This is a genomic window from Paraburkholderia tropica, from assembly GCF_914484835.1.
Lineage (GTDB): Bacteria > Pseudomonadota > Gammaproteobacteria > Burkholderiales > Burkholderiaceae > Paraburkholderia > Paraburkholderia tropica_A.
This window is the reverse complement of the sequence record NZ_CAJZAR010000042.1, coordinates 1-57,671: the sequence shown is the minus strand read 5'-3', so window position 1 is coordinate 57,671 and position 57,671 is coordinate 1. Positions and strand designations below refer to the sequence as shown.

Here is a 57,671-nt window from a genome sequence, read left to right as displayed (position 1 = left end):
TCGGCGGATATCAGGCGATATCCGGCACGCGCCAGCACTGGCTGGCAATCTCAGGCTTTTCAGGTTTCTCAGGCGGCAGGAAACGCGATCTTGATGCGCAGACCGCCTTCGGGATGGTTCGACACTTCGCAGCGCCCGCCCTGATTGCGCACGAGGCGCGTCACGATGGCGAGCCCCAGTCCGCAATGGCCTTCGCCGCCGCGTGCTTCGTCCAGACGCACGAAGGGCTTGAGCGCCGCCGCCACACGCTCGGCAGGAATGCCGGGGCCGTGATCGCGCACTTCGATGATCCAGTTCGTGCCTTCGCGGCGCGTGCCGATTTCCACCGGCGGCTCACCGTGTTCGAGCGCGTTGTCGACGAGATTCGACACGAGCCGGTCGAGCAGCGTGCGCGGCATGCGGAAGCTCGAACCGGCGCGCAGATCGAGACGGAACAGCGTGTCTTCTTCTTCGGCCGTATCGGACGAAAACTGCTCGCGCAATAGCTCATCCACTTCCACTTCGGGACCGGATTCCGGCCGTTGCCGCGCGAATTCCAGAAACTGCTGCACGATGTCGTTGAGCGAATCGACTTCGCGCGTGAACTGTTCGCGCTCGCGCTCGGAACCCAGCATGCTCGCGCGCAGCTTCAGGCGCGTGAGCGGCGACTTCAGGTCGTGCGCCACGCCCGCGAGCATGATGGCCTGATCGTCGTCGGCTTCGTTGAGCTGCTTCATCATGCCGTTGAACGAGCCGATCAATTCGCGCAGTTCGCGCGGACCGAGTTCGTCGACGGGCGGCGGGCGATTGCCCGAGCCGAACGCGCGCGCGGTCTGCGCGACGATCGACAGCGGACGCTGCATCTGCCACACCGCGAGCAGCGCGAGCAGCAGCGAGACCGCGAGCATCGACGCGAATTGCGGCACCAGATTCGGCGGCGGCGGCAGGTCGATGGGCGCGACGATCCACGTGGGATGGCCGGGAAAGCGCACCCAGAGCGTCGCGCGATGGCGCGTGTCGGCGAGAATTTCGGTGCCTGCGGGCAGATCGCGCAGCAACTGGCGGCGCAGATCGGAAAGCGGCTCGCGCTTCGGCACTTCGAGCTTCACGTCGGCGGGCATGTTCCAGGTCGGCACGAGATGCACGCGCAGCGCGGGCGCGAGTTCGAGCTCGTTGGGCGCCGCCCCGGTGGTGGCGTGCAGCATCAGCAGCAGGCCGCGCTCGAAGCCCTCGACTTCATGGCGGCGCGGCTGCGGCGCGAACACGACGAACCAGCACGCCTGAATCGCGAACAGCACGAGCGCCGACATCAGCGCCATGCGCCCGAACAGCGTATTCAACGGATTGTTCATGCATTCAGGCGATCATGCGCCGGGTTCGGCATCCTGGGCGTCGTGGGCGCCCGGATCGGCGACTTCGCCTTCGCGCAGCGGCACGAACACATAGCCCTTGCCGCGTACCGTTTGCACGAAACGCGGTTGCGAGGGATCGTCTTCGATCACGCGGCGCAGGCGCCAGATCGGCACGTCGAGACTGCGCTCGTGGAATTCGAGGCCGTCGGCATGCAGCAGATCGTGAATGAGCACGCGCGAGAGCACGCGGTAGGGGTGTCGTGTGAAGACCTTCAACAAGGCGAATTCGCCGTCCCGCAACGCCACGCGCTCGCCGTCGCGCAGCAGCGTGCGCGTGGCGAAGTCGAGTTCGAAGGGGCCGAAACGGCAGCGTTCGCGCGCTTCCGGCGCACCGGCGGGCACCGCGCCGCGACGGCGCAGCACGGTCTGGATGCGCAGCAACAATTCCTGCGGATCGAACGGCTTGGCGACATAGTCGTCCGCGCCGAGCGTCAGGCCCGCGATGCGGTCGGCGACCGCGCCGCGCGCCGAAGCGAAGATCACGGGAATGTCGTCGCCTTTCGCGCGCAGGGCGGCGAGGGCGCGCAGGCCGTCGGTGCCGGGCATCATGACATCCAGCACGACGACAGCAGGCCGCTCGCGTTCGAGACGCTGACCGAGATGCGTGCCGTCGTGCAGGACCGAGGCCTCGAAGCCGTTGGCCCGCAGGAAGCGGGAGAGAAGATCGCGCACGACCGGATCGTCGTCGACGATGAGAACGTGTGGACTCATCGTGAAATTTTAATTCGTATCGACGGCTTACAGAATAGCGGCGTTCTTTCTATTTCTTACTCCGGCTTACTTGCGATTGGATTGCGACGGGGTCGCGAGGGGGATCGCGCCTGAATCACGCCTGAATCCCCAGATTGAATCGCGCGGCGGGTTTCGCCGCGCTGGCTTCGTGACGGTTGCGTCACTGCTGCATCACTGCTGCATCACCGCGGCGTGACTTACTTCGCGGCGAGCGAGCTTTCCTGCGCCGATGCCTGGGCGGCGTGCGTGGCGTCGGTCGCGGCGGCGTCCGCCGGCTTTTCTTCCGACGAATGCGCAGCGGCCGGCTTTGCAGCGGCGGGCGCGTCGAGCGAAGCGATGCCCGCGGCCTTCGCGAAGGCCGTGCCCGAACCTGCCATGCTGGCGGCCTTGGCCGACGTTTCCGCGGTGGCGGCCGGCTTGGCCGACTTGACCGGGGCGACTTCGTCAGCCGGGATAGCGTGCGTGTGCGAGTCGGCGAGATGCTTCTGGCGCGCGTCGGCAGCAACGCCGCTCGGCATTTTTTCCAGATGCAGCGAGGCGTCGGTGTGCGCGCCGGCGAGCTTCGCGCCCGTCTTCGCGGCGGGCTTCGAGCCGTCGGCCGTCGGTGCCGGCTTGTCGTTCTGGCCCTTCGGCGCAGCGTCGATGCCCTTCATTTCCAGCACGGCGTCCTGTGCGGACGGTGCCAGATGCTGATCGGCCACGCCGTCCTTCACGCGCTGCACGGTGGCCTGCTTGCCGTGTTGCAGATCGCCCTGGAGTTCGGCGATGCGGCGGTTATACCAGTCCGTCACGCAAGCCTTGTCCTTGCAGTTGTGCTGGCGCCATTGCCACTGGCTCACGCGGTCGGCTTCGAGCGCCGTCGAGTCGGGCGTCGCGTCGATTGCGCTGTGATAGAGCGCGGCGAGTTTGTCGTCGAGCGCGGACAGCGTCGGGTCGTTGCACACGAGGCGCTCGGACGCCGAGGCGTTGTGCGGGCAATGAAAACTCGCCGCCTGAGCGAACGGCGAACCGGCGAGCGACGCGAATAGCGCGAGCGCAGCGACGTTCAGGCCGCGGCGAAGGGAGTGAGCGCGACGGATTTTCTGTTCTCGATTCATGGCAGGCACGATGTTGTTTGAAATAGCGGGGGACGACGGGCGGCTAGTCCGGCGTCGCCACGGCGCCAGGCGCCGCGATGAGAACAATAGCTCAGCGCCTCTGACGCAAAGCGGCGCTCAACGGGTCGATTGCGTCCACCGCTTACGAAACATTTCATCCATTACGCGTGCGGTAAGCTGTGCGGCCGTTTTAACGGCCTCCGCGCGCTGCGCCTGCTTTCCGGTCCTTACCTGATGGGAGATTTGCGAAGAAGTGGAAAGCGCTTGCCAACAATGGCCGATGTCCAGCCCATCGTGTGGCGCGCTTTGCCGCGATGATGCATGACGAGCCCTGCCGCCCGCGTTACGTCGCGTCGCGCGCGCAGCCCATCGACGCGTCATGTCATCGTTCCCATGCCACACGAAATCCGCTCCAACGTCCGCCGCGCGGTCCGCCTGGCCGCCGCGCTCGGCGCTGCGCTCGCGCTCAATGGCTGCGCCTGGACGCTGATTACCGCCGCCGATGCGACCGGCTCCGTGATCCAGGCCGGTTATGCGGTGGCGTCGAATTACTCGTCGCCGAAGTTCGTGACCGGCCGTCCGGTGAATCTCGCCTCGATCTGCATCGAGAACAATCCGATGGTCACGTCCGCCGATTTCGTGCCGTCGCTGCAACTCGTGCTGTCGCAGCGCGGCGTGCGTTCGGATGTCTACAGTCCGGGCACCGAGCCGGTCACGTGCGAAGGGCGGCTGGTCTATAACGCGTCGATCGAGTTCGGCAAGCCGACCTTCAGCGACGACAGCCGCGCCTATCTGTCCACCATCAATCTGACGATCTTCATGCATAACCATATTGCGGTGACGGCGCGCTACGAAGTGCGCGGGCTCGGCACCGACCGCTATTCGAGCGCGGCCGTGAAGCTCAAGGGCCTGCTCGACGCGATGGTGGTGGATCAGACGCAACTGGGTTCGACGTTCGAGTCGGCTTCGCGCGGCTTCTAGTCTTTCACGCCGCATATTCAGGAAAGGAATGGAAAGGCGGCGGGCCTATGCCGGTCCGTTTGCGTCCCTTACGATTTGTGCATGGCAAATAATATCTTTCTCGTCGACGACGATCCCGTCGTACGCGACGTTACCGCCGAATATCTGCAAATGCGCGGCTTCACCGTGACGAAGCTGCCGTCCGCGCGCGCCTTGCAGCAGCAGTTGCGCACCGAACGGCCGCAGGTCGTGGTGCTCGACATCATGATGCCGGAGCTGGATGGCATCAGCGCCTTGCGCGCGCTGCGCGAAAGCGGCGACGATCTGCCCGTGATCCTGCTCACCGCGCGCAACGAGGTGATCGACCGCGTGCTCGGCCTCGAATTCGGCGCCGACGATTACGTGGGCAAGCCCTTCGATCCGGGCGAGCTGGCCGCGCGTATCCGCACGGTCATGCGCCGCCGCAGCGTGGCCAACTCGACGGGCGCGCCGGAAAGCCGCGCGTCGTTCCGCTTCGGCCCGTACGAACTCGATTTCCGCTCGCGCGAACTCTATCGCGACGAAGAACGCATTCCGCTGCGTTCGAGCGAATTCGCGTTCCTGAAGCTGTTCGTCAATCACGCGATGACGATTCTGTCGCGCGAGCGCATCATCGAAATCGTCTACGGCGAGGCGGGGCGTTATCGCAACCGCAGTCTCGACGTGGCGATCTGGCGCCTGCGCCGGCTGATCGAAACCGATCCGTCCGAGCCGCGTTATCTGCAAACGGTCTGGGGTCACGGCTATGTGTTCGTGCCGGATGGCGAGGTGGGTTTTGCGGAGCGTTACAGCGAATACGCGGGTGACATGCCCGACGCGGCCCAGGAAGAGTGAGCGTTCGATTCAGGCGGCGCCGTTCGGGCCGCCTGAAAGCTCGCGATGAAATGCAAACGGCGCGCCATCGAGGCGCGCCGTTTTTGCTTGCCGGGCCCGCATTTGCGGACCCGTCAAAGCGGCATCAGAACGTGAGCACGCTCAGGAACATGCGTTGCAGCCAGCCCACCGTGGTCGCGTCGTTGAGCATGCCGCGACCCACCTGCTCGATGCGCGCGTTGGCGATCTTGCTCGAATCCACGTAGTTGTCCGACTCCACGTCGTTCGGATTGACGATGCCCGAGAGACGCAGGCGCTGATGCTCGCCGCTCATCGCAATGATCTTCTCGCCCGACACCACGAGATTGCCCGTCGGCGTCTTGCTGATGACCGTGACGGCCAGCGTGCCCGACATGTCGCTCGACAGCGTGTGGCTGCCCGTGCCGTTGAACGTCGTCGACGCCGAACCGATGTTGAACAGATGCGCCAGACGCGCCGCCGCGCCCGTCGACTGATCGGCGGCGGTGGCGGTGATGGTGCTGTCGCGCTTGGCGGATGCGGCCGCGTTGTCGGCGCCGGTGTAAGTTTCGGAGAGGCGGATCGTCAGCACGTCGCCGATACGCTGCGCGCGCGGCGTTTCATACAGCGCGAGCGCGGTGCCTTGCTGATAGATCGAGCCGCTGGTGTTCACGTTCAGCGGCGGCTCCGCGAGCGGCGGCGTCATCGGCGTGTTGACGATCGAGTCGGGCGAGACGGCGCACCCCGAGAACGCAGCGAATGCCGTTGCGCACAGCAGCACACGCGGCAGCGCGAAAGAGCAGCGCGCGAAGTGCTTGCGGTAAGGTAAGGAGTGCGATTGATTGGAAAGCATAGGTAAGAAGCGCTCGCGTGAGGGAGTCGTCGGGTCAGGTCACGTGCTGGGGATCAGCCTTCGTCGAACTGGCTGATCTTGAGCGCGCGTTCGATGCCTTTCGCGCGCGGGCTGACGGGTTTAAGCAGGTAAGTAAGCGTGGCGTGGCCGCCGTTGGGCATCAGGCAGATCGTGATCGTGCTCGATGCGTTGTCCCATTCCAGCAGCGGCAGTTCCGGGTCGCCGCGCATATGCGGCGCGCCGTAACGCGCGGCCAGCAGATCGCGCAGATCGAAGGCGGTTGCGGCGTCCACGACGAACGACATTTCATAGAGACGTAGCGGGCCGCCCGCGCTGTCGTGCGCGAAACGCAGCACGTGTTCGCTGGCGGGCACGCCGTCCACGACGGCGTGGGAAGGCGTCCAGCCTTGCGGCGTGCGATGTGCCCAGCGGCACGCGATCGTCAGGCTCGCATAGCTCTTGAACGGCATGCCGATGTCGCCGCCGGCCACGTCGGTTTCGCAGACGAGCGCGCTTTCGTGCGGCGTCGCGCGCACCGTGTTCGCCTCGCGTAGATCAGTCAGCGTGATGCCGAGCGGAATGCCGCGAAACGAGAAGGGCGTGTCGTCTTGCGCGACGGCGCGGCTGCGCGCCGTCGCGACAACAGGCGTCGGGTGACGTTTCTTGACCGTGCTGCGTGGCGCCTGTGCGCTGGCCGTCTTTTGCGGCGCGGGCGCAGGCGCGGAGGCAGCGTGTGCTGCCACGGCGTTCGCCTGCACGACGGCAGGCGCGCTGGCAGGTGCGCTGACAGTTGCACTGGCAGATGCACCGGCCGATGCGCTGACCGCGGGCGTCGGGAGCGGCGTGATGCGCCCTTCGAAGCTCGTGTGCGCGCAAGCCGGAGCGGCCAGCGCGCCGGCAAGCGCCGCAGCGGCAGCGCAGGTCAGGAAAGCGGTCAATGACGCCCGTTTCATCGAGTGGCCTCGATCAGTCGATAGCCGCCGCGCACGCGTCGAACGGCACAGCAGCGGGATGGCCAACCACCGGCACGATCTTCACCGTCGCCGAGACGAGCCGGCAAGGTAATGCCGCCACCGCGCAACCTTCGAGCGGCAGGGTGAGGCTGGCGAGTGCAATCACCGCAGCGGCGCGCAGCCCATGCAATGCCACACGCGACAGATGATGTGCGCGCTTAGCCTTCAGCGGCGCCTCTTGCGACAGCGAATTCGTCATGCGGTGGTATTGATGTTGTGGCCGAGCGGACCGACCGGCGTGCCGGGATGCACGGTTTCCGGTTGGGCGGAATTGTTACCGGCGTAGCCTGCCGAGCCGGAGTTCTTGTTGCGGTTAGGGTCGAACGTCGTCAAGGGCGACGAGTGGCCGACGCTGCTGGAGCCGATAGGGCTGGTCATGATGGGCCTCCTGGGCGGATTGACACAAAAAGGAGGGGGCGCACGGAGAGGGGTGCGCGCCCCCGCGTTACGCCGATAGGGGAAGTAGTCGACGAGCGGCGATAGCATCTTCGCGTCTGAGTCTGTTGCGTGAAGCAAGAATCAACGGGGGCATTGGCTCATGCCTTACGAGTCCTTCCTGGCGTATACAAATGCGCAAGATGCGGAAGGAAAAATGCGTGCGCGCGCTGAAGTTGCGCGCAGGGAAATCAGCGAATGGAGGGGGGCCGGGACGCGCTGGCGCGGGCGGCAGATGGCTTGTGGGTTGGGCGTTGCGGCGGACGCAGGGCGAGGCAGAGGCGGGCCCGGCGAGTGCGGGTTCAGATCGCGTCGCGCCCATCATTTCGAAGGTAATTTGAAATGACTTCCGCCCGCTTCATCTTACCGGCGTGGAAGTTTTGAAATGCGAAGATCGGGGCGAAAAACGTCGCCGTCCACGATCAAAATGCGTCGCCCGCAGGGCGCGGGAAAGGAAGCGAAAGGAAAACGCTGGTATATTTCCCGTCCCATCGGCGCAACGCCGGAACCCCATTCCCGAGGCCCTGGAGATGACCCGTAAATTCATCCTCAAAGACGACAAGACCGATCACAACGGCGTCGTGATGGACGGTATCGAAGGATCGTCGTATCACGGCCGTCCGCTCGCCTATATCGGCGCGCCGGTGATGTGCCAGACCTGCTCGAAGCAGGGCGTGATCGTCTCCGATGGCGGGCCGCACACGATGACCGTGATGGGCAAGACGGTTGCGCTCGAAAACGACCTTTGCCAGTGCGAGTGCCAGCCGCAGCCGAAGCTCGTGGCGTCGATGGATACGGGCACGCTGGCGGGCAGCTAGGCGCGCTTGTTCACGCTTGAGCGCGCCCGGCGGCGTCAATCGTCGTCCGGCTCGGCCCGCACGTCGACGGCCACGTCGACGCGATGCGCGCCCCCGCCCAGAATGACCCCGCGCAGCAGCGATACGTCGCTGTAATCGCGCCCGACCGCGAGCGTCACGTGGCCCTGATCGGCGAGCACGTTGTTGGTCGGATCGAGATCGACCCAGCCCGCCTGCGGCACGTGCAGCGACACCCACGCGTGCGAGGCATCCGCGCCGATCATCGGCGTGACGCCCTCGGGCGGATCGTTGCGCAGATAGCCGCTCACATAGCGCGCCGCCAAACCGAGCGAGCGCAGCCCGCCGATCATCACCTGCGCGAAGTCCTGACACACGCCGTGGCGCAATTCGAAGGCGCGCGCGGCGGGCGTGTCGAAGGCCGTCGCCGCCGGGCGATAGGCGAAGTCGCGATGAATCCGCTGCATCAGGTCGATGGCCGCCGCGAGCACCGGCGCGCCCGGCGTGAAGCTTTCGAGCGCATACGCGCGCAACGCGGGCGACAGCGCGATATTCGGCGACGCGCAGCAAAACTCCGACTCCGCATGAAACTCACCGCCCGCCGTGTAGCGCAGCGCGCGCGCCACGTCTTCCCACGCGGGCGTGGCGTCGGCGTCGAGCGTTGCATAGCGCGGCGCGAGCAGCACGCTCGTTTCCATCGTCATCTGCAGATAGTCGTGCGGCGCATCGAACGAAAAATACAGCACGTCGTTGCCGAAGGCGTCGCGGCGGCTCGTTTGATACGAGGGCGCGGGCTCGATGCGCTCGCGGTGTTCGAGCACGCGCTGCCACGGCAGTTCGAGCGGGCGGATGGTCGCGAGATGCTGCGCCGTTTCGACCAGCGTCGAATAGCGGTAGGTCGTGCGATGCGTGACGGACAGACGCGTGCCGCTCATGACCACACCTGCGCGGCGAGCGGCATCGCGTGGCTGAACCAGCGCGCGCTGATTTCGTTCGAGGCGGCGGCCATGCGCGCGGCGAGCGCGTCGCACAGCGCGGTGAGCGCCGGATAGCGGCCGTCCTCGCCGGGGTCGCAGATCGCTTCGAGATCGGGTAGCGCGTCGACGGGCGCGAGCTGCGCGGCGAACGGTTCGCGGCGCGGGCCGCCCGCCGCCTGGGCGATTTCGTCGAGACGCGTGCGCAGCCGGTCGTACACGCCGTACAGGCCGCGCGGATTGGTCGGATCGGTGACGATCAGGTCGAGCAGCGCGGGCACTTCGAGCCGCCCCGGATAGAGTGTGCGATAGGTCAGCGTGCTGTCGAACAGTTGCAGCAGCACGTCGAAACCGGCGGGCGTGGCGAGCGTGCGTTCGTGCGCGGCGATGCGCAGCACGCCGGCCATCGCCGCCACGCGCTCGATATGGCGGCCCGCGAACAGCAGACGCCAGGCTTCGTCGCGCGTCATGCGGTCGCCCTGGCAGCCGCTGATCGCGCTCAACTGCGTGGCGAGCGCGTCGAGCGCGCGGATCAGCGCCATGCGGTCGTACGGCGTGGGCTGGCGGAATTCGAGCAGCACGCCCTGGCGCGCGGGCGCGGGGGCGAGCGAGAGCGCTTGCAGCGCGTCGCGGAAGTCGTTGCGCGCGGCGAGCACCGTGCGCCAGTGATCGCTCGACAGACGGCCGCGAATTTCGCCGCACGCGTAGGCCTGGCTCGCGAGCATCTGGCCGATGCTGGGCGCGCGCGCGCTTTCGTGCAGGTTGGCGACGAGTTCGCGCTCGAAGCTGTCGAGGCCGCGGCGAGGGGCGGTGACGGATTCTTCTGTGCTCGGTGCGTTCGATGTGGGCTTGGCGCTGGCCGTTGCGTTCGTGCCCGTCACGAGACCGCTCGCAGTAGCCAGTTCGGTGAACGTGCTGAACAATTCTTCGGCGTCGCTGCCTTCGAGCGAACCGAGAATCAGTCGGCACAGGCGCACGGCGTTTTCGGCGCGCTCGCCGTATCGGCCGGCCCAGAAGAGGTTTTCGGCGGCGCGGCTCGACACGCGGCGATGCTCGCGGCGCAGATCGGCGGGCTTCATCGGGCTCGGCAGCAGCGTGAACGCCGTGCCGGGCTGGCTCGACAGCACCCAGGTATCGACGCTGCTGCCGCCCACCTGCATCGATACGGATTCCTGATGTTCTGCCGCCAGGCGCGTGAAGCCGCCCGGCAGCACGCGCCAGCCGCATTCCTGATCGGCGATCGCGTAGACGCGCAGCACCGCGGGGCGCGCGCCGAGCATGGCTGCGTCGTGGGTGGCGTCGGCGGCGTGTTCGTAACGCGGCGTGTAGCTGTAGTGCAGCGGCTGCTGGACCGTGAAGGCGTCGGGCAGTTGCTCGATGCGCTCGCGCCAGTCGGCGAGCGTCTGCGGGCCGGCCGCGAGGCCGGGCGGCACGGCGCTGCGGGCGTCCTTGCCGTTCTTCGAGGCCGCGTGCGTGCCGCCAGGCCAGGTCGGCACCAGCAGCGCTTCGGGCAGTTGCGCGAGCGCGTCGCGCCGCGCGGCGTCCTCGCCGCACCACCAGGTCGGCACGCTGGGCAGCACGAGCGGCTCGTCGAGCAGCGCCTGCGCGATGCCGGGCATGAAGCCGTGCAGCGCGGGCGATTCCACGAAGCCCGCGCCCGGCACGTTCGAGACCATCACGTTGCCCGCGCGCATCACCTGGAGCAGTCCCGGCACGCCGATGGTCGAATCCGCGCGCAACTCGACGGGGTCGCAGAACGTGTCGTCGAGACGGCGCAGCACCGCGTGTACGCGCTCCAGCCCGCCGAGCGTCTTCAGATACAGCATGTCGTCGCGCACGGTGAGGTCCTTGCCCTCGACCAGCGTGAGGCCGAGATAGCGCGCCAGAAACACGTGCTCGAAATAGGTCTCGCTGAACGGCCCCGGCGTGAGCAGCACGATATGGGGCGAGCCGCCGCGCGCGCTGTGCTCGTCGGCGCGCATGATCGCGCGCGCCGAGTCCGCGAGCGTGGCGATCAGTTGCGAATACGAGGGCGCGAGACGGTGCACGCGCATCGCGCGAAACGGCTCGGCGAACAGGCTGGAAACGATCAGGCGGTTTTCGAGCAGATAGCCGAGCCCGGACGGCGCCTCGGTGCGATGCGAGACCACGGTCCACTGGCCGTCGGGCGCGCGCGCGAGGTCGAGCGCGACGATCTGCAGATACTGGCGTCCGGGCGGCGTGAAGCCCTTCACCGCGCGCAGATAGCCGGGATGGCCGAACACCAGCGCGCCCGGCAGCAGGCCGCGCGCGAGCAGCGTCTGCGGCCCGTAGATATCGGCGACGATCTCGTTGAGCAGCCGCGCGCGCTGCGCCACGCCGCGCTCGATCAGCGCCCATTCGTCTTCGTCGATCAGCAGCGGCAGCAGGTCGAGCGACCACGGACGCGGCCCGCCGCCATCGGCGTAGACGTTATAGGTGATGTCGTTCTCGCGCACCTGGCGCGCGACCGAGGCCGCCGCGCCGTCGAGCCCCGCCGCGCCCGCCTTGCCGAGCAGCGCGAAGAACTGGCGCCACGGTTCGCGCAGCGTGCCGTCGGGCGCGCGCAGCTCGTCCCAGTGGCCGTCGCGCACGGGCAGCGAGCGTAGCGGCGCGAGCGCGAGAGTCTCGTCGGCGGCGGAGTCGAACGGCAGGGTGGATTGAGTCGGCAAGATCGTCGCTTATACGCTGATGGCGGCGCGCCCCGGCAAGCGGGGCGCGTCTTCGGTTGGGGCTGGCTGACGTATTACGTCAACCGTGTTATCGGCAGAAATCAGCCGCGCCGCAGATCCAGCGTAAACGGAAACTCCAGGCTGCGCGCGGGCGGCGCGGCCTCGAACGGGCCGGGCGTGTGCCCGGTCGTGAAGAAGCGCGCGCGCCGCCGGCTTTCCGCCTCGTACGCGTTGACCGGAAACGTCTGATAATTGCGGCCGCCCGGATGCGCAACATGATACTGGCATCCGCCGATGGCGCGGCCGCTCCACGTATCGACGATATCGATCGTGAGCGGCGCATGCGCGCCGATGGTCGGATGCAGCGAGGACGCCTGGCGCCACGCGCGAAAGCGCACGCCCGCGACGCTTTCGCTGACGCGCCCGGTCGGTTGCAGCGGCAGCGCGTGGCCGTTCACGGTCACGAGATGGCGGCTTTCGTTCAGGCCCAGCACGCGCACTTCCAGCCGCTCCACCGACGAATCCACATAACGCACCGTGCCGCCTTGCGAGCCTTCCTCGCCCATCACGTGCCACGGTTCGAGCGCGTTGCGCAGCGTGAGGGCGATGCCGCTCGTCTGCAATTCGCCCACCAGCGGGAAGCGGAATTCGAAATGCGGCGCGAACCAGGCGGCGTCGAGCGCGAAATCCGCGTCGCGCAGCTCGGCCAGCACGTCGTCGAAATCCATCTGCACGAAGGTCGAGAGCATGAAGCGGTCGTGCAGCTCGGTGCCCCAGCGCGTGAGGCGCTGCGTGTACGGCGTGCGCCAGAAGCGCGCCACCAGCGCGCGCAGCAGCAGTTGCTGCGCGAGGCTCATGCGCGCGTGCGGCGGCATTTCGAAACCGCGCAGTTCCAGCAGACCGAGGCGGCCGGTCGGGCCGTCGGGCGAGTAGAGCTTGTCGATGCAGAACTCGGCGCGGTGCGTGTTGCCGGTCACGTCGATCAGGATGTTGCGCAGCGCGCGGTCGATCAGCCAGGGCGGAACCGGTGCGCCTTTGCCGTTCGCGCCGGCCTCGCCGAAGCCGCGCAGCAGATCGACCTGACGCTGGATCTCGGCGAAGGCGATTTCGAGTTCGTAGACCTGATCGTTGCGCGCCTCGTCGACGCGCGGCGCCTGGCTCGTCGGCCCGATGAACAGGCCCGAGAACAGATAAGACAGCGACGGATGGTTGTGCCAGTACGCGATCAGGCTCGCGAGCAGATCGGGGCGGCGCAGGAACGGGCTGTCGGCGGGCGTGGCGCCGCCGAGCACGAGGTGATTGCCGCCGCCGGTGCCGGTGTGGCGGCCGTCGAGCATGAACTTCTCGGTCGAGAGCGTGGTTTCGTGCGCGGCGCGGTAGAGGAATTCGGTGCGCTCGACCAGTTCGTCCCAGTTCGACGACGGGTGGATGTTCACCTCGATCACGCCGGGATCGGGCGTGACCTGGAGCATCTTGAGGCGCGCGTCGCGCGGCGGCGGATAGCCCTCGATGACGACGGGCAGCGCGAGCTCGCGCGCGGTGGCTTCGACGGCGGCGAGCAGATCGAGATAGTCGTCGAGTTCGGCGAGCGGCGGCATGAAGACGTGCAGCTGGCCTTGCCCGCTGCCGAACGCGTCGGCTTCGGCCTTCGGACCGGCGGCGCGCGCCGGGTCGCGCGCTTCGACGCACAGCGCGGTGCGGCGGATCCAGGCCGCCGATTCGCCGCGTTGCGGGTAGCGGTTGGCGATTTCGGCGCGGGCGGCGGCGCGTGCGCTTTCGCTTTCGCCTTCGCCATTGCCGGTACCTTCAACGCCTTCCGCGCCGAACCCGCCGCTTTCCTCGCCATAGGCCTGCGCGCCCAGCTCGAACCCTTCGCGATACTGCATGCGCAATTCGGCGGCGCTGCGCAGCGGCTCGGCGGTTGCGAACGGATCGTGCGCGTGCTGCCACGGATAATCGGCCGCCGCCACCCACGGCAGCGAGTCGAGCGGCAGGCGATAGCCCATCGGCGAATCGCCCGGCATCAGATACATGCGCTCGTCGCGGAAGAACCACGGCCCGCTGACCCAACGCGGCGGCTGAAGCGCGGGCAGCGAAGCACCCACGCGCTCGCGCACCAGCGGCAGCACGTAGCCGGTCACGGCATCGAGCCCCGCGTCGAACACGCGGCGCAGGCGCAGGCGTTCCAGCTCGTCGTCGAGGCGCGAATCGAACGGATCGACGTTCACGGGCAGGCGGCGTTCGCGCCACAGGTAATACCAGGTGTCCTCGTAACCGGGCTGCACGTATTTCGATTCGACGCCCAGCTTGCCCGCCAGATGCGCGATGAAGCGTTGCGCGTCGGCGGCCGTGTGATGCGTGGGCGTGCGCTCGTCGGCGAACAAGGACGGATCGTGCCAGCACGGCTCGCCGTCGGCGCGCCAGAACAGCGAGAGCGCCCAGCGCGGCAACTGCTCGCCCGGGTACCACTTGCCCTGGCCGATGTGCAGAAAGCCGCTCGCGCCGTACTGCGCGCGCAGCTTGTCCATCAGCGCGATGGCGTAGCGGCGCTTGGTCGGCCCGAGCGCGTCGGTGTTCCATTCCGGTGCATCGCGGTCGCGCTCGGCCACGAAGGTCGGCTCGCCGCCCATCGTCAGGCGCACGTCCTGGCTGGTCAGCGCGGCGTCCACCTGCGCGCCCATCGCCTGCATCTGCGCCCATTGCTCGTCTGTGTACGGCTTGGTGACGCGCGGCGTTTCGAGCACGCGCTCGATCGTCATCGAATGCTCGAATTCGACTTCGCAGTCGTCGAGCGCGCCCGAAATGGGCGCGGCGCTGCCCGGCTCCGGCGTGCAGGCGACCGGAATATGGCCTTCGCCCGCGAGCAGGCCCGAGGTCGGATCGAAGCCGATCCAGCCCGCGCCCGGCAGATAGACCTCGCACCACGCGTGCAGGTCGGTGAAGTCGTATTCGGCGCCCACGGGGCCGTCGATCGCCTTCACGTCGGGCTTTAGTTGCAGCAGATAACCGGACACGAAACGCGCCGCCAACCCCAGTTGGCGCAGCGTCTGCACCAGCAGCCAGCCGGTGTCGCGGCACGAACCCGAGCCTTTTTCTAGCGTTTCCTCGGGCGTCTGCACGCCCGGTTCCATGCGGATCAGATAGCCGATCTCGCTTTGCAGGCGCTGATTCAACCCGACCAGGAAATCGATGGTGCGGATCTCGGCGGCGGGCGAGCGGTCGATCGATTCGACGAAGGCGGCGAAGCGCGGCGTCGGCTCGCTGCATACCAGATAGGGCGCGAGTTCGGCGGCCAGTTCGGGCGTGTAGGCGAACGGGAAGTGCTCGGCGCCCGGTTCGAGGAAGAAGTCGAACGGGTTGTAGACCGCCATTTCCGCGACCAGATCGATGGTCACGCGGAACTCGCGCATCGGCTCGGGGAACGCCAGCCGCGCCTGGTAGTTGGAGAACGGGTCCTGCTGCCAGTTCACGAAGTGGTCGGCGGGCTCCACGCGCATCGAGTACGAGACGATGGGCGTGCGGCAGTGCGGCGCGGGCCGCAGCCGCACGATGTGGGGCGCGAGATGCACGAGCCGGTCATAGCGGTACTGCGTGACATGGTTTAACGCGACACGGATGGACACATCCGACTCCTCGATCGACGTGGACGATGAAATAGGGCGCGCGCGCGGCGCGTGGCTATGATGCCGGGGCAACGAGTGCGCGATGTGACAGCGGCGCGCGGCACGCCGCGTGCTTCGCGAGGCTGCGCGCGCGGCGCATTCACTCCTGGACAGCGGCGATGAAAACCTTTCACTGCGATCACTGCAACCAACTGGTGTTCTTCGAAAACGAGCGCTGCGAACGCTGCGACGCCCGGCTCGGCTACGTGCCGCAGAGCGGCGAGATGCATGCGTTCGAGGAAGCGGGCGACGGCTTGTGGCGCGTCCGGCGCACTGCCGGGAACCCGGCGAATGAAGCGAACGAAGCGAATGAAGCGAACGAAGCCGCGCTGTTCCGCCAATGCCACAACTACGCGGTGGAAAACGTCTGCAACGGCATGATCGCTGCCGGTTCGTCCGATTCCCCCGACACGCTGTGCCGTGCCTGCCAGTTCACGCGCACGATTCCCGATCTCTCGCGGCCCGAAAACCGCGTCTACTGGTATCGGCTCGAAACCGCCAAGCGGCGTCTGCTCGCCACGCTCGCGTCGCTGGGCCTGCCGCTCGCCACGCGCGCGGACGATCCCGAACACGGCCTGCAATTCGAGTTCCTCGAAGACACCGGCGACGGCCAGCGCGTGCTCACCGGCCACGACCACGGCCTGATCACGATGAACATCGCCGAAGCCGACGACGCCCATCGCGAACGCACGCGCGTCTCGCTGCACGAACCGTATCGCACGCTGCTCGGCCATTTCCGCCACGAAGTCGGCCATTACTATTTCGACCGCCTCGTGATGGAGACGCGCCGCATCGAGCCGTTTCGCACGCTGTTCGGCGACGAGCGCGCCGACTACGCCGAAGCGCTCGCCGCGCACTACGCCAACGGCCCCGCGCCCGACTGGGCCGGGCGCTACGTGAGCGCGTATGCGTCCGTGCATCCGTGGGAGGACTGGGCCGAGACGTGGGCGCATTACCTGCATATCGTCGATACGCTCGACACCGCTACCGCCTGCGGGCTCGCGCTGCTGCCCGAACGCCGCGACGAACCGGTGCTGCTCGACCAGACGCCCGTCGACGAAGCGAGCTTCGACAACCTGATGGCGCGCTGGTTTCCGCTCACGTACGTGCTCAACAGCCTGAACCGCAGCCTCGGCATGCCGGACGGCTATCCGTTCGCGCTGGCCCCGCCGGTCATCGACAAATTGCGGTTCGTTCATCGCGTGGTTTCGGCGGCGGCTTCGACTTCGTTGGCGCGTGCGTGATGCAGTTGGTTCGGGTTCCTGAGCGTTCGCGAATGGCGGCGCGACGGTACGCCGGCGCGCTCAGCGTTCGAGCACCCACGTATCCTTGGTGCCGCCGCCCTGCGAGGAATTGACGACGAGCGAGCCCTCGCGCAGCGCCACGCGCGTGAGGCCGCCCGGCACCATGCGCACTTCCTTGCCCGAGAGCACGAACGGCCGCAGATCGATATGGCGCGGCGCGATGCCCGATTCCACCCACGTGGGGCAGGTCGAAAGCGAGAGCGTCGGCTGCGCGATGTATTTGTCGGGATTCGCGAGCAGCGCCGCACGGAACGCCTCGATTTCCGCTTTCGTCGACGCCGGGCCGATCAGCATGCCGTAGCCGCCCGCGCCGTGCGTTTCCTTCACGACCAGATCGCCGAGATGATCGAGCACGTACTGAAGGTCGTCGGGCTTGCGGCACATCCACGTGGGCACGTTGTTGAGCAGCGGTTCCTCGCCCAGATAGAAGCGCACCATGTCGGGCACATACGGATAGATCGACTTGTCGTCGGCGACGCCCGTGCCCACCGCGTTGCACAGCGTGACGTTGCCTTTGCGATAGACGTTCATGAGGCCCGCCGCGCCGAGCGTGGAGTCGGAGCGGAAGACGAGCGGATCGAGAAAGTCGTCGTCGACGCGGCGATAGATCACGTCGATGCGCTGCGGCCCCTGCGTCGTGCGCATGTACAGATAGTCGTTATCGACGAACAGATCCTGGCCTTCGACCAGTTCGCAGCCCATCTGCTGCGCGAGGAACGCGTGCTCGAAATACGCCGAGTTGTACATGCCCGGCGTGAGCACGACCACGGTGGGATTGTCGGCGCCCGAGGGCGCGGCGGCGCGCAGCGTGTCGAGCAGCAGGTCGGGATAATGCGCGACCGGCGCGATGCGGTTGCGCACGAACAGATCGGGAAAGAGCCGCATCATCATCTTGCGGTTTTCGAGCATGTACGAGACGCCCGACGGCACGCGCAGATTGTCCTCCAGCACGTAGAACTCGCCCTCGTCGGCGCGCACGATATCGATGCCCGCGATATGCGCGTAGATGTCTCGCGCCACGTTCACGCCCTGCATTTCCGGGCGATATTGCGCGTTGTTCAGAATCTGGTCGGCGGGCACGATGCCGCGCTTGACGATCTCCTGATCGTGATAGATGTCGTGGATAAAGCGGTTCAGCGCGTTCACGCGCTGGCGCAGGCCGCGCTCCAGCTTGTTCCATTCGTCGCGCTGGAAAATGCGCGGAATCACGTCGAAGGGAATCGTGCGCTCGGTGCCCGCGCCCGTGACGTCCTTCTCGCCATAGACGGCGAAGGTGATGCCCACGCGGCGGAAGATCGTGTCGGCTTCCGCGCGCTTCTTGTGCATCTGCTGCTCGCTCTGGCCGCGCATCCACGAGAAAAACTCGCGGTAATGCGCGCGCGGTTCGCCCGCCTGCGCGAACGCCGTGGCGGCCACGCCCCGAACGTCGAATTGCCCTTGCTCGAACATCTCGTTGAAGAAGGCTTGCGTCATAGTTGTTCTTCCGTCCGCTGCTTGTGCGTGCTGATGCGTGCTGGTTCGTTCTAGATACGTTCTTGTGCGGTCGCGCGATTACCTGTCGGGCCAGAACGCCCGATGCAACTTCCATGCCGACGCGAGCATGGCCAGGCGCGCCGCTCAGAACTCCATGTCGAGCTCGTCGATGTCCTCCGTTTCCGCCTTCGCGGCGGCAATCCATTCGGCCACATAGGGCTGCTTGAGCACGCGCATGCAGTACTCGCCGATGTCGGGGTCGATCGGCACGTCGTAGGTGAGCAGACGCGTGACGACGGGCGCGTACATGGCGTCGGCGGCGCTGATCTCGCCGAACAGCCAGGGACCGCCGTACTGCTGGAGGCAGTCGCGCCAGATCGTCACGATGCGATCGATGTCGTCGTGGGCGCGCGACCAGATGCGAAACGACGGAAAGTGGCCGCGCAGATTCATCGGCAGCGCGGAGCGCAGCGCGCCGAAGCCCGAGTGCATTTCGCCGCACACCGAGCGGCAATGCGCGCGCGCCTTGCGGTCGGCGGGCAGCAGATGCGCCTGCGGGCGGATTTCGGTGAGGTATTCGCAGATCGCGAGCGTGTCCCAGATCTCGTTGCCGTCGTGGCGCAAGCAGGGCACGAGGATCGACGGCGAAAGCAGCAGCAGTTCGGCGCGCGCGGCGGCGTCGTCGATCGGCACGGCGAGCGTCTCGAAGTCGAGTCCGGCGAGTTTCGCGAGCAGCCAGCCGCGCATCGACCACGACGAATAGTTGCGGCTGCTGATCGTCAAGGTCGTATTCGTCTGACTTGACTGACTTGTCATGCGGGCCTCCTCGGGCTTCAGACTCATCACACCAATCTGCGGCGCGGCGCACAGCGTTCGGGCGCGATGCACCGCGAAGGAACGCCGCGCCGCTCGCGCCTGGCGTTCGCGGTGCGCGGCGTCACGCGCCGGTCGTACGAATATCACGCGGATGTAACGCGGATGTGAACGCGCGGCGCGCTCGCATGCGCCGTGCGTGCCTCTGATCATCGGCGATTGTTCCGCGGCTCACTCGCTCGACCGTCCCCGAAAAAGTGCAAGCACCGTGCCAGTGAACGCGCGCGCGCCGCCGGGTGCCAGAGCGAGTGGCATAGCTATTGCCTCTCTTGCTCGCATTGCCGCCCATCGGCGGCCTGGAGCTTGCGCCCATGAATTTGCTTGCTTATCCGGCCTATCAGGCGTTCGCGGATGTCATGCGCCCGTGGCGCGCCGCCGCCTCGTTCGCGCGCGCGGCGCTCGCCGCGTGGCCTGGCGCGTGGCCCGCTGCCTGGCCCACACTCACCGCTGGCTTCGATGCGCGTTATCTCGACGCCTGCTGGGAACAGATCGAAATGGCCGGGCTCACGCATGCGCGTCCTCCGTTCGGCATCGACGCCGTGCAGGTGGACGGCGTGCGCACGCCGGTGATCGAGGAAGTGGTCAAGCGCACGCCGTTCGGCTCGCTGCTGCACTTTCGCAAGGACACGCCCGCGCCGCAGCCGCGCGTGCTGCTGGTCGCGCCGATGTCCGGCCACTTCGCGACGCTGCTGCGCGGCACCGTGCGCACGATGCTCGCCGATCACGACGTCTACATCACCGACTGGCACAATCCGCGTGACGTGCCGCTGGCGGCGGGGCGCTTCGGTTTCGACGAATACGTCGAGCACGTGATGGCGTTCATCCGCCGCATCGGCCCCGACGCGCATCTGGTCGCGATCTGCCAGCCGACCGTGGCCGCGCTCGCCGCCGTTTCGCTGATGGCCGCCGACAACGATCCCGCGCAGCCCGCGAGCATGACGCTGATGGCGGGGCCGATCGACTGCCGCGTGAATCCGACCAAGGTCAACGACCTCGCCAACAGCAAGCCGATCGAGTGGTTCGAGCGCAATCTGATCAGCGCGGTGCCGGGCGGTTTTCCGGGCGCGCAGCGGCGCGTCTATCCGGGCTTCGTGCAGTTGAGCGCGTTCATGTCGATGAATCTGGAGCGCCATCTGGCCTCGTTCGAGGAGATGCGCCACGAACGCGCGAAGGGCGACGCCGGAAAGGCGGACGCGATCCGCGTGTTCTATCGCGAGTACTTCGCCACCACGGACCTGACCGCCGAGTTCTATCTGGAAACGGTCAGCTCGGTGTTCCAGCAGTACGCGCTGCCGCTCGGCAAGCTCAAGGTGGGCGAGCGCCTCGTCGAGCCGCACGCGATCCGGCGCACCGCGCTGCTGACGATCGAAGGCGAAAAGGACGATATCTGCGCCGTCGGGCAGACGGTGGCCGCGCAGGAGTTGTGCTCCGGCCTGCGCCCCTATATGAAGACGCATCACGTGCAGACCGGCGTCGGGCATTACGGCGTGTTCAACGGACGGCGCTGGGACACGCAGATCTATCCGCTGGTGCGTTCGACGATCCACGACCACGAGCCGCGCGCGCGGCGCGTAGCGGCCTCGGCGTCGTCGATGGCGCTGGCTTCGGCCGATGCGGCGGACGCAGCCGGCGCGGGTCAGGTCACGCTGGGCGCCCTGCTCGCCGCCGAGGCGCACGCGGCGGCGGCCATCGCGCGGGCCGCCGAAGCCCAGCCCTAGTGACGGCGCGCCGGGTGCGTCATGGCGCCGCGGGTGCGGCGCTCTCCTGCCAGGGCGTGGGCGCGGGGACCTCGCAGGGCGCGGCCACGTCGATCGACTTGAAGTCGGCGGGACTCACGATCTCCAGATACTCCATGTCGGGCGAGTAATCGAACAGAAAGTGCGCAATGCCCGGCGCCTGATGCACGCAGTCGCCGGCCTCGACGAGCGTTTCGCGCTCGCCGTACATGAAGCGCGCCCAGCCCTTGAGCATGATGACGATATGAAAATCCGCCTCATGCCGATGCCAGCCCGTGCCCGCTTCCGGCGCCTCGTTGGCGCGCACCAGTTGCGCGACCACCTTGCCGTGCGTGGCCTCGCTGATGCCGAGATCGCGATAGACGAAGAAGTCGCGCAGTCCGCCGCCCGTGAAGGCGGTGTCCTGCGGTTTGACGTGCGAAAAACCCGTGGCGAATCCGCTTTGCATGGCAGGTCTCCCAGTGAAAAACGCGAGTGCAGATTCAAGCACGCTCCGTTCCAGCAGGCTGAAAACAGGTAATCCGGCGTTAAAGCCGCTTCAAAAGGGCGCGCAAACGATTTACGAAATTAAATCGAAAAAAATCGCGCGCCAATTCAGTGCGGATTTTCCTTGTTTTCATTAATAAAATCCCGCATTCGGGGCGTCGAGGCATTAAAGCGGGCGGATAAGCGGTGGACATCGCGTGGCCGTCTCGAAATGCATTTCGCATCGGCAGGCGAGTGGTGATCTGTCGAGTCGAGAGTGCTTCTTACTCAGGCTGCATCTCTGCCGCCGTGCGCTGGAGATGTTCTCATTCCTTTTCGAACCTTGCCTGTCCGTCGAGAATTATTCGACGCATTCAAAAACTGTTCGCCATTGCGCGCCATTATTTTCGCCAGGCGGAGGAATTGTGCTTTGATGCGGCACATTGGCGTGTGTCGATTTCGCGCGGTGCGCGGACCGGAATGCGACATCAGCAGGTCCGCCCCGAACGGTCGTGCGGCATTTTCACATTACAAAATCATGACAATCGCCCGAAAGAATTGGTAATGCGGCGTACCTGTAAAAAGGGATCGAACCGTGGCCCGGCAGAAATATCGTCGGATTAACAATAAATGCGTGCGTTATACTTCGGCTTCCGAGAATGCGGTGCTGATTCCGTATGAAATATTTCAAGGCTTAGTCTGAAATGTTTCGTTCGCTTATCAGACTTTACTCGATATTTCAAATAGCTTTCATCGCGCGCGGTAGTCAGGCGGGGGCCTGTGACACGTCACGTCTGTGTCACGAACGCCGTGCAGTTGAGAAGTGCAAAACCTGGTGTTTCGACCTGAACTGGACCAGCCTGCCCATGCCGACCGTCGTCGATTTCCTGCTTGAGCAACATCTTTCCCCTCAGTGGCGCGGCCTGTTGAGCGCCCTCGCCGCGGAGTTCGAGTCTCAGTTGAGCCCCGACGAGTTGCGTCAATTGATGTTCCGCGTCGGCGCGCGCTTCGCCGGCAGCCACGCGTTGCCGCCGTGCGAGTCCACCGATGACCTCGCCGATGCGTTGAATGCGCACTGGTCGGGCATCCAGTGGGGCTATGTGGAACTCGCCGACGAAGGCGAGTACCTGCGCATCCTCCATTACGGCGCGCCGCTCGCGGCGTTCGGCAACGCGGCGCTCGCCTGGACGCCCGCCTTCCTGCAAGGCTGCTATCAGGCCTGGCTCGACGCGATGGGCGCGGCCGAGCTGGTGGTGGCGCAGGCGGACGTGCCCGACGAGGGTTACGTCGTCGAATTCCGTCTCGCGCGCGCAACAGCCTGAAGACGGACGGCGCGCGTGCCGTTATAGATCCATCGACCCGCGCGTGTGTCTTGCTCGCGCTGCCCTGAGGTTCGCGTGCGGCGCGTGTCAGCAGTGTCCGGTGGTTATCGGCAGGTTTTACCGTTTTGTCAGTCCTTGATTATGGCTACGGCCAGTGAGTCGTCTCATGAGCACCTCGCGCGATGTCAAAGCGCTCTTCGACCGGTTCGGCGGAGACGCGAGCAGTTATCGGGAAATCCGTATGGAAAACGAGGCCCGCGATGCGCGCGGGCGCTGGCCGTTGCTCGGCATGATCGATCCGCGTGAGGTCGATCTGTCGGCGGCGGAAGCGAGGCCGGGCGCCCCGCAGGCGCCCGAGCTGCGCGTGAAGGTGCCGCGCGCCCAGCGCGACGACACCCAGGCCGCGTTGCGCCAGTCGGCGCCGCTGTTCACGCGTTCGCCGCGACGCGATGTGCCGCCGGTGATCCGCAAGGAAAAGCCCGCCGCGCCCGCGAGCAGCGCATTCCGTTTTTCGCCGATCCCGGCCGCGCGTCTCGACGCGGCGGCGGGCGATGAGCAGGACGCCGCGAACGCGCTCACGAAATCGGTCGCCGATGCGCAGCCGAATCCCGCGCCGCTTGCCTTCGCGATGCCCGCGACGGGTGACGCTGCGTCTGCGGCCGATGCGGGCGTTTCGTCTGATGTGAATCGCGCGAATGCCACCGTGAATGCCGCCGTGAATGCCGCCGCGAATGAAGCCGCAAGCGCCGACACGGCGCGCGCCTTGCCGCCGCTCGCTCCGCGTTTCGCGCAACCGGCGTCTGTGCTGGGCGCGTCGGCGGTGCCGGGTTTCGCGCGAACGCAGATGCAAATGCAAACCCAATCGCCAACGCCCGCACCCGCGATCGCCGCCAAGGCCGCGAACCTCGCGGGCACGCCGCGTGCACTGGGCGCGACCAGCGCGATCAGCACGGCGTCGCGCCCGGCATCCGCCGTGGTCGCGCCGCTGAAAAAACTCTTTGGCCGCGTCGCCGCGAGCGACAACGGCACGCGTGCCCATGCACCGGCGCCCGAAGCGGCTCCCGCACGGCTCGACAATCTGTTCGACCGCCTGCGCGGCGGCAATGCCAGCCATACCGGCAACAGCGGCAAGAACGGCGGCAGCGAAGCGGCATCGCGCCGTCCGTGGTTTCTCAAGGGAGTGAGCGGGCCATGAAAGTGGTGAGTGTGGTGTCGGCGAAAGGCGGCGTCGGCAAGACGACCGTCGCGGCGAATCTCGCCTCGGTGCTCGCGGCGCAGGGCCGCCATGTGGTGGCGCTCGACCTCGATCCGCAGAACTCGCTGCGGCTTTACTTCGGCGTGCCGCTCGACAGCGTCGACGGCCTCTCGCGCGCCGCGCTCACGGGCGCGCCCTGGCAGAGCGCGATGGTCGACGGCAGCGACGGCGTGGTCGTGCTCGCGTTCGGTGCGCTGATCGAAGAAGAACAGCATCTGTTCGAACGCCATCTCGACGAAAACCCGCAATGGCTGCTGCGCGGCCTGGAGTCGCTGCGTCTCGACGCGCCCGATATCGTCGTGATCGACACGCCGCCGGGCTCGTCCGCGTACACGCGCGCCGCGCTCAGCGCCGCCGATTTCGCCGTCAACGTGGTGCTCGCCGACGCCGCCTCGTATGCCGCGATCCCGCAGATGCAGCGCATGATCGACGCCTACGCCGCGCCGCGCCCCGAGTTTCGCGGCGAGGGCTACGTGGTGAATCAGGTCGATCAATCGCGCCAGCTCAACAAGGACGTGTTGCGCGTGCTGCGCGACATGCTCGGCGACCACATGTTTCCGGGCGTCGTGCACGACGACGAAGGCGTGAGCGAATCGCTCGCCTGCAACACCACGGTCGTGCGCTACGACCCGCTGTGCCAGGCCGCCGCCGACATGCGCGCGTTCGGCGCATGGCTGCTCGCGGCGCTCGAATCCGATCGCGCGTCGTCGCGCAGGAGCGTCGCATGAGCACGGTTCAGTCGGGGCCCGGCGCGGGATCGGGAGCGCGGGAAGAGGGCGGCAAGGGCACCTCGCGGCTTGAGCGTTTCGCCGATTCGCGCATCTGGAGCAGTCTGCCCGTGATGGCGGTGCTCACGCTGTTCTCGCTGTGCGCGCTGTTTTTCGTCTTCACGGTGCCGCTGCCCGACCGCGAGCAACTGATCTTCGCGATCTGCTGCTTCGTCTGCGCGCTGTTCTTCCGCCGTTTCGCGGGCCACTACGCCACGCTCGTGATGATCATGCTGTCGGTGATGGCGTCGGGCCGCTACATGTACTGGCGGCTCACGGAAACCACCTACTGGTCGCGTCCGCTCGACGCCGTCTGGGGCCTGCTGCTCGTGTCCGCCGAAGTCTATGCCGCGCTCGTGCTGATGCTCGGCTACTTCCAGACCGCCTGGCCGCTCAAGCGCAAGCCGGTGCCGCTGCCCGCCTCGCGCACGGACTGGCCGACCGTCGACATCTTCATTCCGACCTACAACGAGCCGCTCTCGGTCGTGAAGCCGACGATCTACGCGGCGCTCGCGCTCGACTATCCGTCCGACAAACTCTCGATCCACGTGCTCGACGACGGCCGCCGTCCCGACTTCAAGGCCTTCTGCGAAGAAGTGGGCGTGAACTGGACGATCCGCGCGCACAACCGCCACGCGAAGGCGGGCAATATCAACGAAGCGCTCAAGATCACCGATGGCGAATACTTCGCGATCTTCGACTGCGATCACATTCCCACGCGCTCGTTTTTGCAGGTCTGCCTCGGCTGGTTTCTGCGCGACAAGAAGCTCTCGATGCTGCAAACGCCGCACCACTTCTTTTCCGCCGATCCGTTCGAGCGCAACCTCGGCACCTTCCGCAAGGTGCCGAACGAAGGCGAGCTGTTCTACGGCCTCGTGCAGGACGGCAACGATCTCTGGAACGCCACGTTCTTCTGCGGCTCGTGCGCGCTGCTGCGCCGCTCGATGGTCGAAGAGATCGGCGGCATTGCCGTGGAAACCGTGACCGAGGACGCGCACACGGCGCTCAAGCTGCATCGGCTCGGCTACACCACGGCGTATCTGGCGATTCCGCAGGCCGCCGGTCTCGCGACCGAAAGTCTCTCGGGCCACATCGGCCAACGGATTCGCTGGGCGCGCGGCATGACGCAGATTTTCCGCGTCGACAATCCGCTGATGGGCAAGGGCCTCTCGTTCGGCCAGCGCCTCTGCTATCTGAACGCGATGATGCACTTCTTCTACGGCATCCCGCGTCTCGTGTTTCTCACCGCGCCGCTCTCGTTCCTGTTCTTCGGCGCGCACGTGATCCAGGCGTCGGCGGCCACCATCGCGCTGTTCGCGCTGCCGCACATGTTCCATGCGAACGTCACGAACTCGCGCATGCAGAGCCAGTTCCGCCATTCGTTCTGGGCCGAGGTCTACGAGTCGGTGCTCGCGTCGTACATCACCGCGCCGACGCTGCTCGCGCTGATCAACCCGAAGCTCGGCAAGTTCAACGTGACGGCCAAGGGCGGCAAGATCGCCGAGAATTATTTCGACTGGGCGATCTCGCGGCCGTATCTGATCCTGCTGATGCTGAACCTGATCGGCTTCCTGGTCGGGCTCTGGCATATCCACGCGTACTGGCACGTCAAGAGCGTGGTCAACACGACGCTGCTGAACCTCGCGTGGACGGCCTACAACATGCTGATTCTCGGCGCGAGCGTGGCCGCCGCCAACGAGCACAAGCAGGTGCGCTCGGTGCACCGCGTCGCCATGAAGATGCCGGTGATGCTGCGTTTCGGCACGGGCCGCACGCTCGCGTGCGAGACGCTCGACTACTCCGAAGGCGGCGTGGGCGTCGCGCTGCCGCAGAACATTGCGATTCCGCTGCACGAGAACGTGACGGTGTCGCTGTTTCGCGGCGATGAGGAATACGCGTTTCGCGCGACCGTGAGCTTTTCGGCGCCGGGTCGCGCGGGCCTTCAGTTCCTCGAAATGACGAAGGCGCAGGAATTCGACTTCGTGAAGACGACTTTCTCGCGCGCCGATGCGTGGACCGGCTGGGCCGAGGGCCGTCAGGCCGACGCCCCGCTGCGCGCGCTCTCGAACGTGCTGGGGGCGGGCGTGGGCGGCATCGGCGGCCTGTTCCAGCATCTCTACGCAGACTTGCGCGCCTGGGGAAAGCGCGGCGGCAAGCGGACCGGACAACAAGACAGCTAAGACACATGAAGAAAGGGAGCGGTTTGTCACGCCCGCACGCGCGTTCGGGCGAGCAGGAGAGCGCGCGTCTCGCGGCGGCTCGGATCGATGGGCGACGTGCGCAGGATGCGGGTGAGGTGGATGCGATGAACGCGGCGGACGCGATCGGCGCGCAGCGTTTGCCGCGCCTCGCGCGCGCGCTGGTCTGCGGCCTCGCGGTGCAGTTGTGCGCCGCGCCGTTCATGACGTTCGCGCCGCTGGCGATGGCGGCATCGGCGACGGCGTCCACCAACGCGACGAATGCTACGAACGCCGCAAACGCCACGAACGCCACGAACGCCGCGACGAAATCCGCCGCACCGGGCGACGCACCGCCGCCGCTGCCGGGCGCGAACCACAGCGCCGCCGACGGCGCGACCTCGGTCGGCTCCGCGCCGCCGCCCGGTCCCGCGCAGACTTTCGACCCGCAGGCGGGCGCGCAGCCCGCGTTCGCGCTGCCGTCGCCGCCGCTGCCGCGCGAGCAGCAGAAGCTGCTGGGCATGCGTCCGCCCACGACCGCGAATCCCGGCACGCTGGTGCCCGGCGGCCGCCGCCAGACGCTCACGTTCGCCGACCTCGGCGCGCTCGATCCGCTGCAACTGCGCGGCACCGACGGCCAGAACGGCGTGCCGTTCTCCGTGCGCAACGACGAAGTCGTGACCGGCGCCACGCTGCATCTGATCTACAGCTACTCGCCCGCGCTGCTGCCCGAACTCTCGCAGCTCAAGGTGCTGATCAACGGCGAAGTGGCCGCGACGCTGCCCGTGCCGCAATCGCAGGGCGGCACCACGGTCGCGCGCGACGTGCCGCTCGATCCGCGCTTCATCACCGAGTTCAATCACCTGAACGTGCAGCTGATCGGCCATTACACGCGCCGCTGCGAAGATCCCGCGAATTCCGCGCTCTGGGCCACGGTCAGCAACGCGAGTTCGCTCGATCTGACCTACGCCTCGCTGCCGACGAAGCCCGATCTCGGCGCGCTGCCGCAGCCGTTCTTCGACCGCCGCGACGTGCGCCGCCTCGAACTGCCGATGGTGTTCGCCACGAAGCCCGACGCCGCCACGCTCGAAGCCGCGGGCACGCTCGCCTCGTGGTTCGGCTCGCTGGCCGGTTATCGCGGCGCGGTCTTCCCGGCGCAGGTGGGCAACGCGCCGCTTTCGGGCAACGCCGTGGTGTTCGCGCTCGCCGACTCGCATCTCGACGGCGTGACGCTGCCCGCGATCAGCGGCCCGACCATCGCCGTGGTCGAGCGCGCCGCGCCCGCGCGCGGCGAACTGCTGCTCGTGCTCGGCCGCAACGGTTCGGAACTGAAGACGGCGGCCAGCGCGCTCGCGCTCGGCCAGAACACGCTGTCCGGCACCAACGTGACGATCGGCCAGCTCGTGACGCTCAAGCCGCGCACGCCGTACGACGCGCCGAACTGGCTGCCCTCGAACCGTCCCGTGCGCTTCGGCGAACTGGCCGACGAGCGCGCGCTCTCGGTCACGGGCTACGACGCCGGCGCGATCGCGATCAATCTGCACGTGCCGCCCGACATGTTCATGTGGAACACGAAGGGCGCGCCGCTCGATCTGCGCTATCGCTACACGGTGCGCCCGCGCCCGGACCGCTCGTCGCTGAATATCAGCGTCAACAACAGCTTCGTGCAGGCGCTGGAAATTCCGGCCGTCGATCCGTCGCGCTTCAGCCTCGGCCACTTCCTCGGCCGCTTCGGCGCGCAGGCGTACACGACGGGCGTGACGCGCCGCATCGTCTACGTGCCGCCGCTGCTGCTCACGCCGCGCTCGCAGTTGCGCATGCACTACTTCTACGACATCCCGAACACGGGCGAATGCTCGGGCCGTCTGATGCCGAACGTCGAAGGCTCGATCGATCCCGATTCGACCATCGATCTGTCGTCGTTCCCGCACTACATGGCGCTGCCCGATCTGGCCGCGTTCGCGAACAGCGGCTTCCCGTTCACGCGCATGGCCGACCTCTCGCAGACGGCCGCGATCCTGCCCGACGATCCCACCTCGGGCGACTACAGCCTGTTCCTGCTGGCGATGGGCCGCATGGGCGAATCGACGGGCTATCCGGTCACGGGCGTGACGGTGGCCGGTCCCGGCGACATCGACCGTCTCGCCGACAAGGATCTGCTGCTGCTCGGCGGCCCCGGCCGTCAACCGCTGCTGCAACGCTGGGCGAAGTCGATGCCGTTTTCGAGCGACGGCGACACCACCACCTTCACGCTCTCCGACCTCGGCTTCAAGGTCGAGGACTGGTGGCACGGCTCGCACGGCGCGGAACGCACGCCCGCGCGCGCCGATCTCTCGCTCGTGAGCAACGGCGGCAGCGCGCTGATCGCGGGCTTCGAGTCGCCGCTCCAGTCGGGGCGCAGCGTGGTCGCGCTGATCAGCTCGCCGGGCGAGTCGGAAGCCGACATGACCTCGGCGCTGCTCGACGCCGACGTGCTGCCGCAGCTCCAGGGCGCGATGGCCGTGGTCCACGGCCGCTCGGTCACGGTGACGTCGAACGGCGATACGTACTACGTCGGCAAGCTCTCGCCGCTCGAATACGCGCGCTGGGTGCTGTCGTCGCATCCGCTGTTGCTGCTGCTCGGCGGCGTGCTCGCGGCCATCGTGATCGCCGCGCTGTTCTATCGCGTGCTGCGCGGCATCGCCGCGCGCCGGCTCAAGGATTGACATGATGCCGACCCAACGTCGTCCCCGAGGCAATCCGCGTTCATCGCTGGCCGCGTCGGTCACGCTGGCCGCCGCGCTGCTGTGCGCCACGGCGGCGGGCGCGGCCCGCGCGCAGTCGTCGCCGGCGCCGGCTTCCGCGTGCGGCGACTGGCCCGCTTACCGCGCCTTCATGACGCGCACGGTGCAAGCCGACGGACGCGTGCTCGACGCCACCACGCCGGTGCAGCAGAGCACCTCGGAAGGCCAGTCCTACGGCCTGTTTTTCGCGCTCGTCGCGAACGACCGCGCGGGCTTCGACCGCATGCTCGGCTGGCTGCGCGCCAATCTCGCGGGCGGTCAGTTCGACGCGAACAATCTGCATCTGCCCGCGTGGCAGTGGGGCCATAAACCCGACGGCAGCTGGGGCGTGATCGATCCGAATCCGGCCTCCGATTCCGATGTGTGGATCGCCTACGACCTGCTCGAAGCAGGCCGTCTGTGGCGCGCGCCCGAGTACACGGCGCTCGGCACCGCGCTGGCCGCGCAGATCGCCAAACGCGAAGTGACCGATCTCGCGGGGATCGGGCCGATGCTGCTGCCGGGGCCGCAAGGTTTCGTCAACGGCGACGTTACGCGCCTGAATCCGAGCTATTCGCCGCTGCCGGTGCTGCGCGGTCTCGCGTCGGCGCTCAAGGGCGGGCCGTGGAGCGCGCTCGCGCAGAACGGCTACAAGCTCGTCGCGGGCACCGCGCCGCGCGGCTTCGCGCCCGACTGGGCGGCGTGGCACGCGGGGCAGTTCGTCGTCGATCCGAAAACGGGCGATGTCGGCAGCTACGACGCGATCCGCGTCTATCTCTGGGCCGGTCTCGCGAATGCCGCCGACCCGCTCGCGAAGCCCTGGCTGAATGCCGTGCGCGGCATGGCCGAGCGCGTCGCGCAAACCGGCGTGCCGCCCGAGAAGGTGGCGGCCGCGACCGGCGACGGCAGCGGCGAAGGGCCGCTCAGCTACTGGGGCGCGCTCGCGCCGTATTTCGCGGCGCTCGGCGACACGAAGAGTCTCGCGCTGGCGCGCTCGCGCCTCGCCGCGCTCGACAGCGTCACGCCGGGCCGCGAGCCCGTCTATTACGACCGCGTGCTCGGCCTGTTCGGCGCGGGCGCGGTGGAAGGCCGCTATCGCTTCGACGCGAGCGGGCGGCTCGTGCCCGCGTGGGAGGGCGCATGCCGATGAGCGCGTGCCTGGATCAGCAGAATTCGCAGGACCCGATGCAGACGAAGCAAGTGAAGCACGAACAGCACGAACAGCATGAGAAGCGCGCGAAGCGCAAACCGCTCGGCGCGCTGGCGCTGACGCTCGCGCTCGCGGGTGTGGTCGCATTGGCGCACGCGCCGCTCGCGCATGCCGCCGACGATGCGCTCAAGGCGCTCATCGATCAGGGCAAGTACTGGCAGGCGCATGGCCGCGGCGACCTCGCGGAGCAAGCGTGGGAGAAGGTGCTGCGCCTCGATGCGAAGCAGCCCGACGCGCTGCTCGGCATGGGCATGGTGATGGCCGACCGCAAGGACGGCGGCCGCGCCGAGTCCTATCTCGAACAACTGCGCCAGGTCGCGCCGAATTATCCCGGCATCGACGATCTGGGCCGCCGCCTCGGCCAGTCGAGTCCGCGTGACCAGACCGTGAACGACGCGCGGCGTCTCGCGCAGATGGGCAAGAGCGCGTCGGCGGTCGAGCAGTATCAGAAGGCGCTCAACGGTGTGCCCGCCACGCCGCAACTGCGCCTGGAGTATTACCAGGCGCTCGCGGCCACGCCCAACGGCTGGGACGAGGCGCGCAAGGGTCTCGAACAGCTGGCGCGCGACAATTCCGACGATCCGCGTTATGCGCTCGCCTACGCGCAGCACCTCACGTATCGCGACACCACGCGCCGCGACGGCATCGCGCGTCTGCAGGTGCTCGCCAACGACAGCAAGGTCGGGCCGCAGGCGCGACAAAGCTGGCGTCAGGCGCTGCTGTGGCTGGCGGCGCGGCCCTCGGATCAGGCGAGTTTCGACGCCTATCTGAAGCTCTCGCCCGACGATCCCGCCGTGAAGGCGCGCTACGAAAGCATGGTCGTGCAGGATCAGGCCACGCGCGAGCGCTCCGCCCAGGATCAGGCCAACGACGCACGCGGCCGCGCGGTGGCCGACGGTTTCGCCGCGCTCGACCGCAACGATCTGGCGACGGCGCGCGCGCGTTTTTCGGCGATCCTCGCGAACTCGCCCAACGACGCCGACGCGCTCGGCGGCATGGGCGTGGTCGAACTCAAGCAGGAGCACTTTCCCGAGGCGCGCAACTATCTCGAACGCGCGTCGCGCGCGGGCAATCCGGCGCGCTGGCGCGAGGCGCTCGCGAGCGCCTCGTACTGGACCTACACGAGCGAGGCGCTCGGCGCGCAGAGCAATGGCGAGGTCGCGAAGGCGAAGTCGCTGTTCGAGCGCGCCATCGCGCTCAATCCCTCGGAGGTGACGGCCCAGGTGATGCTCGGCGAGCTGCTGCTGGCCAATCACGATCCGCAAGGCGCGGAGCAGGCCTATCGCATGGCGCTGCGCCGTCAGGCCGACAACCCCGACGCGATTCGCGGCCTCGTCGGCGCGCTCGCGGCGCAAGGGCGCGGCGACGAAGCCCTGCAATTCGCGAATCAGCTGACGACGGAGCAGCAGGGCAAGGCGGGCGGTCTCGACCGTCTGCGCGGCACGGCCGAAGCGGCCCAGGCGCGCGCCGCCGAAGCGCAGGGCGATCTGGGCCGCGCGCGCAGCCTGTTCGAGAGCGCGCTCGTCAGCAATCCTGACGATCCGTGGCTGCGCCTCGACCTCGCGCGCATCTACGTGCGCCAGGGCGCGGTGGGCACCGCGCGCAGCATGATGGACGGCCTGCTCGCCGCGCATCCCGACATGGTCGACGCGCTGTACGCGAGCGCGCTGCTCGCCGAGCAGACGCGCGACTACGGCAACGGCCTGCAGATGCTCGACCGCATTCCCGCCGACAAGCGCACGACGGCGATGGCCGAATTGCAGCATCGTCTGTGGCTGGGTCAGCAAGTCGATCTCGCGACGCAGATGTCGAAGCACGGCCAGCGTCAGCAGGCGCTCGCGCTGCTGCGCGGCGCGGAACCGGTCGCGCAGGCGAGCCCGGCGCTGATCGGCGAACTGGCGGGCGGCTACGTGGCCGCGGGCGACCCGGATCGCGCGCTGTGGCTCGTGCAAGGCGCGATGTCGGCGGCGCCCGGCGATGCGGGCCTGCAATTGCAGTACGCGGGCATCCTGCTCGCGAGCCATCAGGACGTGATGCTCGGCCAGGTCATGCAGCGCCTGCAGACGATGCAGCTCACGCCCGATCAGCGCACCGATTTCGACAATCTCAATCTCGCGATCGTGGTGCGCCGCGCCGACGCCGTGCGCACGAGCGGCGATCTCGCCGGCGCGTACTCGGTGATCGCGCCGTGGCTCGCGGCGATGCCCGACAACCCCGACCTGCAGGCGGCGCTCGCGCGGCTCTATTCGTCGGCGGGCGATTCGGCCAATGCGCTCAAGTGCTATCGGATCGCGCTGGCGCGCCGTCCTGACGACCACGGTCTGCAACTGGCGGCGCTCTATGCGGCGTCGGGCGCGAAGGCCTGGCGCTACGCCGAGCAACTCGCGAATACCGCGTTGAGCGCTGCGCCCGACGATCCCGACACGCTCGCCGCCGTCGGCCGCATGTATCGCGCACAGGGCAAGCTCACGCTGGCCGCGCAGTATCTGAAGCAGTCGCTCGTCGCGAGCACGACGCCCGTGGGCGCGCATCCGGCGGCTGCCGGCCGCGCCGCCAACGTGCCGCGCGGCTGGGAAGCGCTCAGCCGTCCGCTGGGCGCGAACCCGTTGCCGGGCACCAATCCCTTCGAGGGCAAGACGGCGGTCGATACCGCCAGCGACGCGAACACGGCGGGCGCGAACAGCGCGGCGAGCGGCTATGCGACGCCCGCGCCGAGTTCGCCGTCGTGGTCCAAACTTTCGTCACCTGTACCGACCGTGCCTATTTCCCTGCCTCCGGCGCAGCCCGCGCCGTATGTTGCACCTTATGTGGCGCCACCCGCCGGTTCGACCTCGGGCTATCAGGCGCCTGCCGGATCGACGGACGGCTATGGGCCGGATACCTACGGCTCCAGCGCGTCGGGCGGTCCCGCGACGGCGCAGCCGTTGCAGCCGTATGCGCAGTACGCCCCGGGCGGCTATCCGCAGCAGGCGCAGCCTTATCCGCAGCAACCGTATCCGCAGCAACAGGGCTATCCGCAAGGCTATCCGCAGCAGCCGTATGCCGCGCAGCCCTGGCCGATGTCGCCCGCCGCCCAGGCCGCGCAAGGCGGTTATGCGCAGCCCGCCGCGCCGACGCGCACGCAAAAGCGCACGTCGAAGAACAAGCAGGCGAACAATCGCGCCGCGTATGCCCAGCAACAGGGTTATGCGCAGCCGTATCCGCAGGGCGGCTACCCGCAATATCCGCAATATCCGCAGCAGGGTTACGCGCAGGGCGGCTATCCGCAGCAGCCGTATCAACAGGGTGGTTATCCGCAGCAGGCGTATCCGCAGCAAGGTTATGCGCAGAACGGCTACCCGCAGCAGGGCTATCCACAACAAGGCGGCTACGTGCCGCAACCGCCCTACGCGCAGCAGCAATACGCCGCGCCCGCCTACATTCCGCAGCCGCCCGCGGGCTACGCGCAGCCGTACGCGCCGCCCGCCGCCGCGGCAGCGAACCCCGCGCTCACGCCGCAGCAGATCGCGAACTCGCAGACGCTCGGTGTCGCCGACGAACTCGCGCAGATCAACCGCGAGCAGTCGAGCACGATCTCCGGCGGCGTGATCTTCCGCAACCGCACGGGCGAGGACGGCCTCTCGAATCTCACCGATATCGAAGCGCCGATCGAAGGCCGCATCAAGGCGGGCAACGGCCACATCGTCGTGACCGCGACGCCCGTCACGCTCGACGCGGGCACGGCGGCCACCGACGTGCCGACGCTCGCGCGTTTCGGCTCGGGCCTCGGCATCAGCGCGACCGGCAGCAGCGGCTTCGGCTCGCAGACGGCGAGCGGCGTGGGCCTCTCGGTCGGCTATGAAACGAAGTCGATCAAGGCCGACATCGGCGCGACGCCGGTGGGCTTCCGCTATCAGAACGTCACGGCGGGCGCGGAGTACGACGGCGGCATCACCGACAAGGTCTCGTACTCGCTCGCCATCACGCGCCGCGCGGTCACCGACAGCCTCTTGTCGTACGCAGGCGCGCGCGACCAGAACGAGAATCTCGAATGGGGCGGCGTGATGAAATCGGGCGGCCGCGCCGCGCTTTCATGGGACGACGGCACCAACGGCCTCTACGTGAACGGCGAAGCCATGTTCTACAACGGCCACCATGTGGAGGACAACGTCGGCGGCAAGGCAGGCGGCGGTTTCTACACGCGCGTCTACAAGGACGCCGACCAGACCTTCACGGTCGGCGTGAACACCACGTGGATGATGTTCGATAAGAACCAGTCGTACTACACCTACGGCCAGGGCGGCTATTTCAGCCCGCAGCAGTACGTGATCCTGAATCTGCCGGTGGAATACGCGGGCCGCAACGGGCCGTTCACGTTCGACCTGAAGGGCTCGATCGGCGTGCAGCATTATCGCGAGGACGCGGTGGCGTACTTCCCGCTCGATGCGGGCATGCAAGGCACGGCCTCGTACAACATGAACAATTCGAGCACGGCCAACCTCGACCCGAACGCCACCTATCCGGGGCAGAGCAAGACCGGCTTCGCGTATTCGCTCTACGCGAGCGGCGAGTATCAGCTCGGGCCGCAGCTCGCGGTCGGCGCGATGGCTTCGCTCGGCAACGCGTATCAGTATCGCGAGTGGCTGGCGGCCGTGTATCTGCGCTACAGCTTCTCGCCGCAGTCGGGCTCGCAGCCGTTCCCGCCGCGCGCGTTCTCGTCGCCGTTCCTCGCGACGTCGGATTGAGGCTGGCGGTTGCGTCTTGACTGAAGCCTGAAGCCTGACACCTGGCACCAAAAAAACGGCCCGATGCGCATCACGCATCGGGCCGTTGTCATTGCGCGCTCGATCTACGCGCAAGCCATCTTCAAGCCGCCTCCGGCCACGGCAACCCCGGCGTGGCCCAGTCGAGTTCGACGGCGAGCAGCACCTGCATGCCGTCCACGCTCAGCGCGATCGACACGATGATGCACAGATTGCTCGTGATCGGCGACAGCATCGGCCCGGAATAGACCGCGCTGCCGCTCTCGCGCACGGCCTTCCAGAAGAACGCGCGATGATCCCAGCGGCCGGCGACGACCGTGTTCGCGCGCGTGTCGCCATAAAGATGGTTGACGGGCGGCGCTTCGGCGGGTCCGCGCGCCTCGAACAGCGTCGCGCGTCCGGTCGGCCCGAGCGCGAACACGCGCAGGCACAGCGGCCGCGCGAGCAGCGCGGCGAGCGAAGCCGGATACGGCGCGCCCGATTCGACCTGCTTCGCCGCGTCGGTGATCGCGTCGAGATACGGGCGGATCGTCGAATCGAACTGGCCCATGCGCGTCGAGCGCGCGAGCGCGACCACGTCGAACGCGTGATCGATGCGCGTGGGCGCCGCGCCGCCGGGCGCGAGCGAGGCGCTCGGCCGTCCGAGCAGATAACCCTGCGCGATATCGACCTTGGCCTCCACGGCCAGCACCAGTTCCTCGGTGGTTTCGACGCCTTCGACCACGACCACGATATCGGCCTGATGCAGCAGCGTGACGAGGTCGCGCAGCAGCGGGCGGCCCGAACGCCGGTTGCGCGCGCGGATCAATTCGCCGTCGAGCTTCACGAGGTCGGGCTGGATGCGCAGCAGGCGGTCGAGATTCGAATAGCGCGCGCCGAAGTCATCGACAGCGATCAGGAAGCCGCAATCGCGATAACGGTTCGCGGCGAGCGAGAGTTCGTGCGGATCGGCGTCGTCGGTTTCGAGCAGTTCGAGCACGATGTCGCCGGTGTCGAGGCCCGCGTCATGCACGACGCTCGCGAGCGTCAACTCGTAGCCGGGCTGCACGAACGTGGACGGCAGCACGTTCAGGAACAGGCGCGCGCCCTCGGGCAGTTGCGCGCCGACGCTGCGCAAATGGCATTCGTGCGCGAGCACGTCGAGCGCCATCAACTCATCAGGTGTGAGGCCGCCGAACAGCACCACGGGCGCGACCAGATTGTGGTTGTCGTCCTCGCCGCGCAGCAGCGCTTCCACGCCGATCAGCTGTTCGCGCGGCAGGCTCCAGAGCGGCTGGAAATGCGAGACCAGCGTGACGTCGCGCCAGCGCAGGCGCGGCATCGCGTGGCTCGCGAGATCGCGCGCACGCAGCGGCGCGGGCGCGTCGCTGGCCGTGTTGCGTACGGGCACGCGCAGCGCGCCGCGCTCGAACGCGACCTGATTGCGGCCGGCCTGCTTGGCGCGGAACAGCGCTTCGTCGGCGCGTTCGAGCAGCGAGGCGATGGTGTCGCCGTGCGCGAGCCGCGCCACGCCGATGCTGGCGGTCACGAAACCTTCGGGACGCGGCACGCGCGCGATCTCGGCGCGGAGCGATTCTGCGAAGCGTTCAATCGGACAGCCGGGCTGCTCGTTCATCAGCGCGACGAATTCCTCGCCGCCGATGCGCGCGATCAGCGTCCCGGCGGGCGCGAGCGCGACGAGGGTCTGCGCGACGTTCCTGAGCACCTTGTCGCCCGCGCCGTGGCCGAACTGATCGTTGATCGACTTGAACTGGTCGATGTCGATAAAGAGGAGTACGAGCGGTTGGCTATCGCCCGCGCGGCTTTCGATCGTCTGCGCCGCTGCTTCGAGAAACGCGCGGCGGTTTTGCACGCCGGTGAGCGCGTCGGTGGCCGCGAGTGTCGTCAGTTCTTCTTCGAGCCGGAAATGGCGGAAGCGGAAGTGATAGAAGCCGAAATGAAACACCACGGCCGTGGTGAGCGAGATCGTCACCCAGACGCCGAAAATCGCGAGCTGTTCGGGCGAGAGCGTCAGCGCGAACGGCAGCGTCGCGAGGTAATAGAGCACGTTGCCGATCACGAAATGACGCGGCGTGAGCCACAGCGGCGCGGCGCACAGCGTGATCGCGACCACGGCAGGCAGCATCCACACGAGCGGATCGCCGGTGCCGCGCACGACCACGTTGGCCGCGCACTGCATGATCACCACATAGGCCACGCCGATGAATCCGAACTCGGCGGTCGTGCGCGTGCGTGGAATCGCGAGCACGAGCATCACGAGGCCGATGCCCGCAAGCGCGGGGATCCAGAACGGAAAAGGCGTGTCGATCAGATGCGCTCGCGCGAAAGCGAACAGCACATAAGCGCCGATCGACAGCGCCATCGTCACGAACGAGAGCGGACGCTGAAGCTGAAGCGAGCGCAGATGGAAACGCTTTCGTTCGATGGGTGCAACCGGCAAGGTGAATACGGAAGACCACATGGCGCGCGCTCCGGCGACTTGTCTGACGAATGAGATGGCGCCCAGTATAGCGGGCGTCCGTTAATGGAACGTGAGGGAAATCGTGCGGGCCGCGAGGCCCGCGCAATTCAATGCGGTGCGGGTTCGATCGTGACCTTGCGGATCACGGCGACGGTATGGCCATCGGCGTCGTCGATCGTATCGGTCCAGAAGATGCCATAGTTGCGCAGCCACGTGGTGTGCCAGTTGTCGATGCCGCCGTGCGCATTCGTACGCGAACATTGCAGGCCGATCGCTTCGCCTTCGAACGAAGGGAAGACGCGCGCGGCGGGCTGCGGGGCTTGCGCCACGCAATGGCGCACCGCGCCGGACGCGCTCGGCTGCGGCTCCACGATGTCGATCTGTTCGCCCGGCGCGGGCGCGCGGTCCGCGAAATCGAGGGTCGAGGGCGTCTGCAAGGTGGCGAGCCGCGTGGTCGCCGAACCCGCGTCGACCACCTGCTCGCGCAGCGTCGCGAGGCCGTAGTTCAGCGTGAATCCGGCCCACTGTTTCGACCGGTTCAGCTCCGCGATCACGCCGTTGTCGCGGCGGTTGATGAGGACGTTCTGGAACGGCGCGCTCTCGCTGGGCGTGTCCTTGTTGATCCATTGCGCATCCACGACGATGCGCGTGAAGGGCAGCGGGCGGCTGCCGTCGGCGGGCAGTTGCTGGCGCAACGGTGCGGGCAGCGCGCGTTCGTCGAAGGTCGCGTCGAGCCACGCGGCGGGGTTGGCGAGCACGGTCTGGAACGCTTGCGGACGCCGGTTGAGCGCGCGGAAGAACTCCCAGGACGTGCGTTGGCGCGTGGGCTCGGGCATCGCTGCGAGCGTGTCGAGCGTGTAGACGAGATTGCCGCAGGCGCCCGCCGGATAGCCGGGCGTGCCGGCCGGCAGCACGGGGACGGCGGCCATGGACGCGTCGGCGTCGAGCAGTTCGGCGGTCGTGTAGCGCTCTACGGCGGGCTGCGCCTGGAGATTCGCCGAGGCGATTTCGAGCAGCGTCATCAGGTCGTCGAACGTGCGCGCCGAAGCGGCTTTCGCGAAGGCCATGAAGTCGCTGCCGAGGAACGCCGGCGTGCGGCAGTTGTTGGCTGAATTGGCCGGATCGCTGGAAATGTCCTTCAGCAGCGCGGCGATCCTGAGCCGGTCGGCGGCCGGGAACGGCACGGCCCAGAGCGTCGCCATGGTCGGCAACTGGCCCATGCGCGCGGCCCGCATCTCGGGGTCGCGCGCGTATTTGACGACCCATCGGGCGACCGTACGGCCGCGTTCGGAATCGGGATCGATGCCGTTCGCGGCGAGCGTCTGGCGCACGTCGTCCGGCGACAGCGAGGCGAAATAGCCGAGCGTCGGCGGGATCGACGTGGAGGGGACGATGGGCGCCGATTTTTCCGCCGTGGCGGCCGTGTCGGTCGGATGCGCGACGGCCGGTGCCGAAACCGGCACGAGCGGCGCGCTCTGTGTGTTCATGGCGAATGCCGCCGATGCCCCGAGCGACAGCACGATCCCGACTGCGCGTTTTTTAGTTTTGTTGTTCAATGCTCACCACCGTCATGCGGAATCCACGCCGCGCGCGCCTGCTGAGCGGCGCTTGCACGGCGAACCGCACCAGATATCGGCAGCGCGCGGGAATTCTTTAGACAAATACGCCGATGGCTTGCGCGTGCGAGAATTCCCGCCAGTCGCTGCCCAACTTTTCACCATGAATCGACCCGCCCCGCACGCGCGCCCCGACTGGGTGAAGCGCGCCGAACCGCTCGCCGGCGTCGAGCGCATCGAAGCCTGGTTCCACGGCAAGGCCTACGCGATGCATCGCCACGATACCTACGCGATCGGCCGCACGCTCGCGGGCGTGCAGAGCTTCAACTACCGGCGCGGCGTGAGCAACAGCCTGCCCGGCAACACCATCGTGCTGCACCCGGACGAGCCGCACGACGGCCAGGCGGGCACGCGCGAAGGCTTCCGCTACCGCATGATTTACGTCGAGCCCGCGCTGTTCCAGGACGTGCTCGGCGGCCGCGCGCTGCCGTTTCTCGATGGCGGCGTGAGCACCGATCCGCGACTCGCGGCGGCGACCGAAACCTTGCTGCAACGCCTCGACTACCGCTTCGAACCGCTCGAACAGAGCGATGCGCTGGCCGAACTCGCGCACGCGCTCGCCGACGTGTCCGGCACGCCCGCGCGGCCCGCGAAGGGCGACTTTCGCGCCGCCCAACGCGCGCGCGATTTTCTGCACGCGAACAGCGCGCGCATGGTGACGCTCGACGAAGTGGAAGCCGCCGCGGGCCGCGACCGCTGGAGCGTCTCGCGCGATTTCCGCACGTTCTACGGCACGAGCCCGTACCGCTATCTGACGATGCGGCGGCTCGACGTCGTGCGGCGCAGCCTGCTCGAAGGCGTGCCGCTCGCGGGCGCGGCAGCGCAAGCCGGTTTCGCCGATCAAAGCCACATGACGCGCCATTTCGTGAAGACCTTCGGCCTCACGCCAGGGCGCTGGCTGCAGGTCGCGGGCGGCGCGCGGCGCGGCTGAACGTTCGCGGGAACGCACGCACAATCGTTCAATACGGCGACCGCGCGGGGGCGTAGTCTCGACGCATGACAACCTCAGCGGAGCGCAGCATGACCTCGTCGAACCCTTCCCATTCCCACGCCAACGCGCCTGCCGCGCGCGGACAATGCGCGTCCATCGACCTGCTCGGCAAGATTGCGCAAATCGACGGCCACTGGCAGCCGCGCGTGGTCGCCGAAATGAACGACTACCAGTTCAAGGTCGTGAAAGTGCAGGGCGATTTCGTCTGGCATCGCCATGCCGATACCGACGAAACCTTCATCGTGCTCGAAGGCGAATTGCGTATCGACTATCGCGCGGGCCCGGATGGCGACGGCGCGATCGTGCTGCGCGCGGGCCAGATGGGCGTGGTGCCTAAGGGCGTCGAGCATCGGCCTTGCGCGAACGGCGAAGTCAGGATGCTGCTGATCGAACCGCGCGGCGTGGTGAATACCGGCGACGGCGCGCAAAGCGAACGCACCGTGGCGAACGATCAGTGGATTTGAATGGGGTTACGACGCTTGAGGTGGCGCGATGATGGCGTCGAGTTCCTTGCTCGATAAGCCGTAACGCGCCATGCGTGAGCGATGATCGGCGCTGCCGAGATACGCGTGTAGTTGTGCGTTCACGGCGGCGAGCAAACGCGTGTTGTTGCGGTTGAAGGAAAACGCGCCGACTGGTGTGCTGCGCGCGTTGGCGCTTTCGTTTTCGTGATCCACCGCTTCGAGATGCGCATCGGCCATGCGCGAGGCGAGAATGCGATTGCCCAGCGCCGTGCTCGCATAAGCGTCGATGCTGCCTTCACGCAGTGCTGAAATTGCTTCGGACTGTTGATCGAATAGCGTGATCTGTGAATCGCGTACGCCCGCAGCAAGCGCCGAATCGTGCTGCACCTGCCCCGCGATCAGGCCGAGACGCGCATCGTCGTGCTGCGCGACGCTCGCGTAATTCGTGAGCGATTTCGGATTGCCCGCGCGCAGCAGAAAACCATCGCCGATCGCCCAGACCGGCGCGCTGAACGCCACCGCTTGTGCGCGTTGCGGCGTGACGAAGAGTGGCACGTTCATGTCCCATTCGCCGCGCTGGACGCCGGGCAGCAGCGCGCTGAACGTGGTCGCGCGATACGCGATCTGCGTGACGCCAATCGCGGCGAGCACGCATTGCGCAAGTTCGATGTCGGCGCCCGTGGCGTGGCCGCTGGCGGCATCGGTCCAGCCGAACGGCGGTTCTTCGATATACGCGATCGTGACTTTCATGAAGGACTCGCGAAAAGCGTGAAGGGAAAGCGGCAGTGGCGTGCCGCTATTTTACGCAGCGCGCATTGTCCTTTGCCCGTTCCCGGTGGTCATGACAGCAATGAGTCCGGCCTCGAATCATTGCGTATCAATCGAAATGAATCGGAAATATAAAAGGCTGAACGCAATCGTCGAAGCAGGGCGCGAGCGCGAGCGGCGGTCATACCGCGGGCGGCGGCACGGGCAGCGTGAGTGAAGGCGGATCGCCTCCATCGTTCCGCTGCTGACAAACACCTGTCAGTTGCGTCTGGCAGGCGTGCCCTTGCAGACCATCACGGCTATCCATCCCCCGCACCCACCGAATCAAAACCTCAAAAGCAAGCAAACAAACGTTTCCACCACCCCATCGCCAGAAATATCTACATCACCTTTCCCGCTCCAGTCCCCCGCCGCGTCGCCCCCCCACTAAAGCTTTCACCCAACCTGCCGATATGCAGATACGGTATTCCAGCGTCCAGCTAATTCCGTATGCCATTTGAAGGCAACGCTGTCTGGCGCGCCGATCGAGGGGCGGGCCGTGTCGTCCACACGCTTGCCGCGCCACGGCGGTTCAATTCGAACTCGAAAGCGAGCATGACGTGGGACGAATCAAGTTTGCCTGCCTGCTGTCCGGTTTGATCTGCACGATGTTTCTGGGCGCCTGCCATCAGCGCGACGCAGCGTCCGTCGCCACGTCGACGCCGCCGCGCACCAGCATCACCGCACTCGTCTGGGCGCCGGACTGGCCCGAAGAAATGCTGCGCATCGCCTCCGACTTCAGCCAGCAGAACCCGGACGTGCACGTCGACGTTCAGTTCATGGTCGGCAATTCGGTCGAGGAGAACATCAAGCCGCGCGTCGCGGCCGGCACCTTGCCCGATCTCGTGAGCGTCAATCCGAACGCATACGCGGGCGAACTGGCTGATCAGGGTATTCTCGCCGACGTCAGCCAGACAGCCGCGTGGAAGCGCATGCTCGAACCGCTCAAGCGCGACTGGACGAGCCATCGCGGCAAAGGCTTCGGCATTTCCGGCGGCGTCGCGACCACGATGATCTATTACAACCGCGATATGTTCGCCAAAGCGGGCATTACCGCGCCGCCCGCGAATTTCGACGAATTTCTTCAGGACTGTGCGAAACTCAAACGCGCGGGCCTCACGCCCATCGTCTGGAATGGCGGGTTTCCAAACATGCTGGGCAATGGGCCGTTCAGTTCGGGCTTCGCTAATAACGTCGTGGCGCACGAGCCGGCGTGGCGCAGCAAGATGGCCGATGGTTCGCTCGATCTGAACACGCCCGAAGTCGCCGATATCTTCGCGAAGATGGCGCTGATTCCCGCACTGGGCTACGCGCAGCCGGGCTACATGTCGACGGGTTACGACGACGGCATGCGGCTGTTCAAACAAGGCAAGGTCGCGATGGCGTTTCAGGGCAGCTGGGCCGCGGGGCCGATGTTGCACGGCAATGCGTTTCCGGTGGGCCTGTTTGTTCCGCCCTGGAACGCACGCGGCAAGGCTGTCGTGCCGGTGCTCGGCAGCGAAACGGGTTTCGCTGTTTGCGAAACGCGCAATAAGGCGGCCGCCATGCGATTCCTCGAATTCATCGCGGGAAAGGGTTTCCCGGTTTTGCAGGCGAAGCGTCACAACATTTCGCCGTTTCAGCACGGCGCGGGTACGGCCGTGAGCGATGCGGTAGTCGTCGATTACACGAATGCGGTGAGCCGCTATGCTGTCACGGCCAGCCCGTACTATTCGACGTTGCCGTCGAATACGATCGAATTGCTGCATGAACTGATGCAGGATGTGCTGCTCAAGAAAATGACGCCCGGTCAGGCCGCGCAGCGGCTGGATGCATCGGTCAAGAACGAAGCGAAGATGCACTACAAATGAACGCCATCCCCGTTTCGCTACGACGCGCTTTCGACTATCTCTCTCAGGACCTGCTGCGCCGTGTCGAGATTCGTTATCGGCTGATTGCGGCATTCATTCTGCTGTCGCTGCTGCCCATTTTCGTGTCGGGCTGCATTTCCTATGTGAAGTCGGTCGCGGCCATCAAGGAAAACGCCGAGATCTTTTCGAAGGAAGTGGTGAAGCAGGTCTCGCGCAATATTCAGCTTCGCATGCAGCAGATCGAGACCGAAAGCAATCTGCTGGTGCTCTCGGATCGCGTGCAGGGCGCGCTGGCGCGTGCCGCGAGCGGCAGCCTCAAGGAGCAGAGCGAGGCGCGCCAGGATATGACGCGGCTTTTGTTAGACCATTACGGTTCGGTCGATTACATCAATCAAAAGTATCTGCTCGACCGCAATAACCAGGTGCTCGACACGCAGGCGTTCGCGCAACTCACGCAGGGCGTGACGAATCTCGTCGGGCAGGCGCAGGGTATTAACGAACGAACGTACTGGGGCAGCTACGATAATGGCGTCGGCCAGCAGAATCTGGGCATGGTGCGGGTCATTTTCGACAAGACCAATAATCAGAAGATCGGCAATCTGGTGCTGATCGTGCGGCCCGATTATTTCTCGACGATCTTCAACGATGTCGCCACGGGCAGCGGCACCGAGATCGATATTTTCGACGCCAGCGACAACAAGATCATCCTGCGCGCCGATAACGCCTCCGCGGCTGCGGGCACGACCGCCGACGCCGGCCTCGCCGACACCATCGCGCACAGTGCGCAATCGGGCGAGGCAAACAGCGTCGTGATGCTGGCGACGAAGCAGGGCGGCCGCTATCTGGCGGCATTCTCGAAGATTCCCGGCACGACGTGGTACGTGGTGAGCACGATCGCGGAGAAGAAACTGATCGTCGAAGCGCAGACCGTGCGCAATCAGATCGTGCTCGTCGGCATTTCGGGTTTCCTGTTGTCGATCTTTCTGGCGTATTTCATTTCTCACAGTATTTCCGCACCGCTGCGCCAACTCGTGCGCAAGATGCACGACACGGGCGACGACGCGGGCGCGAATCTCGACGACGCGCATCATGCGGGCGACGAAGCCAGCGGTCAGGATGAACTCGGCAGATTGGCGCTGCGTTTCGAGCGCATGCGCGATGCGATTCAGCAGAAGATTCAAAAGATCAACGAAATCAACGCATCGCTCGAACAAACGGTGGTCGAGCGCACGGCGGAACTCGTCACGCGCGAACGCGAATCGCGCACGCTGATCGAGAATTCGCCCGATACGATCACGCGCTACGACCGCGAGACGCGGCGCATTTACGCCAATCCCGCGTTTTGCGCGTCGGCGGGTTGCACGCTGGCCGATTCGCTCGGCAAGCGGCCTTCGGAATTGCCGGGCGGCCCGAATGCGCTGGTCTATGAAAAGAAAATTGCTGAAGTCCTTGTGAGCGGAAAGAGCACGCAATTCGAATTGCGCTGGGTCGGCAAGGACGGCGAGGAGCAATGCACGCATATTCGCATCACGCCGGAAATCGATCGTTCCGGCGTGGTGAATTCCGTGCTGGCCGTGGGCCGCGATCTGTCCGACCGCATGGCGTTCGAGGCCACGATCTGGAAGCAGGCGAATTTCGACGCGCTAACCGGTTTGCCCAATCGTCAAATGTTTCTCGATCGTCTCGATCGCGAAGCGATGCAATCGCGCCATACCGGCCAGCGCATCGCGCTGATGCTGATCGATCTCGACCGTTTCAAGGAGGTGAACGATTCGCTCGGTCACGACACGGGCGACGTGCTGCTGATCGAAGCGGGAAAGCGCATCGGCGACTGCGTGCGCGATATCGACACGGTGGCGCGTCTGGGCGGCGACGAATTCACCGTCATTCTGCCGAATCTCGACGACCCCGAAAGCATCGAGCGTATTGCGAAAGCCATCATCGGCCAGCTTGCCGAGCCCTTTAAACTGGGCGCGGACGAAGCCTTTATTTCCGCGAGCATCGGCATCACGTTTTATCCCGACGACGCGCGCGAACTCGACGTGCTGTTCAAGAACGCCGATCAGGCGATGTACGCGGCGAAAAGCGCGGGCCGCAATCGCTTCAGTTATTTCACGCCCGACATGCAGGTGGAAGCCGAAAAGCGCCTGCGGCTCACCAACGATTTGCGTGTCGCGCTGCCCGGCAATCAGTTTCAGGTGTTTTATCAGCCGATCGTCGATCTGGCGACGGGGAAGGTCTGCAAGGCGGAAGCGCTGCTGCGCTGGCTGCATCCCGAGCGCGGCATGATCAGTCCGCTCGATTTCATTCCGTTGGCGGAAGATACCGGCCTGATCGTGCCGATTGGCGACTGGGTGTTCAGGCAGGCGGTGCAGCAGGTTCGCCAATGGCGCGATCAATATCAGTCGTGTTTTCAGATCGGCGTGAATATGTCGCCGGTTCAGGTGCGCCAGGACAGCCTCGTGTGTTCGCGCTGGTCCGAATATCTCGCGCTCGAAGGCATGCCGGGGCAGAGCGTCGTGGTGGAAATCACGGAAGGTTTGCTGCTGCAAGCCGAATCGAAAATCGACGAGAAGCTCATGAGTTTCCGGCGCGCGGGCATCGGCATTTCGATCGACGACTTCGGTACCGGTTATTCGTCGCTCGCGTATTTGCAGCGTTTCGATATCGATTACCTGAAAATCGATCGCTCGTTCGTCAAGGATCTCAGCGTCAACGAAGATAACCAGGCGCTCTGCGAAGCGATGGTCGTGCTCGCGCACAAACTCGGGCTGCATGTCATTGCGGAAGGCGTGGAAACGGCCGAGCAGCGCGATTTTCTCAAGGCCGTGGGCTGCGATTTCGCGCAAGGTTTCTACTATTCCGCGCCGGTGCCGCCCGAGCAATTCGAAGCGCTGGTCTGGCCGTTGATCGAGGAAGGCGTGGAGCCCATGCGAAACTGATCGCGAACATGCCGTATTCGTGTTAAAGGTGCGCGGTGCGGCGGTCGTTATCCAGGTGTCGAATTCAGACCCGCTGCCGCGCCTCCTTTCGCAAGCCGTTTGTAAAAAGAATGAATAAGTTGATTACTTCCCGGCGTCCGACGCGCCTGCATCGCTGGATTGCCGTGGGCATGGCGCTGTGCATCGGACTGCTGGTTGCGGCGATTCTGCCGCGTGCCGCCACGCCTTTGTCCGCGTGTCTGCCTTTCGTGCCGGTTTTTTGCACGGCGGTCGTCGTGACCGAATCGATTACCGCGCTGCTGATGTGGGTGCGTTACCGCATGGGCAAGTCGCCGCTCGATGCGGCCTTGTCGGCGGCTTATGCGTTCAGCAGCCTGACCTGCGCGGTGCAATTGCTGATTTTCCCGGGCGTGTTCTCGCCCACCGGCCTGCTCGGCGCGGGCAGGCAGACGGCGGTCTGGATCTGGGTGCTCTGGCACTGCGGCTTTCCCTCGCTCATCCTCATCGGTTTCGCGCTGCGCCGGTTCGCGGGCAAAAAAGCGGCGCTGCGCCTCGGACCGGCGCGCTGGATGGTGTGGCTCGCGCTCGGCGGCAGCGCGCTCGGCTGCCTGATCGCGGTGCGCGCGAGCGACTGGCTGCCCGTGCTGATCCGCGACGGTTCGTATGCCGCGCTTCAGCACAGCCCCGTCACGGTGTTCGTCGTGTTCGTGAGCGTGACGGCGCTCGTCGCGCAACTCATCTCGGGCCGTTTGCGCACGGTGCTCGATATCTGGTTGACGATTGCGCTGCTCGCCTTTTTCGCCGATGTGGTGCTCACGCTCGCCGGTTCCGCCCGCTTTACGCTCGGCTGGTATGGCGCGCGCCTGGCGTCGATGATCGCCTCGTCGGCGTTGCTGGCGGCGCTGCTGGTCGAGATCGCGATGCTCTATTCGCGGCTCGCGAAGCTGAACGAAGACCTCGAAGAAAAGGCTAATCGCGACGCCTTGACGGGCCTCTACAACCGCGGGTGGTTCGACGCCGCGTACGCGCGCGAGCATCTTTCGGCGCGCCATCGCGCGAGCCCGTTGTCGGTGCTGATGGTCGACGTCGATCACTTCAAGCAATACAACGACGCCTACGGGCACGGCGCGGGCGACGTCTGCCTGCGTCTGATCGCCGATGCGCTGCAAGCGTGCTTGCGTCGTCAGGACGATGCCGTATGCCGATACGGCGGCGAGGAATTCGTCGTGCTGTTGCCCGGTTGCGCGCGCGATGGGGCCATCGCGATTGGCGAGGCGATGCGCGTGGCAGTGCGCAGTCTCGACATTCGCGCGCGCACTCAGGCGAAGCGCGTGACGGTGTCGATTGGCGCGTTCACGAGCGATTTCGGCGACGAGTTCGCCGTCGACCCGCTTAGGGCTGCCGACGAAAATCTCTATCGCGCGAAAGCCGCGGGCCGCGACAAGGTCATGGCGAACGCGCTGCCTGCCATCGTGCCGCTCGCCTCGTCGGTGGCGAGCATGCCGGGCTGATCCGGCATCGCGCGATCAAGGCACAATCACCGCAGCGCGGCGCGCAAATCGCGCACGCCGCGCCCGAGACGCTGACGCAATAAGGTGCGCAGCGTCGCCCCATCTTCGTATCCCACTTCGGCGGCAATCGCGTCGATGTCGAGTCCGCTGCCGTGCAGCAGCGATTGCGCGCGTTCGACGCGCAGATCCTGAAAGTACGCCAGCGGCGATTTCCCCAGCACCTCCTGACAACGCCGTTGCAGCGAACGCGGGCTCGTGGCCAGCGCGCCCGCGGCTTCCTGCAATGAGAAGCCGTGCTTGAGGTGCGTGCGCGACCATTGCTCGAAACGCTGGATCAGCGGGTCGGCCTGCGACAGATGATTCGGGATGATGTACGGCGCCTGCGAGCTGCGAATATCGGCCAGCAGATAACGCGAGACCACCGTCGCGAGTTCGGGGCTCTGCTTGCGGACCAGCCAGAGCGCGAGATCGAGATGCCCCATCGCCGCGCCCGCCGTCGCGCCCGCGTCGGTCGCCACGAGCATGCGCGATTCGTCGAGCCGCACGCGCGGATAACGCTGCCGGAACAACGGCGCGAGCGACCACGTGGTGGTGGCTTCGCGATCGTCGAGCAGCCCCGCTTCGGCCAGCACGAAGGTGCCGATGCACGACGCCGCCACGAACACGCCTTGCGCGCGCCACGCGCGCAATTGCGCCTGGGCGTCGCGCACGTCCGCGCGCGCGAGTGCGGGCAGCAAGGTCTCGGGCGTGACGGCCGCGAGCGCGGGCACGACCACCCAGTCGGGTTTCAGATCGGCGGTGACGGGCTGCACGGGAATCGTGAAGCCGTGGCCCGAACGCACCCGCTTGCGTACGCCCACCACGCTCACTTCGAAATGCGGCGCGCCGCCCGTGACGCGCGCGCCGAGATTGTTGGCGGCGCGCAGCGTGTCGAGCACCACGGCGAGTCCGGTATCGAAAAGCCCTTCGAGGGCGAGCACGGCGATGCGCATGGCGTAAATGACCCTAAAGTTGTCATTTGCGACGATACTGCTTTTCCGGCCCGACCGCTACAGTGATCTCCGTTGCACGTCGCAACGACGCTCGAATACAGGAGATTTCCCATGAAGGTTTTCGCAGTCGGATCGATCATCAAGCCGCTCACCGATGAACAGCAGCAGCGCATCATGCCGAGGGAAGTGCCGCACACGCTTCAGCTTTATCTCGACGGCAAGATCGACCAGTTCTGGTTTCGTCACGACACGCCCGGCGTGATCTTCCTGATGAACGCCGCGACCGTGGAAGAAGCCAAGGCGGTGCTCGACACGCTGCCGCTGGTCGAAAACGGCTTGATGACGTTCGATCTCACGCCGGTGGGTCCGCTCGCGCCGCTCGGCCGTCTGATTCCGAAATAAGGCTGACGATGTGCGCCTGAAGCGGGCGCAAAATAATCATCAGTATTCCGAATGATTGAAGTGACATTCGCGCGCGTTCGAGTCCATCGAACGCGCGTAGTTTTTCTACGTAAATCATGTAGTTTTTCTCCATATTGCGTGTGTCCGTTCCCTCATTTCGGACAAAGTATCCGCAATTACCCTAGGGCTATTTCTCGACCGCCAGAACTCTGCTATAAATGCGCTCCCAAGCTGATTACGTTTTAGCACGGTGAAAAATCGCAGGCGCGGATAACGCGCCGAAAGCCGTCGAAAGGAGTGCCATGGCGCGCGTCGTAGTGGTGGGCAGTATCAACATGGACATGGTCGTCGCGACCGACACGTTTCCCCGTCTGGGCGAGACGCTGTTCGGCACGCGTTTCTCGACCCATCCGGGTGGCAAGGGCGCAAACCAGGCCGTGGCCGCGGCGCGTCTGGGCGCCGACGTGACGATGATCGGTTGCGTGGGCGACGACGCCTTCGGCAACGAAATGAAGGCGACGCTCGCGCGCGCCGGCGTGGACATCCGCCACGTGAGCACGGGCCGCGAGGCCACCGGCATCGCCTCGATCACGGTTTCGGGCGGCGACAACGCGATCATCGTCGTGGCGGGTGCGAACGATGAACTGACGCCCGCGCATATCGACGCGGCGAGCGACGCTTTCGCGCAAGCCGACGTCGTGCTCGCCCAGCTCGAAGTGCCGATGGCGACCGTGCTGCACGCGGCGCGCCGCGCGAAGGAACACGGCAAGCCGTTCTTCCTGAATCCCGCGCCCGCCGTGGCGCTCAGCGACGAACTCATCGAACTCGCCACGCTGCTCACGCCGAACGAACACGAACTCGCGACCGCGCTGCAACAGCCCGAAGCCGACTGGGCGCGCACGCTCGCGACCCGTCCGGGCCGCATCGCGATGACGCACGGCAAGGACGGCGCGTACTTCACGCAGGCCGACGGCACGCTCGCGCATCAGCCGGGCTTCACGGTCGAGGCCGTGGACAGCACCGGCGCGGGCGACACCTTCAACGGCGCGCTGGCGGCTTTCTGGCATCTGGGCATGAGCGAAGCCGTGCGCCGCGCGAACGCGGCGGGCGCGCTCTCGGTCACGCGCGCGGGCGCGCAGGGCGGCATGCCCACGCTCGCCGAACTCGAAGCATTTCTGAATCAGCAGGCGTAATACGCAGTGAAAAAACACGGACATCTGAATCGCGACATCGCGCGCGTGCTGGCCGGCATGGGCCATACCGATAGCCTCGTGATCGCCGATTGCGGTCTGCCGATTCCTGAAGGCGTCGAATGCATCGACCTGTCGATGTCGCTCGGCGTGCCGGGTTTCTTCGATGTGCTCGACAGCGTGCTCGCCGACTTCAAGGCCGAGCGCGCGGTGTTCGCGAGCGAAGCCCAGACGCATAACGCCGCCGTGGTCGCGCGCGAACGCGAGCTGGCCGGCGCGCAGGTGGCCATCGAGGAAGTGCCGCACGAGGAATTCAAGCGCCGCTGCCGCGAGGCGAAAGCGGTGATCCGCACCGGCGAATGCAGTCCTTACGCGAATGTGATCCTGCATTCGGGCGTGATCTTCTAGGAGGTCGATGATGCAAGTGAAGATGCAGGGCATCGGCAAGGCGTTCGGCCCCGTGCGGGTGCTCGAAGGCGTCGATTTCCACATCGAGGCGGGTGAGATTCACGCGCTGATGGGCGAGAACGGCGCCGGTAAATCGACGCTCATGAAGATCCTGAGCGGCGTGTATCAGGCCGACGCGGGCGCCGTGCTGATCGACGGTAAAGCCGTGCAGATCCGCAGCACCGTGGACGCCGAACGCGCGGGCATCGCCATCATTCACCAGGAGCTGAATCTGATTCCGCAGCTCACGGTGATGGAGAACCTGTTTCTCGGCCGCGAGCCGAGCCGCTTTGGCATGGTCGATACGGCCGCAATGCGCAAAGCGGCGCGCACGTGGCTCGACATGGTCGGCGCGCAGCGCATCGATCCGCAAACCGAAGCCGGACTGCTGTCGATCGGGCAGCAGCAGCTCGTGGAAATCGCCAAGGCGCTCTCGCTGAACGCGCAAGTGCTGATCATGGACGAGCCCACGGCCGCGCTCACGAACCGCGAAATCGACACGCTGTTCGAGATCATGCAGCAGCTGAAGTCGCGCGGCGTGGCGATTGTCTACGTCTCGCATCGCATGGAAGAAATCTTCCGCATCTGCGACAAGATCAGCGTGCTGCGCGACGGTCACTTCGTGGGCGAGCGCGCGATTCCCGAGACGAACTTCGACGAGATCGTGCGCCTGATGGTGGGCCGCGAAATCGGCGAGCGTTTTCCGAAGCGCAATCACACGCCGGGCGCGGTGCGCATGCAGGTCGAGAATCTCGCCGACGACGGCCATATCGAAGGCGTGAGCTTCGAGGTCCGCGCGGGCGAAGTGCTCGGCATCGCGGGGCTGATGGGCGCGGGCCGCAGCGAGATTCTGCGCACGCTGTTCGGCGCGAACCGCAAGCGCGCGGGCACCGTGAAGCTCGACGGCAAGCCGCTCGACGTGCGCGATGCATCGAGCGCGATTGCGGCGGGCATCGGCTTCGTCACCGAAGACCGCAAGCGGCAAGGTCTCGTGCTCGGCATGTCGGTGCGCGAGAACGCCACGCTCGTGCATCTGGATCGCTACGCGAAGCTCGGCTTCGTCAACGACAAGGCCGAACGCGGCGCAGTCGACGGCCTCATCAAGCAGTTGCGCGTGCGCACGCGCGACGCGGAACTCGACGTGAAGTCGCTCTCCGGCGGCAACCAGCAGAAGGTGGTGTTCGCCAAGTGGCTCGCGAAGCCGCCCAAGGTGCTGCTGCTCGACGAACCCACGCGCGGCGTGGACGTGGGCGGCAAGGCCGAGATCTACACGATCGTCAACCAGCTCGCGGAGCAGGGCGTGGCGATCGTGATGGTGTCGTCCGAACTGCCCGAGGTGCTGGCGATGAGCGACCGCATTCTCGTGATGCATCAGGGCCGCCAGGCTGGCATTTTCGAGGCGGCGGGCGCCACCCAGGAACAGATCATGACGGCCGCTGCAGGCGGCCATGCGGCGCAGCACGACACGCCGCAAGCAGCGGCCTGAGCTCAGGCCGCGCACTTTAACACTGCATTCAAGGCACATTCGCGAGACTCGACATGGCGCAACTGACGATGACCCCCAGCAGCAGGGCGACGCTGCAAAAGCTCGGACCTTTTATCGCGCTGCTGATCATAGCGGTCGCGCTCTCCATCGTGAGCCGCGACTTCCTCACGGTCGACAACCTGCTCAACGTGATGCGGCAGGCGTCGATCAACGCGCTGATCGCGTTCGGCATGACGCTCGTGATTCTGCTCGGCGGCATCGATCTTTCCGCGGGCTCGGTGCTCGCGCTGTCATCGGTGATCATCGCGACGCTGCTCAGCTCGGGCACCAACGCGCTGGTCGCGACCGTCGCGGGTCTCGCGGCGGGCGGCCTGATGGGCCTCGCCAACGGCATCGTCATCAGCAAGGGCAAGGTGGCGCCGTTCATCGCCACGCTCGGTTCGATGACCGTGCTGCGCGGTCTCGCGCTGGTGGTCTCGAACGGCAGCCCGATCAGCAGCTTCAACAGCGACTTCTTCTCGCTGCTCGGCGGCGGCTATGTCGCGCGCCTGATTCCGATTCCCGTCGTGCTGATGCTCGTGATGTTCGGCGTGTTCTGGGTCGTGCTGCGCAAGACCGTGTTCGGCCGCCATGTCTACGCGACGGGCGGCAACGCGGAATCGGCCAAGCTCTCGGGCGTGAAGGTCGATCGCATTCAACTGTGGGTGTACACGATCTCGGGCGTGATGTCGGCGCTTGCGGGCGTGGTGCTCACGTCGCGGCTGAATTCGGCGCAGCCGACCGCCGGTACGGGCTACGAGCTGGACGCTATCGCCGCCGTGGTGCTGGGCGGCACGAGCCTCACGGGCGGACGCGGCTGGATCTTCGGCACGCTCGTGGGCGCGCTGCTGATCGGCGTGTTGAACAACGGCCTGAATCTGCTCGACGTGTCGTCGTTCTATCAGCAGGTCATCAAGGGCGGCGTGATCCTGCTCGCCGTGCTGATCGACCGCGGCAACAAGAAGTCGTAAGCCAACAGTTTGAGTCTGGTAGTAATCCTGAATAACTGATTCACCATCGATGCAACTCCACACATAAATACGAGGAGGATGACTATGCAGCAATCGAACTACACCCTGAAATCGCCGACGTTCTCGAAACTGTTTGCGGCGCTCGTCGCCGGTTCGCTCGCGCTGGGCCTCGCGGCCTGCTCGAAGGAAGGTCCGGGTTCGTCGGACGCGGGCGCGAGCGGCGCCTCGGCAGCGGCGCCGGCTTCGGGCGGCGCGGTCACGATCGGCCTGTCGATCTCGACGCTGAACAATCCGTTCTTCGTCTCGCTCAAGAAGGGCGCGGAAGACGAAGCGAAGAAAGACGGCGTGAACCTGATCACCGTCGACGCGCAGAACGACCCGGCCAAGCAGCAGGCCAGCGTCGAAGATCTGATCGAGAAGAAGGTCAACGTCATCCTGATCAACCCGACCGATTCGTCGGCGGTGGCGAACGTGGTGAAGGAAGCGACCAGCAAGGGCATCAAGGTGATCTCGCTCGACCGCAGCGTGAACGGCGCCGAAGTCAGCTCGCATATCGCTTCGGACAACAAGGCGGGCGGCAAGATGGCGGCCGACTTCCTCGCGGAGAAGCTGGGCGGCAAGGGCAACATCGTCGAGCTGCAAGGCATTCCGGGTTCCTCGGCGGCCAACGAGCGCGGCGCGGGCTTCGACGATGAAATCGCTGCCAAGGGCGGCGTGAAGATCGCCACGAAGCAGCCGGCCGACTTCGACCGCGCCAAGGGTCTCTCGGTGATGGAGAACATCATCCAGAGCAACAAGGACATCCAGGGCGTGTTCGCGCAGAACGACGAAATGGCGCTGGGCGCGGTCAAGGCACTCCAGGCTGCGGGCCTCAAGGACGTGGCGGTGGTGGGCTTCGACGCCACCGACGACGCGATCGCCGCCGTGAAGGCCGGCCAGATGGCCGCGACCGTGCAGCAGCAGCCGGAACTGATCGGCCAGTACGGCGTGCAGACCGCGAAGAAGCTCGTCGACGGCCAGCCGGTCGACAAGTTTATTCCGGTGCCGCTGAATCTCTACAAGCAGTAATCTTCCGTAGTACCATCGTGCGCGTGGACCCGCGCACGATGCGCTTCATGCGCCCCGACACGATCGGGGCGCACCTCTCACGCCGTCCCCTTGCGCGCGAGCCGCGCCGGTTCTTTCGCTGCACGCCGTTGGCCTCATGATGTTTGCCGCAAGCCGTTGCTCGCAGTTGCCGCACGCAGTTGCCGAACGAGTTGCCGAACGAGTTGCCTCATGACGTTGCCGCAGACGTTGCAAAGCGCGCCGCCGTATCGAATCCACCCACAATCCAGCAGGAAGCCCGCGTGTCCCAGTTCGAGCGTCTGACCATCGACGACATCGCCCGCCTTGCGGAAGTCTCGCGCACCACGGCCAGCATGGTGCTGAACGGCAACGCCGAGCGTTACCGCATTTCGGCGGCCACGGTCGAGCGCGTGCTCCAGGTGGCGCGGGATCACCATTTCACGCCGTCGCAGTCGGCGCGCGCGCTGCGTTCGCGGCGCAGCAACACGCTCGGTCTCGTGATCCCCGATCTCACCAACTCCGCGCACGCCGCGCTCGCGCAGGCGCTCGAATCGCAGTGCCGCGAGCAGTATCGCTATCAGCTCGTGATCGTGACGAGCGACGAAGACCCCGTGCGCGAGACCGAAGGCATCGCGCATCTGGTTTCGCATCAGGTGGATGGCGTGGTGGTGGTGCCGTGCACGGCCGACGCGCCGCGCTACGAGCAATGGGTCAAGCGTCTGCCGCTGGTGTTCGCCGACCGCCGCGTGGAAACCAGCGCGATTCCTTACGTGGTGACCGACGCGGCTGAAACCGTGGCGACCCTGGTGGGCGAGGCGCTCGCGAAGGGCGCGCGCGAAGTGGTGTATTTCGGCGGCCAGCCCGAGCTTTCCGCGAGCCGCGACCGTCTGGCTGGCTACCGGCACGCGCTCGCGACGCAAGGCGTGGCCGAACAGGACGACTGGGTGTTCCAGCGCGACTATCAGCGCGAGTCCGGCTATGCGCTGATGAAAGCGTGGTTCGAGACGCACGGGCGGTATCCCGAGGCGCTGTTCGCGGGCTCGATTACGCTGCTCGAGGGCGTGCTGGAGTTTATTAACGAAGCGCACCGGCTGGCGCAGGCGCCTGGCCGCCTGATGACCTTCGACGATCATCAGTTGCTCGATTGCCTGCCGCTGCAGATCGACGCCATCGTGCAGGACAGCGGGCAGCTCGCCGAGCACAGCCTGCGCTGCGTGTTTGCGCTGCTCGAAGGCAAGGCGGCCCCCGAGTCGCTGCGCGTGCCCGCGCAGATTCACTATCGGCAGCGGCGCGCGGCGAACGCCTGAGTTTCTGCGTGAATTCGGCGTGAACCCCGGGCGCGAAGCCCGGCGTGATACTTACAGCGCGCGCAGACCTTCGAGGTCGTCGATACGGATGAACTTGCCCTGCGTTTCGATCAGGCCGCGCTTCTGGAAGCGCGACAGAATGCGGCTCACCGTTTCGAGCGTGATGCCGAGATAGCTGCCCATATCTTCGCGCGACATGCGCAGATGGAACTCGGCGTGCGAGTAGCCGCGCTGCGCGTTGCGATCGGACACGTCGAGCAGGAAGGCAGCCACGCGTTCTTCGGCGGACAGCGAACCGAGTACCATCATCTGCGAGGCTTCACGGTTGAACTGGTCGCCCATCAGGCGGTTCATGCGGTCCTGCATGGCGCCGATTTCGCGGCACAGCGTCTTGAGCGCGTCGTAGGGAATGATGCAGATGGAGCTGTCTTCGAGCGCGACCGCGCTGAAGGCGTGCACGTCGCTGGCGATGCCGTCGAGGCCGAGCGCTTCGCCCGCGAGACGCAGACCGGTGATCTGCTCGCGGCCGTCGCGATGCACGATGGTCGTCTTGAGCGAACCGGAGCGAACGGCGTAGAGACTGTCGAAGCGTTCGCCCGAACGGTAGAGCGCCTCGCCGCGGCGCACGCGGCGCGCGCTGCAAATGAGCGCTTCGAGCTTGGGCAGATCGTCCGATGCGACGCCTTGCGGCACGCAGAGGTGGCGCATCGCGCATCCCGAGCAGCGCGCGGATGCCGAGACGGCCGGGGCCGTGGGCGTACGTCCGATACGACGTACAACGATGTCGGATACCGCGGCGGGTGACAGCATCGGATGACTCCTTGGTTCGTTTCGAGCATTGTCACACCGGGGGACGGATGGCCCGTGGCGGCAAAATGACGCGCATTCGCCACATCGGCGTTTGCGGCTTATCAGCGTGGGTTTTTTGAGACGTTGTCTCAAATACCTGAGCGCGTTTGTCCGGCATTTTTCCTGCCGTTACGCCTGTCTGTGCACCTGTATGGGGGCATTCGGGCTTCGCGCGCCAGCCGCCTGTCTCCATCCGCCACGCTGGCGGAATCCGCCGATTGATCTTCATAAAGAAGTGGCCCATATTGAAGCGGCCCTTTTGGCGATGGCTCGCGCTTGTTTCCGCACGTTTGCGCTCCTTGCGAATCCTTGCTGCTGATTGCCGATCGCCGATTGCCGTTCAATCGATTAGCACTTCGCATGTTCAACGAACCTGGTCGAAGCGACACCGCCGCGCAGCACTGTGTGAACTGCGCCGCCACATTCGATGCACCGTTGATTTTCTGCCCTCGCTGCGGCGCGAATCAACTGGCTGCGCCTGCTCCGGCGACGCGCGATCGCAGGACGCAAACGTTGTCGTCGGCGTCGTTGCGGGCGATTGGGCCGATCGTGCCGCTGCCTGAGCAAGCGGCCGCGCCGTCGTTCGAGACATCGCCCACGCAGTTGTCACCGCCGTTGTCTCCGCAGTTGTCACCCCAGTTGTCCCCGCCGTTACCCACGCAGTTGCCCGCCGCGCTCGCACGCGCGCCGCAAGCCGACG

43 protein-coding genes are annotated in these 57,671 nt (G+C 66.3%); 25 read left to right on the top strand and 18 right to left on the bottom strand.

Annotation, left to right across the window (positions count from 1 at the left end):
* Positions 1-68 precede the first annotated feature (68 nt).
* From LDO54_RS12245 to LDO54_RS12235, 3 genes are all read right to left on the bottom strand, one after another.
* Positions 69-1,331 (bottom strand): ATP-binding protein, encoded by a 1,263-nt coding sequence (locus tag LDO54_RS12245; RefSeq protein ID WP_224010591.1) that lies wholly within the window; start codon positions 1,329-1,331, stop codon positions 69-71.
* A 12-nt stretch (positions 1,332-1,343) separates the two neighbouring features.
* Entirely contained in the window at positions 1,344-2,102 is a 759-nt protein-coding gene (locus tag LDO54_RS12240) for a response regulator (protein ID WP_224010589.1), read from the bottom strand.
* Positions 2,103-2,320: 218 nt separating this feature from the next.
* Entirely contained in the window at positions 2,321-3,220 is a 900-nt protein-coding gene (locus LDO54_RS12235; protein ID WP_224010587.1) for a lysozyme inhibitor LprI family protein, read from the bottom strand.
* A gap of 393 nt (positions 3,221-3,613) precedes the next feature.
* Here LDO54_RS12235 and LDO54_RS12230 point away from each other — a divergent pair, with 393 nt between their 5' ends.
* Both LDO54_RS12230 and LDO54_RS12225 read left to right on the top strand, forming a co-directional pair.
* Positions 3,614-4,201 carry a hypothetical protein gene (locus LDO54_RS12230; RefSeq protein ID WP_224010585.1) on the top strand — a complete coding sequence of 196 codons (588 nt, stop codon included), beginning with the start codon at positions 3,614-3,616 and terminating at the stop codon, positions 4,199-4,201.
* A gap of 81 nt (positions 4,202-4,282) precedes the next feature.
* A complete protein-coding gene (locus LDO54_RS12225) occupies positions 4,283-5,053 on the top strand; it encodes a response regulator (RefSeq protein WP_224010583.1) in 771 nt (256 codons plus the stop codon).
* Positions 5,054-5,177: 124 nt separating this feature from the next.
* Here LDO54_RS12225 and LDO54_RS12220 read toward each other — a convergent pair whose 3' ends face one another.
* The 4 genes from LDO54_RS12220 to LDO54_RS12205 form a co-directional block, all read right to left on the bottom strand.
* Positions 5,178-5,903, bottom strand: coding sequence for a flagellar basal body L-ring protein FlgH (locus tag LDO54_RS12220; RefSeq protein WP_224010581.1), 726 nt, complete (start codon positions 5,901-5,903; stop codon positions 5,178-5,180).
* A gap of 53 nt (positions 5,904-5,956) precedes the next feature.
* Positions 5,957-6,646: a hypothetical protein gene (locus LDO54_RS12215; RefSeq protein ID WP_224010579.1), complete on the bottom strand. Its 690-nt coding sequence runs from the start codon at positions 6,644-6,646 to the stop codon at positions 5,957-5,959.
* A 223-nt stretch (positions 6,647-6,869) separates the two neighbouring features.
* A complete protein-coding gene (locus LDO54_RS12210) occupies positions 6,870-7,115 on the bottom strand; it encodes a DUF6726 family protein (RefSeq protein WP_224010655.1) in 246 nt (81 codons plus the stop codon).
* A complete protein-coding gene (locus tag LDO54_RS12205; protein ID WP_224010577.1) occupies positions 7,112-7,294 on the bottom strand; it encodes a hypothetical protein in 183 nt (60 codons plus the stop codon). Before LDO54_RS12205 ends, LDO54_RS12210 begins: the two co-directional genes overlap by 4 nt.
* 587 nt (positions 7,295-7,881) lie before the next feature.
* Here LDO54_RS12205 and LDO54_RS12200 point away from each other — a divergent pair.
* Entirely contained in the window at positions 7,882-8,169 is a 288-nt protein-coding gene (locus LDO54_RS12200; RefSeq protein ID WP_224010575.1) for a PAAR domain-containing protein, read from the top strand.
* 35 nt (positions 8,170-8,204) lie between these two features.
* Here LDO54_RS12200 and LDO54_RS12195 read toward each other — a convergent pair whose 3' ends face one another.
* The 3 genes from LDO54_RS12195 to LDO54_RS12185 all read right to left on the bottom strand — a co-directional run bounded on the left by LDO54_RS12195 (position 8,205) and on the right by LDO54_RS12185 (position 15,453).
* A complete protein-coding gene (locus LDO54_RS12195) occupies positions 8,205-9,101 on the bottom strand; it encodes a transglutaminase family protein (protein ID WP_224010573.1) in 897 nt (298 codons plus the stop codon).
* A complete protein-coding gene (locus LDO54_RS12190) occupies positions 9,098-11,830 on the bottom strand; it encodes a circularly permuted type 2 ATP-grasp protein (RefSeq protein ID WP_224010571.1) in 2,733 nt (910 codons plus the stop codon). The genes LDO54_RS12195 and LDO54_RS12190 overlap by 4 nt, the downstream gene beginning before the upstream one ends.
* A gap of 101 nt (positions 11,831-11,931) precedes the next feature.
* The gene (locus LDO54_RS12185) at positions 11,932-15,453 is read right to left on the bottom strand and encodes a DUF2126 domain-containing protein (RefSeq protein WP_224010569.1); all 3,522 of its coding nucleotides are present in this window, start codon (positions 15,451-15,453) and stop codon (positions 11,932-11,934) included.
* Positions 15,454-15,611: 158 nt separating this feature from the next.
* On the opposite strand from LDO54_RS12185, the gene LDO54_RS12180 reads away from it, so the two are divergent.
* Entirely contained in the window at positions 15,612-16,736 is a 1,125-nt protein-coding gene (locus tag LDO54_RS12180; RefSeq protein WP_224010566.1) for a zinc-binding metallopeptidase family protein, read from the top strand.
* A 60-nt stretch (positions 16,737-16,796) separates the two neighbouring features.
* On the opposite strand, the gene LDO54_RS12175 is transcribed toward LDO54_RS12180, so the two are convergent.
* On the bottom strand, positions 16,797-18,269 hold the full coding sequence (locus LDO54_RS12175; RefSeq protein WP_224010565.1) for a circularly permuted type 2 ATP-grasp protein: 1,473 nt from the start codon (positions 18,267-18,269) through the stop codon (positions 16,797-16,799).
* A 144-nt stretch (positions 18,270-18,413) separates the two neighbouring features.
* Positions 18,414-19,085 carry a glutathione S-transferase family protein gene (locus LDO54_RS12170; RefSeq protein WP_224010562.1) on the bottom strand — a complete coding sequence of 224 codons (672 nt, stop codon included), beginning with the start codon at positions 19,083-19,085 and terminating at the stop codon, positions 18,414-18,416.
* A gap of 368 nt (positions 19,086-19,453) precedes the next feature.
* On the opposite strand from LDO54_RS12170, the gene LDO54_RS12165 reads away from it, so the two are divergent.
* Positions 19,454-20,860, top strand: coding sequence for a polyhydroxyalkanoate depolymerase (locus LDO54_RS12165; RefSeq protein WP_224010560.1), 1,407 nt, complete (start codon positions 19,454-19,456; stop codon positions 20,858-20,860).
* Between the two features lie 19 nt (positions 20,861-20,879).
* On the opposite strand, the gene LDO54_RS12160 is transcribed toward LDO54_RS12165, so the two are convergent.
* Positions 20,880-21,326 (bottom strand): cupin domain-containing protein, encoded by a 447-nt coding sequence (locus LDO54_RS12160; RefSeq protein ID WP_224010558.1) that lies wholly within the window; start codon positions 21,324-21,326, stop codon positions 20,880-20,882.
* An 883-nt stretch (positions 21,327-22,209) separates the two neighbouring features.
* Between LDO54_RS12160 and bcsD the strand changes: the two genes are divergently transcribed.
* From bcsD to LDO54_RS12125, 7 genes are all read left to right on the top strand, one after another.
* Positions 22,210-22,665, top strand: coding sequence for a cellulose biosynthesis protein BcsD (gene bcsD / locus LDO54_RS12155; RefSeq protein WP_224010556.1), 456 nt, complete (start codon positions 22,210-22,212; stop codon positions 22,663-22,665).
* A 166-nt stretch (positions 22,666-22,831) separates the two neighbouring features.
* Positions 22,832-23,860, top strand: coding sequence for a cellulose biosynthesis protein BcsP (gene bcsP / locus LDO54_RS12150; RefSeq protein ID WP_253074391.1), 1,029 nt, complete (start codon positions 22,832-22,834; stop codon positions 23,858-23,860).
* Positions 23,857-24,648 (top strand): cellulose biosynthesis protein BcsQ, encoded by a 792-nt coding sequence (gene bcsQ, locus LDO54_RS12145; protein WP_224010553.1) that lies wholly within the window; start codon positions 23,857-23,859, stop codon positions 24,646-24,648. Before bcsP ends, bcsQ begins: the two co-directional genes overlap by 4 nt.
* Complete coding sequence (gene bcsA, locus LDO54_RS12140; protein ID WP_224010551.1) at positions 24,645-26,867, top strand: UDP-forming cellulose synthase catalytic subunit; 2,223 nt, start codon at positions 24,645-24,647, stop codon at positions 26,865-26,867. Before bcsQ ends, bcsA begins: the two co-directional genes overlap by 4 nt.
* A gap of 125 nt (positions 26,868-26,992) precedes the next feature.
* On the top strand, positions 26,993-29,569 hold the full coding sequence (bcsB, locus tag LDO54_RS12135) for a cellulose biosynthesis cyclic di-GMP-binding regulatory protein BcsB (protein ID WP_436975560.1): 2,577 nt from the start codon (positions 26,993-26,995) through the stop codon (positions 29,567-29,569).
* A gap of 1 nt (position 29,570) precedes the next feature.
* Positions 29,571-30,776 carry a cellulose synthase complex periplasmic endoglucanase BcsZ gene (gene bcsZ, locus LDO54_RS12130; protein WP_224010549.1) on the top strand — a complete coding sequence of 402 codons (1,206 nt, stop codon included), beginning with the start codon at positions 29,571-29,573 and terminating at the stop codon, positions 30,774-30,776.
* 35 nt (positions 30,777-30,811) lie between these two features.
* Positions 30,812-35,560, top strand: a complete 4,749-nt coding sequence (locus tag LDO54_RS12125; RefSeq protein WP_436975559.1) for a cellulose synthase subunit BcsC-related outer membrane protein — start codon at positions 30,812-30,814, stop codon at positions 35,558-35,560.
* 121 nt (positions 35,561-35,681) lie between these two features.
* On the opposite strand, the gene LDO54_RS12120 is transcribed toward LDO54_RS12125, so the two are convergent.
* Positions 35,682-38,039, bottom strand: a complete 2,358-nt coding sequence (locus LDO54_RS12120) for a GGDEF domain-containing protein (protein ID WP_224010547.1) — start codon at positions 38,037-38,039, stop codon at positions 35,682-35,684.
* Between the two features lie 107 nt (positions 38,040-38,146).
* Entirely contained in the window at positions 38,147-39,526 is a 1,380-nt protein-coding gene (locus LDO54_RS12115; protein WP_224010541.1) for a hypothetical protein, read from the bottom strand.
* A 232-nt stretch (positions 39,527-39,758) separates the two neighbouring features.
* On the opposite strand from LDO54_RS12115, the gene LDO54_RS12110 reads away from it, so the two are divergent.
* Together LDO54_RS12110 and LDO54_RS12105 are read left to right on the top strand one after the other, a co-directional pair.
* On the top strand, positions 39,759-40,586 hold the full coding sequence (locus LDO54_RS12110; RefSeq protein WP_224010533.1) for an AraC family transcriptional regulator: 828 nt from the start codon (positions 39,759-39,761) through the stop codon (positions 40,584-40,586).
* Between the two features lie 89 nt (positions 40,587-40,675).
* Positions 40,676-41,110, top strand: a complete 435-nt coding sequence (locus LDO54_RS12105; protein WP_224010531.1) for a cupin domain-containing protein — start codon at positions 40,676-40,678, stop codon at positions 41,108-41,110.
* Positions 41,111-41,116: 6 nt separating this feature from the next.
* On the opposite strand, the gene LDO54_RS12100 is transcribed toward LDO54_RS12105, so the two are convergent.
* A complete protein-coding gene (locus tag LDO54_RS12100) occupies positions 41,117-41,860 on the bottom strand; it encodes a transporter substrate-binding domain-containing protein (protein ID WP_224010529.1) in 744 nt (247 codons plus the stop codon).
* Between the two features lie 665 nt (positions 41,861-42,525).
* Between LDO54_RS12100 and LDO54_RS12095 the strand changes: the two genes are divergently transcribed.
* The 3 genes from LDO54_RS12095 to LDO54_RS12085 all read left to right on the top strand — a co-directional run bounded on the left by LDO54_RS12095 (position 42,526) and on the right by LDO54_RS12085 (position 48,220).
* Positions 42,526-43,767, top strand: coding sequence for an ABC transporter substrate-binding protein (locus tag LDO54_RS12095; RefSeq protein WP_436975558.1), 1,242 nt, complete (start codon positions 42,526-42,528; stop codon positions 43,765-43,767).
* Positions 43,764-46,709, top strand: a complete 2,946-nt coding sequence (locus tag LDO54_RS12090; RefSeq protein ID WP_224010525.1) for a bifunctional diguanylate cyclase/phosphodiesterase — start codon at positions 43,764-43,766, stop codon at positions 46,707-46,709. Before LDO54_RS12095 ends, LDO54_RS12090 begins: the two co-directional genes overlap by 4 nt.
* A 110-nt stretch (positions 46,710-46,819) precedes the next feature.
* A complete protein-coding gene (locus tag LDO54_RS12085) occupies positions 46,820-48,220 on the top strand; it encodes a sensor domain-containing diguanylate cyclase (RefSeq protein ID WP_224010523.1) in 1,401 nt (466 codons plus the stop codon).
* 26 nt (positions 48,221-48,246) lie between these two features.
* Here LDO54_RS12085 and LDO54_RS12080 read toward each other — a convergent pair whose 3' ends face one another.
* The gene (locus LDO54_RS12080) at positions 48,247-49,212 is read right to left on the bottom strand and encodes a GlxA family transcriptional regulator (RefSeq protein WP_224010521.1); all 966 of its coding nucleotides are present in this window, start codon (positions 49,210-49,212) and stop codon (positions 48,247-48,249) included.
* A 111-nt stretch (positions 49,213-49,323) separates the two neighbouring features.
* Here LDO54_RS12080 and LDO54_RS12075 point away from each other — a divergent pair, with 111 nt between their 5' ends.
* The 7 genes from LDO54_RS12075 (at position 49,324) to LDO54_RS12045 (ending at position 56,122) form a co-directional block, all read left to right on the top strand.
* Positions 49,324-49,614, top strand: coding sequence for a hypothetical protein (locus LDO54_RS12075; RefSeq protein ID WP_224010519.1), 291 nt, complete (start codon positions 49,324-49,326; stop codon positions 49,612-49,614).
* A gap of 302 nt (positions 49,615-49,916) precedes the next feature.
* Positions 49,917-50,807, top strand: a complete 891-nt coding sequence (gene rbsK, locus LDO54_RS12070; protein ID WP_224010517.1) for a ribokinase — start codon at positions 49,917-49,919, stop codon at positions 50,805-50,807.
* A 6-nt stretch (positions 50,808-50,813) separates the two neighbouring features.
* Entirely contained in the window at positions 50,814-51,212 is a 399-nt protein-coding gene (rbsD, locus tag LDO54_RS12065) for a D-ribose pyranase (protein ID WP_224010515.1), read from the top strand.
* A 7-nt stretch (positions 51,213-51,219) separates the two neighbouring features.
* Positions 51,220-52,737: a sugar ABC transporter ATP-binding protein gene (locus tag LDO54_RS12060; protein WP_290371074.1), complete on the top strand. Its 1,518-nt coding sequence runs from the start codon at positions 51,220-51,222 to the stop codon at positions 52,735-52,737.
* Positions 52,738-52,790: 53 nt separating this feature from the next.
* Positions 52,791-53,747, top strand: coding sequence for an ABC transporter permease (locus LDO54_RS12055; protein WP_224010513.1), 957 nt, complete (start codon positions 52,791-52,793; stop codon positions 53,745-53,747).
* Between the two features lie 84 nt (positions 53,748-53,831).
* A complete protein-coding gene (gene rbsB / locus LDO54_RS12050) occupies positions 53,832-54,815 on the top strand; it encodes a ribose ABC transporter substrate-binding protein RbsB (RefSeq protein ID WP_224010511.1) in 984 nt (327 codons plus the stop codon).
* 281 nt (positions 54,816-55,096) lie between these two features.
* On the top strand, positions 55,097-56,122 hold the full coding sequence (locus LDO54_RS12045) for a substrate-binding domain-containing protein (RefSeq protein WP_224010510.1): 1,026 nt from the start codon (positions 55,097-55,099) through the stop codon (positions 56,120-56,122).
* 51 nt (positions 56,123-56,173) lie between these two features.
* Here LDO54_RS12045 and LDO54_RS12040 read toward each other — a convergent pair whose 3' ends face one another.
* The gene (locus LDO54_RS12040; protein ID WP_224010649.1) at positions 56,174-56,830 is read right to left on the bottom strand and encodes a helix-turn-helix domain-containing protein; all 657 of its coding nucleotides are present in this window, start codon (positions 56,828-56,830) and stop codon (positions 56,174-56,176) included.
* 450 nt (positions 56,831-57,280) lie between these two features.
* On the opposite strand from LDO54_RS12040, the gene LDO54_RS12035 reads away from it, so the two are divergent.
* Positions 57,281-57,671: hypothetical protein (locus tag LDO54_RS12035; RefSeq protein WP_224010509.1), on the top strand; the 391-nt coding region annotated here is incomplete at its 3' end.

Bases quoted from the DNA above. Each gene is read 5' to 3' on its own strand.
- LDO54_RS12095 (WP_436975558.1), top strand. From the start codon at position 42,526: ATGTTTCTGGGCGCCTGCCATCAGCGCGACGCAGCGTCCGTCGCCACG.
- bcsA (WP_224010551.1), top strand. From the start codon at position 24,645: ATGAGCACGGTTCAGTCGGGGCCCGGCGCGGGATCGGGAGCGCGGGAA.
- rbsB (WP_224010511.1), top strand. From the start codon at position 53,832: ATGCAGCAATCGAACTACACCCTGAAATCGCCGACGTTCTCGAAACTG.
- LDO54_RS12170 (WP_224010562.1), bottom strand. From the start codon at position 19,085: ATGACAAGTCAGTCAAGTCAGACGAATACGACCTTGACGATCAGCAGC.
- LDO54_RS12080 (WP_224010521.1), bottom strand. From the start codon at position 49,212: ATGCGCATCGCCGTGCTCGCCCTCGAAGGGCTTTTCGATACCGGACTC.
- LDO54_RS12055 (WP_224010513.1), top strand. From the start codon at position 52,791: ATGGCGCAACTGACGATGACCCCCAGCAGCAGGGCGACGCTGCAAAAG.
- LDO54_RS12115 (WP_224010541.1), bottom strand. From the start codon at position 39,526: ATGAACACACAGAGCGCGCCGCTCGTGCCGGTTTCGGCACCGGCCGTC.
- LDO54_RS12230 (WP_224010585.1), top strand. From the start codon at position 3,614: ATGCCACACGAAATCCGCTCCAACGTCCGCCGCGCGGTCCGCCTGGCC.
- LDO54_RS12195 (WP_224010573.1), bottom strand. From the start codon at position 9,101: ATGAGCGGCACGCGTCTGTCCGTCACGCATCGCACGACCTACCGCTAT.
- LDO54_RS12235 (WP_224010587.1), bottom strand. From the start codon at position 3,220: ATGAATCGAGAACAGAAAATCCGTCGCGCTCACTCCCTTCGCCGCGGC.
- LDO54_RS12240 (WP_224010589.1), bottom strand. From the start codon at position 2,102: ATGAGTCCACACGTTCTCATCGTCGACGACGATCCGGTCGTGCGCGAT.
- LDO54_RS12040 (WP_224010649.1), bottom strand. From the start codon at position 56,830: ATGCGCCACCTCTGCGTGCCGCAAGGCGTCGCATCGGACGATCTGCCC.
- LDO54_RS12085 (WP_224010523.1), top strand. From the start codon at position 46,820: ATGAATAAGTTGATTACTTCCCGGCGTCCGACGCGCCTGCATCGCTGG.
- LDO54_RS12160 (WP_224010558.1), bottom strand. From the start codon at position 21,326: ATGCAAAGCGGATTCGCCACGGGTTTTTCGCACGTCAAACCGCAGGAC.
- LDO54_RS12110 (WP_224010533.1), top strand. From the start codon at position 39,759: ATGAATCGACCCGCCCCGCACGCGCGCCCCGACTGGGTGAAGCGCGCC.
- LDO54_RS12200 (WP_224010575.1), top strand. From the start codon at position 7,882: ATGACCCGTAAATTCATCCTCAAAGACGACAAGACCGATCACAACGGC.
- LDO54_RS12245 (WP_224010591.1), bottom strand. From the start codon at position 1,331: ATGAACAATCCGTTGAATACGCTGTTCGGGCGCATGGCGCTGATGTCG.
- bcsQ (WP_224010553.1), top strand. From the start codon at position 23,857: ATGAAAGTGGTGAGTGTGGTGTCGGCGAAAGGCGGCGTCGGCAAGACG.
- LDO54_RS12175 (WP_224010565.1), bottom strand. From the start codon at position 18,269: ATGACGCAAGCCTTCTTCAACGAGATGTTCGAGCAAGGGCAATTCGAC.
- LDO54_RS12220 (WP_224010581.1), bottom strand. From the start codon at position 5,903: ATGCTTTCCAATCAATCGCACTCCTTACCTTACCGCAAGCACTTCGCG.
- LDO54_RS12165 (WP_224010560.1), top strand. From the start codon at position 19,454: ATGAATTTGCTTGCTTATCCGGCCTATCAGGCGTTCGCGGATGTCATG.
- LDO54_RS12105 (WP_224010531.1), top strand. From the start codon at position 40,676: ATGACCTCGTCGAACCCTTCCCATTCCCACGCCAACGCGCCTGCCGCG.
- LDO54_RS12210 (WP_224010655.1), bottom strand. From the start codon at position 7,115: ATGACGAATTCGCTGTCGCAAGAGGCGCCGCTGAAGGCTAAGCGCGCA.
- LDO54_RS12225 (WP_224010583.1), top strand. From the start codon at position 4,283: ATGGCAAATAATATCTTTCTCGTCGACGACGATCCCGTCGTACGCGAC.
- LDO54_RS12125 (WP_436975559.1), top strand. From the start codon at position 30,812: ATGCAGACGAAGCAAGTGAAGCACGAACAGCACGAACAGCATGAGAAG.
- rbsK (WP_224010517.1), top strand. From the start codon at position 49,917: ATGGCGCGCGTCGTAGTGGTGGGCAGTATCAACATGGACATGGTCGTC.
- LDO54_RS12120 (WP_224010547.1), bottom strand. From the start codon at position 38,039: ATGTGGTCTTCCGTATTCACCTTGCCGGTTGCACCCATCGAACGAAAG.
- LDO54_RS12180 (WP_224010566.1), top strand. From the start codon at position 15,612: ATGAAAACCTTTCACTGCGATCACTGCAACCAACTGGTGTTCTTCGAA.
- LDO54_RS12075 (WP_224010519.1), top strand. From the start codon at position 49,324: ATGAAGGTTTTCGCAGTCGGATCGATCATCAAGCCGCTCACCGATGAA.
- bcsB (WP_436975560.1), top strand. From the start codon at position 26,993: ATGAACGCGGCGGACGCGATCGGCGCGCAGCGTTTGCCGCGCCTCGCG.
- LDO54_RS12090 (WP_224010525.1), top strand. From the start codon at position 43,764: ATGAACGCCATCCCCGTTTCGCTACGACGCGCTTTCGACTATCTCTCT.
- LDO54_RS12060 (WP_290371074.1), top strand. From the start codon at position 51,220: ATGATGCAAGTGAAGATGCAGGGCATCGGCAAGGCGTTCGGCCCCGTG.
- LDO54_RS12205 (WP_224010577.1), bottom strand. From the start codon at position 7,294: ATGACCAGCCCTATCGGCTCCAGCAGCGTCGGCCACTCGTCGCCCTTG.
- bcsP (WP_253074391.1), top strand. From the start codon at position 22,832: ATGAGCACCTCGCGCGATGTCAAAGCGCTCTTCGACCGGTTCGGCGGA.
- bcsD (WP_224010556.1), top strand. From the start codon at position 22,210: ATGCCGACCGTCGTCGATTTCCTGCTTGAGCAACATCTTTCCCCTCAG.
- LDO54_RS12100 (WP_224010529.1), bottom strand. From the start codon at position 41,860: ATGAAAGTCACGATCGCGTATATCGAAGAACCGCCGTTCGGCTGGACC.
- bcsZ (WP_224010549.1), top strand. From the start codon at position 29,571: ATGATGCCGACCCAACGTCGTCCCCGAGGCAATCCGCGTTCATCGCTG.